The following is a 57,012-nucleotide window of genomic DNA, read 5'->3' as shown; positions in this document are numbered from 1 at the left end:
GGCAGATGCCGAACTGCACGTTGGAGCCGCCGGTCTCCACGCCGATCTCGCGCAGCACCGCCAGCGAGGCGTTGCGCAGGATCTGGTATTCCTTGTCGGTCAGGGTCTGCGCCGGGGCGACGGTGATGGAGTCGCCGGTGTGCACGCCCATCGGGTCGAAGTTCTCGATGGAGCAGACGATGATGCAGTTGTCCTTCTTGTCGCGGACCACCTCCATCTCGTATTCCTTCCAGCCGATCAGCGACTCGTCGATCAAGAGTTCGCTGGTTGGCGACAGGTCCAGGCCGCGGGCGCAGATTTCTTCGAATTCTTCACGGTTGTAGGCGATGCCGCCGCCGGTGCCGCCCATGGTGAAGGACGGCCGGATGATGCAGGGGAAGCCGACCTTGTCGAGCACGCCGTAGGCTTCGTCCATGTTGTGCGCGATACCGGAAACCGGGCAGGCCAGGCCGATGTTCTTCATCGCCTTGTCGAAGCGCGAGCGATCCTCGGCCTTGTCGATGGTGTCGGCATTGGCGCCGATCATCTCGACGCCGAACTTCTCCAGCACGCCGTGCTTTTCCAGGTCCAGCGCGCAGTTCAGCGCGGTCTGGCCGCCCATGGTCGGCAGCAGCGCGTCGGGGCGCTCCTTCTCGATGATCTTGGCCACCGTGGCCCACTTGATCGGCTCGATGTAGGTGGCGTCGGCCATGGCCGGGTCGGTCATGATGGTGGCCGGGTTGGAGTTCACCAGGATGACGCGGAAGCCTTCTTCCTTCAGCGCCTTGCACGCCTGCGCGCCGGAATAGTCGAACTCGCAGGCTTGGCCGATGACGATGGGGCCGGCACCGAGGATCAGGATGCTCTTTATGTCTGTACGCTTGGGCATGGGACTCTCGTTGCAATAATCAGGACAGGGTTGCGGTGGCCAGCTTCACACCAAAGCCGACGAACAGGGCACCGACGCCCGAAGTGGCGCCGGCAGCCAACCGTTGCCGCCGACGGAACCAGGCCGCCAGCCGCACACCGGTGAAAATCAGGAAACTCAGATAAAGGGCGCTGACCAGCTCCAGGACCACCCCCAACACCAGGAACGACACCCCCGGATAGGCATAGCCGGGATCGACGAACTGGATGAAGAAGGAAATGAAGAACAGGATCGCCTTCGGGTTCGACAGGCTGAGCAACAGCGCCTTGCGAAACGGCTGGTGGACGTCCACCCGCTCGGTTTGCGCCGCCGTCGCCTCGGGATGGCGCAATCGATGCCAGGCGCCCCACAGCATGCCGACGCCGAGATAGAACAGGTAGGCCGCGCCGAGGTATTTGAGGCCGATGAACAGCATCGGCTCGGCCTTCAGCAGCGACGCCACACCGAGCGCCGACAGCAGCATCAGCACGGCATCCCCGAGAAACACGCCACAGGCGGCACGGTAACCGGTCGCCACGCCACGCTGGGCCGAGGTCGCCAGGACGAACAGCGAGTTCGGGCCGGGCAACAGGACCACGAAGACCACGCCTAGTACGTAGGCCCAGAAATCGGTTATCCCCAGGGTCGGCATGGCTCCTCTCCTCAGCGCCGCTCGGCCATCGCCGCGATGAAGCGATCGAACAGCGGCGCCACGTCGTGCGGTCCCGGGCTGGCTTCCGGGTGGCCCTGGAAGCTGAAGGCGACCTTGTCGGTACGCTCGATGCCCTGCAGGGTACCGTCGAACAGCGACTTGTGGGTGGCGCGCAGGTTGGCCGGCAGGCTCGCCTCGTCCACGGCGAAACCGTGGTTCTGGCTGGTGATCATCACAACGCCCGTCTTGAGGTCTTGAACCGGATGGTTCGCCCCGTGGTGGCCGTTGGGCATCTTCACCGTCGTGGCGCCGGAGGCCAGTGCCAGCAACTGATGGCCGAGGCAGATACCGAATACCGGAATCTCGGTTTCCAGCACGTCCTGGATCGCCTTGATCGCGTAGTCGCACGGCTCGGGGTCGCCGGGGCCGTTGGCCAGAAACACGCCGTCCGGGTTCAGCGCCAGCGCTTCGCTGGCGGGCGTCTGGGCCGGCAGCACGGTCACGCGGCAGCCACGCGCGACCAGCATGCGCAGGATGTTGTACTTCACACCATAGTCAAAAGCGACGACGTGGTACGGCAGCTCGCTGGCAGGGATCTCGGCATGGCCGTCGTCCTTCAGACACCAGACGCTGGAGCGCCATTCGTAGCGCTCCTTGACGCTGACTTCCTTGGCCAGATCCATGCCCTTGAGGCCCGCAAAGCTGCGCGCCAGCGCCAGCGCCTTTTCTTCGGTAGCGTCCTTCCCAGCCAGGATGCAGCCGTTCTGCGCGCCCTTCTCACGCAGGATGCGCGTCAGACGGCGGGTATCGATACCCGCAATGGCGACAGTACCGTTAGCCTTCAGATAATCGGGCAGCGATTGCTTGTTGCGCCAGTTGCTGGCCAGTAGCGGCAGGTCGCGGATGACCAGACCGGCGGCCCAGACCTTCCAGGACTCGGCGTCTTCCGGCGTCGTGCCGGTGTTGCCGACATGCGGATAGGTCAGTGTTACGATCTGCTTGGCGTAGGAGGGATCGGTAAGGATTTCCTGATAGCCGGTCATGGCGGTGTTGAACACCACCTCGCCGATGGTCTGGCCATCGGCGCCGATGGATTCGCCGCGAAAGATGCTGCCATCGGCAAGGGCCAGGATGGCTGGCGTAAGGGCTGGCTTAGTCAAGAGACCTCCCGTAGATCAAGGCTGGAGCAGACGCAGATTGTAAAAAAGCGGGATGACGTGTGAAGGTCATCCCGCTTTTTTGTTTGATTCATTTCTGCGCAACTTTTAGTGGACACACTAAAGCGAGCAGCTTACAGAAAATCCCATTTCCGGTCCAGCCAAAATGGGCTGCAGACGCACCAGGAGCGGGCACGCCGGCGCCCGCCGTCACGAAACTCACTTCAAGCCCAGCACATCCTGCATGTCGTACAGGCCGGCTGGCTGCTGCTCCAGCCAGAGCGCCGCGCGCACCGCGCCCTTGGCGAAGGTCATGCGACTGGAGGCCTTGTGGGTGATTTCCACCCGCTCGCCCTCGGCGGCGAAGAGCACCGTGTGATCGCCGACCACGTCCCCGGCGCGCACGGTGGCGAAGCCGATGGTTTCGCGCTGGCGCGCGCCGGTCTGCCCTTCGCGGCCGTAGACGGCGACCTTCTGCAGGTCACGCCCCAGCGCATCGGCCACCACTTCCCCCATGCGCAGGGCGGTACCGGACGGCGCGTCCACCTTGTGCCGGTGATGCGCCTCGATGATCTCGATGTCGACCTCGTCGCCGAGCACCCGCGCGGCGGTGTCCAGCAGCTTGAGACAAAGGTTGACCCCGACGCTGAAATTGGCGGCGAAGACGATCGGGATATCCTTGGCGGCGGCCGCCAGGCGCTCCTTCTCTTCCGCGGAAAAACCGGTGGTGCCGATCACCATGGCCTTGCCGGCACGGCGACAGACGTCGAGGTTCTTCAAGGTCACCGACGGGTGGGTGAAGTCGATCAGCACGTCGAACTCGTCCACCGCCCGGGCCAGATCGCCACTGAGCGATACCCCCAGGCGGCCGATGGCCGCCAACTCACCGGCATCGGCGCCCACCAGGGTGCTGTCCGGACGATCGATGGCCGCGGTCAGGCCGGCGGCGCCGCCGGTCTGCTGCACCGCCTCGATCAAGGTCTTGCCCATGCGCCCGGCGGCGCCCATCACTGCAATACGTCGCATAAAAGTCAGCTCCAAGCTGCAAGCCTCAAGCTGCAAGCCAAGCGCAACACCCTCGTGCGGCTTGAAGCCTGCGGCTTGAAGCTTCTTTCAAACATCGCCGAAAAAGCGCTTCACACCCTCGAACCAGCCACTGGCCCTGGGCGAATGGGAGGTGTCGCCCTGCAGCGTGCCACGGAACTCGTCGAGCAGGTCGCGCTGGCGCTTGCTCAGGTTGACCGGCGTTTCCACCACGACCCGGCACATCAGATCGCCCGCCGCCCCGCCACGCACGGGCGCAACGCCCTTGCCACGCAGACGGAACTGCTTGCCGGTCTGGGTGCCTTCCGGGATCTTCAGCTTGACCCGGCCGTCCAGCGTCGGCACCTCCAACTCGCCGCCCAGCGCCGCATCGGCGAAGCTGATCGGCACCTCGCAGTACAGGTGCTTGCCGTCACGCTGGAAGATCGCGTGCTCGCGGACATTGACCACTACATACAGGTCGCCAGCCGGACCACCCTGGGTGCCCGCCTCGCCTTCACCGGACAGACGGATGCGATCGCCGGTATCCACGCCCGGCGGCACCTTGACCGACAGCGTCTTCTGCTCCTCCACGCGCCCCTGGCCATGGCAGCTGCCGCAGGGATCGGAGATCATCTTGCCGCTGCCATGGCAACGCGGGCAGGTCTGTTGTACCGAGAAGAAACCCTGCTGCATGCGCACCTGGCCGATGCCACCACAGGTGGTGCAGGTCACCGGACTGGTGCCCTTCTTGGCGCCGGAGCCATCGCAGGTCTTGCATTCGACCAGGGTCGGCACGCGGATGGTGACCGTGGTGCCGCGCACCGCTTCTTCGAGGTCCAGCTCCAGGGTATAGCGCAGGTCGCTGCCGCGCTGGGCGCCGCCACGCGCACCGCCGCGGCCGCCATTGAAGAAGTCGCTGAAGACGTCGCCGAAGATGTCGGAGAAGTTGGCACTGCCATAACCGGCACCCGCCGCACCCGCGCCCATCTGCGGATCGACACCGGCATGCCCGTATTGATCGTAGGCGGCCCGCTTGTTCGGATCGGACAGCACTTCGTAGGCCTCGTTGGCCTCCTTGAACGCGTCCTCAGCCGCCTTGTCGCCCGGATTGCGGTCCGGATGATGCTTCATTGCGAGACGGCGGTAGGCCTTTTTCAGCTCCGCTTCGCTGGCGCCGCGCTCGACGCCCAGCACCTCGTAAAAATCACGTTTGGCCATAACTGTCCTGAACCCTCAAATTCGTGCCCTCCAGACACGCCGACGCGGGAGCAAGCCCCCGCGCAGCGGTCATGCCCGCCCGAACGAAGCCGGGACGGGCTGGAGCGGAAGCAAGCCGGGGCTTACTTGTTGTCCTTGACCTCTTCGAACTCGGCATCGACCACGTCGTCGCCAGCCTGGGCCTTGTCGTCCGCCGGCTGGCCTTCGCCCGCCTGCGCCTGTTCGGCATACATCTTCTGAGCCAGCGGCGTGGACGCCTGGGAGACCGCCGCGATCTTGGCCTCGATCTCGGCCTTGTCGTCGCCCTTGATCGCCACTTCCAGCTCGCCGATCGCCTTCTCGATCGCGGCCTTGTCGTCCTCGCTGGCCTTGTCGCCGGCCTCGGTCAACATCTTGCGGGTCGCATGGACCAGTTGGTCGCCCTGGTTGCGGGCCGTCACCAGCTCCTCGAACTTGCGGTCTTCCTCGGCGTTGGCCTCGGCGTCACGCACCATCTGCTCGATCTCTTCCTCGGACAGACCGGAGTTGGCCTTGATCACGATGGACTGCTGCTTGCCGGTGGCCTTGTCCTTGGCGGACACGTGCAGGATACCGTTGGCGTCGATGTCGAAGGTGACCTCGATCTGCGGCATGCCGCGCGGCGCCGGCGGAATCTCGGCCAGGTCGAAGCGGCCCAGCGACTTGTTCTGCGCCGCCTGCTTGCGCTCGCCCTGCAGCACGTGAATGGTCACCGCGCTCTGGTTGTCGTCGGCGGTGGAGAACACCTGCGACTTCTTGGTCGGGATGGTGGTGTTCTTCTCGATCAGCGGGGTCATCACGCCACCCAGGGTCTCGATGCCCAGGGTCAGCGGGGAGACGTCCAGCAGCAGCACGTCCTTGACGTCGCCGGCCAGCACGGCGCCCTGGATGGCGGCCCCCATGGCCACGGCCTCGTCCGGGTTGACGTCCTTGCGCGCTTCCTTGCCGAAGAACTCGGCGACCTTCTGCTGCACCAGCGGCATGCGGGTCTGGCCGCCAACCAGGATCACGTCGTCGATCTTCGAGGCATCGACACCGGCATCCTTCAGGGCGATACGGCACGGCTCGATGGTGCGCTCGACCAGGTCCTCGACCAGCGATTCCAGCTTGGCGCGGGAGATCTTCACGTTCAGGTGCTTCGGACCCGACGCGTCGGCGGTGATGTACGGCAGGTTGACGTCGGTCTGCTGGCTGGAGGACAGCTCGATCTTGGCCTTCTCGGCCGCTTCCTTCAGGCGCTGCATGGCCAGCGGGTCGCCCTTGAGGTTCATGCCGCTTTCTTTCTTGAATTCGTCGACGAGGTAGTCGATCAGGCGGATGTCGAAGTCCTCGCCACCGAGGAAGGTGTCGCCGTTGGTGGCCAGCACCTCGAACTGGTGCTCGCCGTCGACTTCGGCGATCTCGATCACCGATACGTCGAAGGTACCGCCACCCAGGTCATAGACGATCACGGTGTGGTCGCCCTTGGCCTTGTCCATGCCATAGGCCAGCGCCGCGGCGGTCGGCTCATTGATGATCCGCTTGACGTCGAGACCGGCGATGCGGCCGGCGTCCTTGGTGGCCTGGCGCTGGCTGTCGTTGAAGTAGGCCGGGACGGTGATCACCGCTTCGCTGACCGGCTCGCCCAGGTAGTCCTCGGCGGTCTTCTTCATCTTCTTGAGGATCTCGGCGGAGATCTGCGGCGGCGCCATCTTCTGGCCGCTCACTTCGACCCAGGCGTCGCCGTTATCGGCCTTGACGATCTTGTACGGGACCATCTGGATGTCCTTCTGGACCACGTCTTCCTCGAAGCGACGGCCGATCAGGCGCTTGACCGCATACAGGGTGTTGTGCGGATTGGTGACTGCCTGACGCTTGGCGGACTGGCCGACCAGGGTTTCGCCGTCGTTGGTGTAGGCGATGATGGACGGGGTGGTACGGCCGCCTTCGGCGTTCTCGATGACCTTGACGTTGCCATTTTCCATGATGGAGACGCAGGAGTTGGTGGTCCCCAGGTCGATACCGATGATCTTGCCCATTTAAATCTCTCCAAAATTTCGATTGATCCGCGCCTGTTTTACCGGCTGCGGGTAACACAAAAACGCTTGGCTACCAGATGGGGGTCGGCCGCCGGAATTCAAGCCTTCTCGTCGATCGAAGGCGGCGCTTCCGCCGGCGCCTTGCTGACCACGACCATGGCCGGGCGCAGCAGGCGCCCGTTGAGCAGATAGCCCTTCTGGAACACCTTGAGCACACTGCCCGGCTCGGCATGGGTACTTTCTTCCATGGCCATGGCCTGGTGATGCTCAGGGTTGAACGGCTCGCCATGGGGATCCAGCTGTTCCAGCTGGTGACGCGCCAGGGTATCGAGCAGCAGCTTGAGGGTCAGTTCGACGCCCTCGCGCATCGGCTTGACCGCCTCGTCGTCCGGGCTCGACAGTTCGAGACCGCGCTCCAGGCTGTCGGCCACCGCCAGCAGGTCGCCGGCGAACTTTTCCAGCGCGAACTTGTGCGCCTTCTCCACGTCCTGCTCGGCACGACGGCGGATGTTCTGCAACTCCGCCGCCACCCGCAAGGACTGATCCTGCGCAGCAGCCAACTGCTCTTCCAGCGACTGCACGCGAGCCGCCAGATCCTCGGCTACGTCCGCCTCTACGTTCTCGGGCGTTTCCGGGGTCTGGTTATCCAGGTTCTGCTCGTCGGCCATGCGCTCCTCCTCTTCATACGTTCAGCGGGCGGCGAACCCGCGCTTGTGCGGCTATATGGGGGCGCGCAATCGTGGTTCAAGGGGGGAGCAGCTGCAAGCTGCAAGCTGCAAGCTGCAAGCTGCAAGCTGCAAGCTGCAAGCCAGCGTAGGGTGGATGTCGCTTTTTACATCCACCGTGGCTCCGCTCGTCGGGTCGATGAAGCGTGCCCCGAACTACGAGCTGGAAGCTGGAAGCTGGAAGCTGGAAGCCAGCGTGCGGACCGACACCAAAGTTTCGTCAAGCGCTTTCCGCTTTCTTCTTCCAGCTTCAGGCTTCCAGCTTCAGGCTGCTTTTCTCGCTTTTACTTGAGGCTTGTAGCGGCCCGAAAAACTACTGTATAAATAGCCAGCCACGCACCCTGGGAGCCTCGCCATGCTGGTTCATCTGTCGGTTCACAACTACGCCATCGTCGAACACCTGGATCTCGAGCTCAAACGCGGCATGAGCGTCATCAGCGGCGAGACCGGCGCGGGCAAGTCAATCATGCTCGACGCCCTCGGTCTGGCCCTGGGCGATCGCGCCGACAGCAGCGTGGTGCGCATCGGCGCGGACAAGGCCGACATCCTCGCCAGCTTCGACCTGGACGACATTCCCGATGCGCGCGCCTGGCTCACCGAGCGCGACCTGGACAACGACGGCCCCTGCATTCTGCGCCGGGTGATCACCGCCGAAGGCCGCTCGCGCGGCTACATCAACGGCACGCCCTGCCCACAGGGCGATCTCAAGGCGCTGGGCGAACTGCTGATCGACATTCACAGCCAGCACGAGCATCAGTCCCTGCTCAAGGCCGACACCCACCGGCGCCTGCTCGACGAATACAGCGGCAGCCAGGAGCTGGCCCGCCAGGTGCAGCTGGCCGCGCAACGCTGGCGCCAGACCCGCCAGACCCTGGAGCGCCTGAGCAACAGCAGCGATGAACAGCGCGCACGTCACCAACTGCTCAGCTATCAGCTGGAGGAACTGGAAAACCTGGCGCTCGGCGAGCACGAACTGGAGCAACTGGAACACGAACACAAGAACCTGGCCAGCGCCGAACAGCTGCTCGGCGCCTGCCGCCAGGTCATGGACATGTGCAGCGAGAGCGATGCCGGCAACGTGCTGTCCGCACTGACCGGCAGCCTGCAACGCCTGAACGCCTTCCAGAACCAGCCCGGCGCGCTGGCCGAGGCGGTCAATCTGCTGGCCAGCGCCCAGATCCAGGTCGAAGAGGCCATGGGCGAACTGAACCGCTTCGTCGATCACTTCGATGCCGACCCGCAGCGCCAGCAAACGCTGGAAGATCGGCTGGACACCATTTACACCCTGGCACGCAAGCATCGCGTGCAACCGACCGAACTGCCGGCACTGCATCAGCAACTGCTCGACGAACTGGAGAACCTCAACGCCGACGACGAGGCCGTCGAGCGCCTCGGCGAAGAGCTGGCCGCCTATGCGCGCCACTACGAGGAGAAGGCCGGTGAACTGAGTCGCATCCGCCAGGCTGCGGCCGACCAGTTGGCCGCAGCCGTGGAAGTCGAGATCCAGCGCCTGGGCATGCCGGGCGGCAGATTCAGCGTGCAGCTCAAGCCCGCCGCCGAGGGCGAGTACCAGCCCTTTGGCCTGGAACAGGTGGAGTTCCTGGTCAGCGCCAACCCCGGGCAACCGCTACGCCCGCTGGCCAAGGTCGCGTCCGGCGGCGAACTGTCGCGCATCAGCCTGGCGATCCAGGTGATCACCGCGCAGACCTCCCGCGTGCCGACGCTGGTATTCGACGAAGTGGACGTCGGTATCGGCGGCCCCACCGCAGAGATCGTCGGCCAGTTGCTGCGCCGGCTCGGCGAACGCGGCCAGGTACTGACCGTCACCCACCTGCCGCAGGTCGCCGCCCAGGGCCATCACCACCTCTTCGTGCACAAGGCCCGCGGCAGCGACGAAACCCGCACCGCGGTCGCCGAACTGGATCACGGCGGCCGCGTCGAGGAAATCGCCCGCATGCTCGGCGGCGTCGACCTGACCGAACAGTCGCTGGCGCATGCCCGGCAGATGGTCGGCTCGGCACAGGCCTGACCAGCCGACATAAAAAAGGCGACCGTGGGGTTAATGCTGATCAGGTAATGCGCTCCATCCCCTACGTGTTATGGCAGAGGACGCTTTTTGCAGGAGCCCGCTTGCGGACGATCGACGCGCAGGTTGGGTTGAAGAACGAAGCGATGAAGCCCCACACGTTCGTGCCGCCCCCAGTTGGGCTTCGCTGCGCTCAGCACCAACCTACCCATGCGCGCCCGATCGCCCAAGCAGCGCAAACACCCCCAACAAGCCCGTGCACACGTATCGGGGGGGGGGGACAGCCTTTTCTTTTATGCCGCCGGATCAGCCCTTCTTGCGCACGTAGAGCACCAGATTGTGATCCACCAGCTCATAGCCATGCCGCTTGACGATCTCTTTCTGCAGCTTTTCGATTTCGGAATCGAAGAACTCGATGACGTCACCGGTATCGACGCAGACCATATGATCGTGGTGGCCGCTGTCGGCCAGTTCGAATACCGCATGCCCGCCGTCGAAGTTGTGCCGAACTACCAGGCCGGCCGCCTCGAACTGCGTCAGCACACGATAGACCGTAGCCAGCCCGACATCTTCGCCCGCCTCCATCAACGCCTTGTAGACATCTTCGGCACTCATGTGACGACGGTCGGTCGTGTCCAGCATCTGCAGGATCTTGACCCGCGGCAGGGTTACTTTCAGACCAGCTTTACGTAGCTCGTTATTTTCAACCATGGTTGGCTTTCTCGCTGCTGCTGTTTCGCAGCCTCCTTCAATACGGGTATGATCCGGGTTCTTTGCCCAGCCAAGATAGTGGAAGTCACCCACCGATGCAAAACACCAAGCTCATGCTGGCCAGCCTCACATTCGTGGGCCTGTTCGCACTCGCCGGTTGTTCATTTCCCGGGGTTTACAAGGTCGACATTCAACAGGGCAATGTCGTCACGCAGGACATGATAGACCAGTTGCGCCCTGGAATGACCCATCAGCAGGTGCGGTTTATCATGGGCAACCCGCTGATTACCGATACCTTCCACGCCAACCGCTGGGATTACCTGTACAGCATTCAGCCCGGCGGCAGCCAGCGCCAGCAGGAGCGCGTGAGCCTGGTCTTCAACGAGGCCGACCAGCTCGTCGGCCTGGCCGGTGATTTCATGCCCGGCGTCAGCCGCGACGAGCAAATCCTTGGTCGCCAGCAACCGGGCGCGGTCACCGCCCCGAGCGCAGCACCGCAGGAGCGCCCCGCCCCGGGCTCGCTGGAGGAACAGATCCAGCGCGAAGTCGACGAGGTCGAAGCCGTCCCGGTGCCGATCCCCGAGCCGCTGGAGACCGAATGAGAAAACGCCCGGCTAGTCCGGGCGTTTTGCCAACAGCTTACGCCTCAGGAGTCTTCCGCCTTGTTCTTGACCGCACGCGCAGCCCGCTGCTTGCGCACCTCCTTCGGATCGGCGATCAGCGGGCGGTAGATCTCCACGCGCTCGCCCTCCGCCAGGACGCGCTCGTCCGGCTTGGGCACCGCCTTGCCGAAGATGCCCAGCGGCGCGCTGGCCAGCTCCAGGCCGGGGAAATGCGCATCCATTCCCGAGCGCAACGCCGCCTCGCGCACGGTCGTGCCCGCGGGCACGGTCAAGCGCAGCAGCTTCTGCCTGTCAGCCAGGGCATAGACGACTTCGACGGCAATCGGTTGCTTATCCATAGAGTTGTTTCGCCCGTTCGCAGAACGCATCCACCAGGGTATTGGCAGCCTGGTTGAACAACGGCCCGAGCGTGGCCTTGACCAGCGGCCCGGCGTAATCGAAAGTCAGGTCGAGGCTGATCTTGCAGGCCTTCTCGCCCAGTGCCCTGAATTCCCAGATGCCGTGAAGATGACTGAACGGCCCTTCCTCGAGCGTCATCTCGATCCGCTTGCCCCCCTGCAGGGCATTGCGCGTCATGAAGCGCTGACTCAACCCCGCCTTGGCCACCGTCATGCTGGCATGCATCTCGGTGTCGCTGCTGGACAGCACCTCGGTCGCCGAACACCAGGGCAGGAACTGTGGATAACTGGCTACGTCGTTGACCATGTCGAACAGTGCCTGCGCCGGATATGGCAGCAGCGCCGAGCGTTGAATGTGCGTCGTCATGCAGACCTTCTACTTCTTCGTCATTTCGTTGGGCGCCATCCTGAACGACCCCGGCGCAGCCGGCACCGCCGGCCACACCCATCCGGGCACCGACAGACGCCGGTTCGGCGCAAAGGCCGGCATATTGTCCGGGATATGTGCCGCCCCCTCAAGTTTCTGCCATCCCTCCTGCGCAGGCTGTCGCCAGCCGCAGCGGGACTCCCTATAATGCGCCCCCTATGGCCAAACAGAAGAAACAGTCCCCCGGGACCATCGCGCTGAACAAGAAAGCGCTACACGATTACTTCATCGAGCAGAAGTTCGAGGCTGGCCTCGTCCTGGCTGGCTGGGAAGTGAAAAGCCTGCGCGCCGGAAAGGCGCAACTGGTGGACAGCTACGTGCTACTCAAGGATGGCGAAGCCTGGCTGATGGGCTGCCACATCACCCCGCTGACTACCGCCAGCACCCATGTCATCGCCGACCCGACGCGCACTCGCAAGCTGCTGCTGAACAAGCGCGAGCTGGGCAAGCTGTTCGGTGCCGTGCAGCAGAAGGGCTACGCCTGCGTCGCGCTGTCGCTGTACTGGAAGAAGCACATGGTCAAGTGCGAGATCGCCCTGGGCAAGGGCAAGAAGGAGTTCGACAAGCGCCACACCGAGAAGGAGCGCGATTCGGCCCGCGAGATCCAGCGCGCCATGCGCAGCAAGGGCAAGGACGACTGAGGCGAGGCGGCTTCAAGCGATAGCCTGCCCTTTCAGCCAGGAACCTCCTATCCCCCCTTCGCCTTGTCGCCGTGCCTGCGCTGCGCGCGCGCCAGGCGTCGGGCTTCCTGCTGCCCCTCGGCCAGCACTTCCTGCACGTAATTGATGTGCCGATGGATCACGTCGCGGGCCTCGGCCGCGCGGCGCGCCATGATCGTCTCGTAAAGCTCCCGGTGCTGGCTCATGAGCATGTCGCGGGTTTCGTCGCGCAAGGCGTACATCCCGCCGATATTGGTCACCACGTTGCGCTTGAGCAGGTCGAACAGACCGCGGATGGTGTGCAGCAATACGGCATTGTGGCTGGCTTCGGCGATGGCCAGGTGGAACTGCGCATCGGCTGCGCCCTCCTCTGCGCGGGTGACCTTGCCCTCGCGGGCATAGCAGTCCTGTAGCACTTCGAAGGCTTCGGTCAGGCGCTGACGATCCACCTCGGTGGCGCGCAACGCCGCGTAATAGGCGCAGCTGCCTTCCAGGGTATGACGGAACTCGAGCAGGTCGCGCTGGGCATCGCTGTTGTTCTCCAAGAGGTGCAGCAGCGGATCGCTGAAGGTCGAACCCAGCGACTCGGCGACGAAGGTGCCGCCACCATGCCGGCTGATCAGCAGCCCCTTGGCCGCCAGCTTCTGGATCGCTTCGCGCAGCGATGGGCGCGATACGCCGAACTGCTCGGCCAGCACGCGCTCGGCCGGCAGGCGCTCGCCCGCCTTGAGCGTACCTTCGAGAATCATCGTTTCCAGTTGCGCGACAATGCCGTCGGCCAGCCGCCGCTGGCGCACCATTCCCACTTCCATTTCCGCCTCGATTGGTTTGACCACTACATAAAAACCTCAGACTAGCGAGAGCCCCGGTGCCCCGCAAGGCACACCTTTGCGACCAAAGTCTATGGAAGTCGCATTGACGTATTGACAAGCGAACTCTTACGCTGGCCTCTCTCTACCGCAAATTGGTATTACCAATTTACAAGATGAGCATCCAACAAGAAGAGGATCATCCATGCCGTTTCTGTTCAGCTGTCATCCCACGGGCCTGCCGGGTCATTACCAGTGCAACGTGACGGCGGAGGTCTGACATGTCCAGTGGAATGCTCGCCCTGTTCGCCTTCTCCCCGATTCTGCTCGCCGCCGTCCTGCTGATCGGCCTGCGCTGGCCCGCCAGCCGCGCCATGCCGCTGGTGTACCTGGTCACCGGCGCCATCGCGCTGTTCGTCTGGGACATGAGCTTCAACCGGATCATCGCCTCGACCCTGCAGGGCCTGGTCATCACCCTCGGTCTGCTGTGGATCATCTTCGGCGCGATCCTGCTGCTCAATACCCTTAAACATTCCGGCGGCATCACTGCGATCCGCGCCGGCTTCACCACCATCAGCGTCGACCGCCGTATCCAGGCGATCATCATCGGCTGGCTGTTCGGCTGCTTCATCGAAGGCGCGTCCGGCTTCGGCACGCCGGCGGCCATCGCCGCCCCGCTGCTGGTCGCGGTCGGCTTCCCGGCCATGGCCGCGGTGCTGGTGGGCATGCTCGTACAAAGCACCCCGGTGTCCTTCGGCGCGGTCGGCACCCCCATCGTGGTCGGCATCAACAGCGGCCTCGACACGGCCACCCTCGGCGCCCAGCTGGCGGCACAGGGTTCGAGCTGGGACATCTTTCTGCAGCAGATCACCAGCAGCGTGGCCATCACCCACGCCATCGTCGGCACCGTGATGCCACTGGTCATGGCGATGATGCTGACCCGTTTCTTCGGCAAGGAAAAAAGCTGGAAAGCCGGCCTGGAAGTGCTGCCGTTCGCGATCTTCGCCGGCCTGGCCTTCACCCTGCCCTACGTCGCCACCGGCGTGTTCCTCGGCCCCGAGTTCCCGTCGCTGCTGGGCGGCCTGATCGGCCTGGCCATCGTCACCACCGCGGCCCGCTTCAACTTCCTGGTGCCGAAGACACCCTGGGACTTCGCTGACAGCAAGGACTGGCCGAGCGACTGGATGGGCAGCATCGAGATGAAGCTGGACGAGATGACCGCCCGCCCGATGAGCGCGCTGCGCGCCTGGCTGCCCTACGTGCTGGTCGGTCTGCTGCTGGTCATCAGCCGCGTCTTCCCGCAGGTCGGCGCGGCACTGAAGTCGGTGACCATCGCCTTCGCCAATATTCTCGGCGAGGCCGGCATCAACGCCAGCATCGAACCACTCTACCTGCCGGGCGGCATCCTCGTTGCCGTGGTCCTGATCACCTTCGTTCTCCACGGCATGCGCGCAGCCGAACTGAAGGCGGCGGTGAAGGAGTCCAGCAGCGTGCTGCTGAGCGCCGGCTTCGTCCTGCTGTTCACCGTGCCGATGGTACGCATCCTGATCAACTCCGGTATCAACGCCGGCGACCTGCCGAGCATGCCGATCGCCATGGCCCGCTACGTGGCCGATAGCGTTGGCGGCATCTACCCGCTGCTGGCGCCAACCGTCGGCGCGCTGGGCGCATTCCTTGCCGGCTCGAATACCGTCAGCAACATGATGTTCAGCCAGTTCCAGTATGGCGTGGCACACAACCTCGGCATCTCCGGCGCGATGATCGTCGCCACCCAGGCCGTTGGCGCCGCCGCCGGCAACATGGTCGCGATCCACAACGTGGTTGCCGCCTCGGCCACGGTCGGCCTGCTCGGCCGCGAAGGCCAGACGCTGCGCAAGACCGTATGGCCTACGCTGTACTATGTGCTGTTCACTGGGGCGATCGGCCTGATCGCGATCTACCTGTTGGGCGTGACCGATCCGCTGGTCGGTGTCTGATCACCCCATGACACGCTCGCCCCGGCCAAGCCGGGGCGAAGCCGTTTCAACTGTGACCCGTCGCCCGCGCCATTGCCGCGCGAGGCGTATAACCGGGACCACCCGGAGCCTGAGCCGATGAGCGAACTTTTCTACGACGCCGCGCCGAACGCCACCCGCGTTGCGCCCCCCCTGCCACAGCCACGCCAGTACCCGGCCAAACCGAGCCAGGTCTACCTGTTCGGCACCTGCGTGGTGGACCTGTTCTACCCCGAGGCGGGGCTCGACGCCATCCGCCTGCTGGAACGCGAGGGGCTGCGGGTGCATTTCCCCCAGGGCCAGACCTGCTGCGGCCAGCCGGCCTACACCACCGGCTACACCGACGAGGCACGCCGGGTCGCGCGGGCGCAGCTGGCATTGTTCGCCAATGACTGGCCGGTGGTGGTGCCCTCGGGCTCCTGCGCCGGCATGCTGCGCCACCATTATCTGGAGCTGTTCAAGGACGAGCCGGAAACCCTGCGCAAGGCCGAGGCACTGGCCGCGCGCACCTTCGAACTGGCTGAGTTCCTGCTCAACGTCTGCAAGGTCGAATACCAGGACGCGGGATCGCCAACCAGGGTCGCCCTGCATACCTCCTGCTCGGCCCGTCGCGAGATGAACACCCACCTGCACGGCCGCGCCCTGCTCGCCCAACTGGGCCAGGTCGAGCGCGTCGAGCATGACCACGAGAGCGAGTGCTGCGGCTTCGGCGGTACCTTCTCGGTGCGCATGCCCGACATCTCCGGTGCCATGGTGGCGGACAAGACCCGCGCGCTGAAGGAATCCGGCGCGCACCAAGTGGTCAGCGCCGATTGCGGCTGCTTGATGAACATCAACGGCGCGCTGGAAAAACAGCGCGAAGCCCTGCGCGGCCAGCACCTGGCCTCCTTCCTCTGGCAGCGCACCGGAGGTGCCCGATGAACGCCGAACAGCGCATCCCGGCCGTCGAGCTGGATTTCAAGGGCCGTGCCCACAACGCCCTGGGTGACGATCAGTTGCGGCGCAATTTCCGCACCGCCATGGACTCGCTGATGACCAAGCGCGCCACCGCTTTCAGCGATGCCGACGAACGCGAGCGCCTGCGCGAGATGGGCAACCATATCCGCGCCCGCGCGCTGTCCAGGTTGCCCGAACTGCTCGAGCGGCTGGAAGCCAACCTGACCCGCAACGGGGTGCAGGTGCACTGGGCCGAAACCATCGAGGAGGCCAACGGGATCGTCCTCGAGATCGCCCGCGCCCACGAGGCGCGCCAGGTGATCAAGGGCAAATCGATGGTCAGCGAAGAGATGGAAATGAACCATTTCCTCGAAGGCCACGGCATCGAGAGCCTGGAGTCGGACATGGGCGAGTACATCGTCCAGCTCGACCACGAGAAACCATCGCACATCATCATGCCGGCGATCCACAAGAACGCCGGCCAGGTCGCCTCGCTGTTCCACGACAAGCTCGGCGTGGAGTACACCAAGGACGTCGACCAGCTCATCCAGATCGGCCGCCGCACGCTGCGGCAGAAGTTCTTCGAGGCCGACATCGGCGTCTCCGGCGTCAACTTCGCGGTGGCCGAGACCGGCACCCTGCTACTCGTCGAGAACGAGGGCAACGGCCGCATGTCGACCACGGTGCCGCCGGTGCACATCGCCGTCACCGGCATCGAGAAGGTGGTAGAGAACCTGCGTGACGTGGTGCCGCTGCTCTCGCTGCTGACCCGCTCGGCGCTGGGCCAGCCGATCACCACCTACGTCAATATGATCTCCAGCCCGCGCAAGGCGCACGAGCTGGACGGCCCGCAGGAAGTGCACCTGATCCTGCTGGACAACGGCCGCAGCCAGGCCTTCGCCGACAGCGAGCTGCGCCAGACGCTCAACTGCATCCGCTGCGGCGCCTGCATGAACCACTGCCCGGTCTACACCCGCGTCGGCGGCCACACCTACGGTGAGGTCTATCCCGGCCCGATCGGCAAGATCATCACCCCGCACATGGTCGGCCTGGACAAGGTCCCGGACCATCCCAGCGCCTCCTCGCTGTGCGGCGCCTGCGGCGAAGTCTGCCCGGTGAAGATCCCGATTCCGTCCATCCTGCGTCGCCTGCGCGAGGAGAACGTCAAGGCGCCGGACGACCCGCACAAGGTCATGCGCGGCCAGGGCAGCAAGTATTCGCAGAAGGAACGGATGATCTGGGCCGGCTGGCGCCTGCTCAATACCAGCCCCACGCTGTACCGCCTGTTCGGCTTCTTCGCCACCCGCCTGCGCGCCCTGACGCCGTCGAACGTCGGCCCCTGGACGCAGAACCACAGCGCACCGAAACCTGCCGCCCGCTCGCTGCACGAGCTGGCCCGTGAGCACCTGGAGGGCAAGCGATGAGCGCCAAGGCCAATATCCTCGCCAAGCTGAAGAAGAGCCTGGAAGGCACCACGCCGGTCGCGGATGACTACGACGAGTCGCTGGTGACCCAGCCGTGGAGCTATCCACCGGAGCAGCGCATCGCCCGCCTGCGCCAGCTGATGGAAGCGGTGCATACCGAGATCCACCTGACCACGGACGCCGCCTGGCCGGGGCTGCTGGAACAGCTGCTGCACGACCGCCAGCTGCCCAGTCTGCTGATCGCCCCGACCACGCCATACGGCCGGCGCTTTGCCGAGCATTGCGCCGGCCGTGAAGGCCTGCCGACGCTCAAGGCCTACGACCGTCCCGTCGAGGAGTGGAAGGCCGAGCTGTTCGACGACACCCCGGCGAGCCTCACCGGCACCCTCGGCGCCATCGCCTCCACCGGCAGCCTGATCATGTGGCCGACCCGCGAGGAGCCGCGCCTGATGAGCCTGGTGCCGCCGGTGCATTTCGCCCTCCTCAAGGCCAGCGAGATCCACGACAACTTCTACGAGATCCAGCAGAAGTTCCAGTGGGCCGCCGGCATGCCGACCAACGCGCTGCTGGTTTCCGGCCCGTCGAAGACCGCCGACATCGAGCAGGTGCTGGCCTACGGTGCCCACGGGCCTAAGGATCTGATCGTGCTGATCCTGGAGGATGCATGAACGCCGCCGCACGGATCGAACGCGCACCGCTGCCGGCGGGCTTCCTCGCGGCGATCGAACGGCTGATCCCGGCCGAGCGCCGCTTCGACGATCCGCTCTCGACCCTGGCCTTCGGCACCGATGCGAGCTTCTACCGGCTGATTCCCAAGCTGGTGGTGCGCGTCGAATCCGAGGCCGAAGTCGTCCGCCTGCTGCAATTGGCACATGCCGAACGTGTGTCGGTGACCTTCCGCGCCGCCGGCACCAGCCTGTCCGGACAAGCCATCAGCGACTCGGTGCTGATCGTGCTCGGCGACAACTGGAACGGTCGCGAGATTCGCAACGGCGGCGAGCAGATCCGCCTGCAACCGGGTGTGATCGGCGCCAACGCCAACGCAGTCCTCGCGCCCTTCCAGCGCAAGATCGGCCCTGATCCGGCCTCGATCAACGCCGCCAAGATCGGCGGCATCGTCGCCAACAATTCCAGCGGCATGTGCTGCGGCACGGCGCAGAACACCTACAAGACCCTCGCCGGACTACGTGTCGTATTGGCCGACGGCACCGTGGTCGACAGCGAGGATGCCGCCAGCGTCGCCGCGTTCCGCCAGAGCCACGCCACGCTGCTCGAACAGTTGGCCGAACTGGGCCGGGAAACCCGCGCCAACACCGAACTGGCGACGAAGATCCGCCACAAGTACCGGCTGAAGAACACCACCGGCTTCTCGCTCAACGCGCTGGTCGACTACGACGAGCCGCTGGACATCCTCAACCACCTGATGGTCGGTTCCGAAGGCACGCTGGGCTTCATCAGCGCGGTGACCTACGACACCGTGCCGGACCATCCGCACAAGGCCAGCGCGCTGGTCGTCTTCCCCGACGTGGAAACCTGCTGCCTGGCCGTACCGGTGCTCAAGCAGCAACCGGTGTCGGCGGTGGAGCTGCTCGACCGCCGCAGCCTGCGCTCGGTCGAGCACAAGGCCGGCATGCCCGAGTGGGTCAAAGAGCTGTCGCCAACCGCCTGCGCACTGCTGATCGAATCCCGCGCGGCCAGCCAGTCGCTGCTGCACGAGCAGATCAACCTGATCATGACCTCCATCGCGCACTTCCCGGTGGAGAAGCAGGTCGACTTCAGCGAAGACCCGGTGGTCTACAACCAACTGTGGAAGATCCGCAAGGACACCTTCCCGGCGGTCGGTGCCGTGCGCCAGACCGGCACCACGGTGATCATCGAGGACGTGACCTTCCCGGTCGAGCGCCTGGCCGAGGGCGTCAACCGCCTGATCGAGCTGCTCGACAAGCACAATTACGACGAGGCGATCCTCTTCGGCCACGCGCTGGAGGGCAACCTGCACTTCGTCTTCACCCAGGGCTTCGACGACCCGGCGCAGGTCGCCCGCTACGAAGCCTTCATGGGCGAAGTGGCGCAGCTGGTGGCCGTCGAATTCGGCGGTGCGCTCAAGGCCGAGCACGGCACCGGGCGCAACATGGCGCCCTTCGTCGAGCTGGAATGGGGCAGCGAAGCCTACCAGCTGATGTGGAAGATCAAGCGCCTGCTCGACCCCAGCGGCATCCTCAACCCGGACGTGGTGCTCTCCGAAGACCCGGACATCCACCTGAAGAACCTCAAGCCGATGCCGGCCGCCGACGAAATCGTCGACAAGTGCATCGAGTGCGGCTTCTGCGAGCCGGTCTGCCCCTCCAACGGCCTGACCCTGACGCCGCGCCAGCGCATCGTCATCTGGCGCGACATCCAGGCACGCAAGCGCGCCGGCATCGATACCCGCGAAATCGAACGGCTCTACCACTACCACGGCCTCGACACCTGCGCGGCCACCGGCCTCTGCGCCCAGCGCTGCCCGGTGGGCATCAATACCGGCGATCTGGTGCGCAAGCTGCGTGGGCGCGAAGCCAACAACAAAGGCACCGCCAACTGGCTGGCCGAGCACTTCGGCACCGCGGTGCAGGGCACTCGCTTCATGCTTCACATGGCCAACGGCGCGCACCTGATCCTGGGCACCCAGCGCCTCGCCAAGGCATCCGCGGCCGTGACGAATGCCAGCAAGGGCCGTGTGCCGCAATGGACGCCGGCCATGCCGCAACCCTTGCAACGCCTGCACCTGCCCAAGCCGCCAGCGCAGGACGAGCGTCCGCGCGTGGTCTATCTGGCCGCCTGCGTCTCGCGCGCCATGGGCCCGGCGGCCCGCGACCAGGAACAGGAGCCGCTGCTCGACAAGACCCGCGGGCTGCTGGAAAAAGCCGGCTACCAAGTGATCTTCCCCGACGGACTGAACGACCTCTGCTGCGGCCAGCCATTCGCCTCCAAGGGTTATGCCGAGCAGGCCGAACGCAAGCGCCAGGAAACCCTCGATGCGCTGCTCAAGGCCAGCCGCGGCGGGCTCGACCCGATCTACTGCGACACCAGCCCCTGCACCCTGCGCCTGGTGCAGGATCTGGCCGACGAGCGCCTGCAGGTCTACGACCCGGTGCGCTTCATTCGCACCCATCTGCTCGACAAGCTGGAATTCCTGCCGCAGGACGCCCCGATCGCCGTGCATGTCACCTGCAGCACCCAGCATCTGGGCGAGGCGCAGGCGCTGATCGACATCGCCCGCCGCTGCACGAAGGAAGTGGTGATCCCCGAAGGCATCCACTGCTGCGGCTTCGCTGGCGACAAGGGCTTCACCACGCCCGAACTCAACGGCCATGCGCTGCGCAGCCTGAAGGACGCGGTGCAAGTCTGCGACGAAGGCATCTCCACCAGCCGCACCTGCGAGATCGGCCTGTCGCGCCATGGCGGAATCGACTATCACGGGCTGGTCTATCTGGTCGATCGGGTGACCCGCAGCAAAGCCAGCGCAACGCTCTAACCCGCCACATACGGCCCCGACAGCGGTGTCGGGGCCGCCCCGTTCATGTCGTTTCGATGAACGCTCAAGCGCAATCGCAGTCCGAATTTTAGAGCCCGTGACGGGTTCACTTCGACTCGGTGCCGCCGCTTCAGCTGTCCGCCAGGCAGGCCCGGGAAGTCCACAAGACTGGAGGACCCACCATGAAAATTCACGCACTGCTCGCATCCGCGGTACTACTCGTCAGCCCCGCCGTCTTTGCGCAACAGGACCTGTGCCAAACCAATCTGCAGGAAATCGACGACAACATGGCCACCACCACGGCGACCCTCGGCGAGCCGGCCAAGAGCCAAGTCGAGGAATACGTCCAGCAGGCCCGACAGGCACAGCAGGCCGGCGATACCGAGGCTTGCATCGCCCATTCCACCAAGGCCCTGCAGGAACTCAAGGGCCCTGGTAGCACCGGCAGCGGCGGCAGCAGCGGCTCCGGCTCCGGCGCAGGCAACTGAGCCATCGCGGCAGGATCGTTCGCGCGATCCTGCCGCTGCCAGCTGTACATTTTGCAACCAGCATGGCTAAAAACTGATCGACACGGATTGCAGATAGCCGTACACTCGCGCCCAGCACCACAAGCGACACCAGGGGCCGATTAGGATTCGACGCCGGTAACGAAACTTGAGGGGCATGCCGAGTTGGTAACAGAACTCGTAAATAAACTGTTGCAAACCTATAGTTGCCAACGACGACAACTACGAAGGGTACGCGCTAGCCGCCTAACCTTCATCTGGTCGCTTCGGCGCCAGCGGTCACTAGGGGATGCCTGTAAACCCGAAATGACCGTCAGATAGAACAGGATCGCCGCCAAGTTCGCTGTAGACGTAACGGCTAAATCTCATACAGCTCGCTCCAAGCACCCTGCCAATCGGGCGGCGCGGAGTTAACTCAATAGATCTGGCTAAGCATGTAGAACCGATAGCGGAGAGCTGGCGGACGGGGGTTCAAATCCCCCCGGCTCCACCAAATTAGCTTTATAAATCAGGCACTTAGCGAATAGCTACAGTGCCTTTTTTGTGTCTTTTGGGGCTGTTTTGGCTGGGTAATGCCAGCTTTATGACAGCGTCCCTACCCGCGAAGCCCATCCGCGGCTGTCGTCTTTACCTCACATCCGGCAAAACGTTTTCCGACGCTTTTCCGGTTTGAAATCGCGCCACAGTGGTCAGTCAGGGGTATTAAATCTGTGTCGACTTACACACAGAGCCCCACATATGCCGACACACGCCCCCAAAAAATACCTGATCAGCCACACCTCTCTGCAGCGCTGCTTTGACAAGAGCCGCTCCGGCCTCGAAAAGCTGCGCGAAGCCGATCCCAGCTTCCCTCGTCCCATCAAATTTGGGTCGAGCAAACAGGCTGGCGTTTACTTCGTCGTCGCGGAGGTGGAGGCCTGGTTAGAGAGAAAGATCAGCGAGCGTGATGGAGCCCCTCTGGATCTCGCTGAGCGAGAACACCAATGAGCACGCACGAGCAGATACCGTCGTTCTTGGCAGAGATGCCCGAGCGGGCACTTGCCTCATACCTGAACCCAGGCATCATGCCAAAACCACTCCCGAGTGGGATGGCCAGGGTCATGCCCTGGCGTGACGAACTACTGCCTACTGCTCTTCAGGAATACGTGCGGGATATCGCTGAGCGCACCCAGTGCCCGCCTGATTTTGTTGGAGTCGCGCTTGTAGTGGCTGTCAGCACCGTAGTCGGGCGCAAATTCACCATCCACCCGAAACAGCACGACGACTGGATGGTCGTTCCCAACCAGTGGGGAGTCATCATCGGGCGGCCGTCTGCGATGAAAACGCCAGCACTCAAACAGGCAATGCTCCCACTACGAAACTTAGAGTCCAGAGAGCGAGAACGCTATGGCCAGGCTCAAGCCGAGCACAAGGCCGGCAGCGAGCTGCTCGACATGAAGCGCAACGCAGCCAGGGCCAAAGCCAAAAAACTTCTCGATGGTGGTGACGAGGACGCTGCTTTGGCGGAACTGAACAGACTTTCCAGCGACATGCAGGCTCCAGTCCTGCGACGGTATATCGTCAACGACTCAACCGTCGAAAAACTCGGCGAGTTGCTCAACGAGAATCCAAACGGCCTAGTGCTTGAGCGTGACGAGCTGGGGGGCTGGCTGGCAACGATGCAGAGCGAAGACGGCTCAGTTGCGAGAGCCTTCTATCTGGAGTGTTTCGATGGCAACGGCTCATTCACCTATGACCGTATCGGCCGAGGAACCATTTTCATCGAGTCATGTTGTTTGTCATTAATCGGCGGTATTCAACCCTCACGAATCGCATCTCTTGTAAACGCCGCCGTCAGCGGCGAACTGGATGACGGCCTGACTCAGCGCCTGCAACTGGCCGTATATCCCGACGATGTGCGTGAATGGCGTCTGGTCGACCGCTGGCCGAATACAGTCGCCGCTGAGCGCGTGGAAAAGCTTATGGACCACCTCGACCGGCAGCCCTCCGAGCCTCGTATTGCACTCAGGTTCAGCCCAAAAGCACAGGAAAAATTTAACGTCTGGTATACCGATCACATGCAACAAAGCCGGAGCGAACATCTTCACCCGGCATTGCAATCCCATTATCTGAAAATGCCAAAAACCATTGCGGGCTTGGCCCTGCTATTTGAGCTGATTGAAGGTGGGCGCGAAGCTGTGGGCCCAGAGTCCACTGACCGCGCCATTGACTGGGCGAACTACCTGATGAGCCATGCCCAGCGGCTGTATGGCGCGGCAATCAACGCGCCACTACTGGGGGCACGGTTGCTCCTGGAGCGTCAGCAGAAATTACCCGAGCCGTTTACCGCACGAGAGGTGCGCCAGAAGGACTGGACGGGATTGGGCTCGCAGGACGCTGTGAATAATGCGCTCGCAATTCTGGTTGAACACGACTTCATCGTTGGCTACGAGGTTGCCGGTGAGAAAGGTGGCCGCCCATCGACACGCTATGTCTGGCGAAAAACGTAGCCTCGACCCAGCTGTTTACTCAAAAGGCCGGCAGGGCTACCTACAAAACCTACGAAATCTAGTTCTGTAGGTTTTGTAGGTAGCCCTACCCCTGGCTGGGATACAAAACTGCTGGCCCAACAGCGATATCCGACCTCATGCCTACTGTGCTGAACGAGCACGCGTCTATGCACCTGGGGCGACATATATTAGTGAACGCCAGACAGTTACATCGGTACCATGGCTTTCTGGTTGCGTAGTCGGTTGCGCACGTCCTGTTTTTTCGATCAGCCCTTCCCTGTGAGCCCGACGCATCACCCCACCGAGGGCGCGCGCTTCACTTGGCTTCTGAAGTCCAGTTGCCCATATGTCGTCAGGCGTGAATTCTGATTGTCTCTCAGCAACCTGACGCACTGCGGCGTATGCCAATTCGGCCCAATCGTTATCTGCCATGTGGCCCCCTAAAATACCTTTCCAGAGATAATGTTCGCGGTTCGTTCGTCAAGTAGTCGGCATTAGAAAGGTTTCGCAGCATGCCTTCCCTGGAAATCACTCCAGCCCAACAACGCTCTGCTTAAACGGAGCACTGAGCTGGTCCAGTGAACTGAAAACTGATTTGATCCTATCCAGTTGCCCCTCGCGCCTTGCTCGTGTTCCTTAAGGAGCTAGTAGCTGGTTCAAGCTAGACAGAGGACTGACTCCGTCACGGAGCATGAAAATTTTATCGGGCTCACTCATAAACCAGGCAAACGAGCCCCAGGCCAAACCTGTGACGGTCTTCTTGAAGCCTGCCGACTCCCGATCCGCATACGCAGTGACAAAAGCGACTTGCGAGCGCTTGAAGCCGCCTTTGTCCGTCAGGTCGAACAGGGCATCCTGGCGGCGCGCGGTGATTGCCCCATCGGTGGCCACCACCTCGATAAAGACGATCAGGGGATTGCTCGGTCCGAGATCCACCAGGATCAGATCGGGTAGGTTCTTCTGCGCCTCGATGTCGAGTCCAATGGTGGAAGCCATGCGCAGGTCCTGCATGGCGACCTTGTTACTCGACTCACTGAGCCAAAGCACAGCAGGTTTCTCCAGGAACTGCTTGGCGAAGACCTCAACGACTGCCCGAGAAATCAGCGAGCTAGGGCCATGGGAGAGCGTGCGCGTTTCACCGTTGGGGAAGCGGACAAGCACGCCTTCCTGGTCGGCAGCACCCATACGCATCAGCGAAATCCGCGCAAGCGCGCCTTTGTTCAAGTGTTCATCTTGCCACTTGAGAATAGCTCCCTCTAACTCTTCGCCCTGGAGCGCAGGGTCGAACAAGGCAGCCAAATCAGTCTTGAGTGCGTATCGCGGCTTACCGGACGTAGTGGGCACGTCCTTGTCTTCCATGACGGCACCAACTGCTACAAGACCTTCGCGGAGGGTCTCGTCGCGGATAGGTTCGCGGGTGTTGTCGGCGTACCAGCGCTTGCCGGGAACCTCGTACGATTTCTTGCGCAAGTTAGACCTGTAGCTGAGGCGCTCCTCGTCGCTGTCATTCGCCGCCTGTACGTCGGTCATGCGATAGACATGCACCGGCCCCAGCCGAACGCTGGAGTGCTCGATAGCCCCGATATACAGCATGGCAAATACAGTGCTCGCTGCTAGTTCGCGAGTGCAGTAGATCCGATTCGGAGTTCCTTCCGGGAAGATCAGCGGGAGCCTTTCAGCGACCAGTTCCCTTGGTACGTACGGTGGCAGCACTACATATCCCCTTCAAACAATCGACTGCATGCAGCCTCAATGGATTCGCGATCGGCACCGGCATCGACTAGCCAGGTCAGCTCCACGAGGTCCTGGGGTCCTGGCAGCGGCAGCGACTCCAGCTCGTAGGCAGAGACCGCAACAGAGCCACTTACGCAGCGAAACGCGCGGTCTGCGGCCGCGCTGTTGATAAATGCACCCAGCACCTCGGCGCTAACTTGGGGCGCTTCGGTGGTCGGCCGAATCATGTTGATGTGGTTCTCGATGACGACGCCGCCATGCTTCTCTAGGAACTCAGCGGGTAACGCTGCGGCAATCAGGCGGCGACTCTGTTCCTTGGCAGTCGTGCGTTGCAGCAGAACGCAGGGCTTAGTAGTCACCAGCCAGTTGTCCCCGGCTTTCAGCTCGAAGTAGGGTGCGTGGTTCTTCTTGTCTGCACGGAACACGAAACGGCCATCGGCAGTGATTGCCTCGGCCCAGATCAGCGGCAGGCGTTTGCCGCTTGGGCGGTGCGCGAGCTGGTTCTTGAAACGGTTCCACACCAGCGGTCCGGTGCTCACACCATAGCCCCAGTCGGCCAGACGATGGGGCATGTGTGTCAGGCGCTCGACCAAGGCGCTTTGCTCGGTCGTACGGGGCAAGAGCCAGGGTAGGGATGGATCAGCAGGGAGGGCGATCTCGCCCGTCTGCTGAACCTCCAGCCCGTCCCTAGAAGGGGCAACCTCGGCAACGACGACCGGGGCGCTATCCCCGCCGCGACGATAGGTCGCCAGGGCCGTTTCCTGCAGAACGTCATCAAAGACGCCCTTACGGGCGGTGACGAAATCGATGGTCAGTGGCGGCGCTGAGCGCCCCAGCAAAGCCCGTAGATTCTTGAAGTAGACGCCGGCCAGGAATGAGGTCGGGGTGACGTAGGCAATCACGCCGCCCAACTTGGCGTGGCGCAGTGCCAGATCGGTGAACAGCCCATACAGGTTGGCATGGCCATACAGCGAGCGCTTGTAGCGTTCGCGGGTCTCGGCATCGAGCTTAGCCCGGCCATATGGAGGATTGCCAATCACCAGGTCGAAACGGTCTTTCGGCGGGCTGCGGCGCAGCGAGTCGCAAACCGTAACCATGACGGGTAGCTTGCGCCCAGCCAGCCGGCTAATCGGCAGTACCACGGCATCCAGGGTGACCTGGCTGAGCCAGGCCCCGAAGGGATCAATCTCGTAGCCGCGCAAGCGGTTGCCGATGCTCTGCATCAGCAGCTTCGGGCTGCAATCCTTCTGCTCGTCCATGATCCGCTGGGCGATGGGTGCCAGGAAGGCCCCGCCGCCGCAGGCTGGATCAAGCACGCGGCACTTCGCCCAGTCAACATTGGCGGCCGTTACTTGGTCGATCAGACGGGCGGTCAAGACAGGCGGCGTGTAGAAAATGCCGTACTCCCCGCGATGTTCGGCTGGGAGCATACCGGTATAGGTAAGGCCGATCTGATAGGCGGCGGTCTCGGCATCGAATTTCGCGGCAGTGCGACCGATGGTTTCCGCGAGAGCGGCGGCGGCCTCTGTCAGCGGCTCGGTAGGGAACGGCTGGAGTGGTGAGCGTAGTTCCTGGGGAACGATGTCGACGCTGGTCAGGCCACGCCACCAAGCCTCGATCAGGCGAACGCCGAACGCACGCGCCAGGGCCAGCTGGTGATCCGCTGGAAAAGTGGTAGCCAGGGCGCGGGCCATGACTCTGGCGGAGGCCAGTACCTGGCTCGGGGATTCCGCAGCCGTTTGGCCTGCCTGCCGTGCCTGTTTTGCCTGTGCCGTGTGAGTCATATTTCCCCCTTTTTTCGCGGGCCGAGATTCTACAGGATTCGGCATCCCGCCGACCGCTTTTGCGCAATATTGCGTGATAAAGTGATACTCAACAATCGCAGGAGCGCCAGTTATGCAACCGAATTACCCTCAGTTCGAGCCAGGTCAGATGGTACGCAGCGTTTTCGGCGAGCGTTTGGTAGTCACGTCCCAACTGGGCTGCCAAGTCTTTGTTGAGGGTAAAACCGACTGGTATCACCCAACAAAGCTGATCCCATACAGCACAAAGCCGTCTACTGAAGGACAGGCCAAGGCATAACCCGTGCCCCCGCTCTCACTATCAGCGAGATCCACTTGAAAACACTGTTCAAATATACAGCACAAGTGAGATTGCGCCATTTCTTTCTGGGCCTCATAGCGGGTCGCCGAACACTTGAGCGTGTCGCCAGCAACGACACGTCTACTGCAACGTTTTCTTGAAATCGGGTTTTAGCGACCTATGCAGTGATTGTCCGGCAGGTAATGGATCAGCCGGCTTTACGATTTGAGTAGCGAAACTCACGCGGCCCCCTCGTCATCTGTTGTGCATTCATTGCACGCGCTCTTTCGCTCAACCCGTAGCGTCGTCATTTGCCGATCATCTATTGTCACGGCGTACACCTGACAAATGCCCACTGACGCTCAGTCGTCATCTGCCGTCGATCTGCCGTCGCCAGCACGACTCATGGGATAGTCCAGCGCAACACCTAGCAACCATTGGGGCTGCTGCGACGACACCTCTTCACGACACCCCTTATCTCGACGACAACACCCCTTAACCTGTACAAGACGCCCCGAATAACCTGAAACCCAACAACCATGCGGTTTGCAGCTGCAACACCTCTTCACGACACCTCTTACCTGGGCAACAACACCCCTTTACGACACCCCTTAACCAGTACGAGACGCTCTGAATAACCTGAGACCCAGTAATCGTGCGGGTTACAGCGGCAACACCCCTTCACGACACCCTTTCGGCAAAAATCGGCAGATTCCCTCTATGTGAGGTGAACTGTCAGACTCCCATAAGCAAGAGAGGTGGTGTGAGCATGTTTTGAACACGTGTCGCGCAGCGAATATAAGCGGTGCGCCGGTTGCTCTGGAATTTAATCAGCCAAGTGCCGGCTGAATGGGATCTCAGGAGGAAGAAATCCTTGGGATTGGCACAGCAGGTGAGAAGCTGAATGCAGCGCAAATCATCAGCCCAGAAGGTGCAAGACATGGACTCGATTGAACTACTCGTTTACGCGGTCATTGGCGTGGTCGGCACATTGGGAGTGGTGGCGGTGATTGGCTACAAGGTCGCAGATCATCTCGACAAGAAAAATCACACCGAGTGATTTTGCAACACACCGGCAGACCCGCATGACGGTCGCTTGGGATTCGCCAGGGCTTGGGTAGGGTTCTGGCATGTGCCAAGTACAGCAGGTTCACGTCATGAGCAAAGTTGAATGCCAGTGCTGCAAGAAGATGATGGTTCCGAAGGTGATCACCAGCGCGCCGTTCTACATCAGCGGAATCCCAGTAGGCGGCCGTGATCCCGAGTCGTCCGTATGTCCCTTCTGCCTGTCGCCGAACTGGATGCTCACCGAGCGTCAGGCCCTGGCTGCCAGCAAGGCCAATGCCGAGTTCTACGGCATCATGGTTCTCGTCCTGGTGAACATTGTTGCATTCGTCCGCTTCGGGGAACTGGCGGGCGGTATAGCCCTTGCGGTGTCAGTCACAGCCGTTGTCATGCGCGCCAGGATGATACGAGCGCTGCGCTGTCGCCTGGGCCGTAAGACGGACTAGTCTATTCCAGGCGAGCGGAATGCTACCCAGGCTGCGGATGCGGCCTGCTATCTGGGTAAAATTCATGCGAATCTCACTGCTGCTCGAACACCACGTCAAGTCGCGTCGTCACTCGGTAATTTGATTGCGGATTTTAAGCACTGTGGTGGTACTGCACCCTGCATGGCGAGCGGTCGCCCGAATCCCCAGGCCAGCGCCGAGCAGCTCACCAACGCGCTGATGCAGCCCCTTGTCAGCAGGCCGACCTTTGTAAGCGCCGGAAGCCTTTGCCCTCTGGATACCCTGCGCCTGGCGCTCCCGACGCTGCTCGTAGTCCTTGCGCGCAATAGCCGCCATCATCTCGATCATCATGCCGTTGATAGCTGCCAGCATTCGGTCAGTGAACTCATCACCTACCATTTCTCTCATGCCTTGGTGGCTGGTCGGCAAATCCAGGGCGACGATGCGCAGTCCCTTGGAGTCAATCGCAGCCTTAAGCGCCTGCCAATCAGCCACCGGCAGCCGTGAGAGCCGGTCAATACTCTCAAGCAGTAACACGTCACCTCTATGGGCATCACCTAGCAGCCTCAACAGCTCCGGCCGGTCGGCCCTGGCCCCGCTGGCGTTCTCGATATACTGCGCGGCAATGGCCTTGCCATGGTCAGCAGCGAAGAGCTGAAGAGCGTTACGGGCACGACTGGCGTCTTGCTCCGCAGTGGATGCACGAAGGTAGGCGCGAACGAACATGGAAATTCCTTTGATGTATCAGATTGGGTGTTTTTCTTCTGGCGTATCACTTAGACCGTTACTTATAAAATCAAATACCAGGAAAAGCATTGCTCCTGAACGTATCAGCTCAGGCATACCCAAAAGGATCGCCGCAGATTTGCGAAAACCCACGGCGATACAGCCCAGCAGAATTATTTCCCTACGAAGTAGAACGCTCTGCCCTGATTGAAGATTGCCGCAGGGATCGAGTTTTTCCTCAGCCGCTGGCCAGGGTGGTAGATGTAGATCCACTCAGGCAGATGTTGCGATGCAAGCAGCATGACTTCCGACGTTGTCATGTCGTTCTTGTAGGCATCTAGCATGAACTGGTTGTGCCGGATAAAGATCGGCCCGTAGCTAACCGGCGACTGCAAAAAACTTGGTGATACAGCGGCCGCATCGCCGAACGGGATCGGGCGCTCCGCATAAATATCTGCTGGAGACGCATAAGCGCGCGAATGGCCATCAGGGTATCGACCTGTCTGCATGCCCAACTTTGACAGCGCACCTGAAAAGCTCTTTCTGCGAGCCTCCTCAACCTTCTGTAGGGCCAGAGCAGATGCCTCTTCTGGGGAACTGACCTGATCGTAAGGCACCCACGCAACAATCTGAGTTGCGCGCGCCGGATCGCTTGATCCGCCCAATAGCATTAGACCCAAGCCAATTCCCGCTGCTGCGCCACCACTCAGCCCTGTAGGTGGCGACGCGAAGCTAACCGCACTTAATCCAGCATCCCCGAGTACTGTTCCAGAGCCGCCGGCTCGGCTCACCCCATCAACTGCCCCTACCAGCTCGATTGGAACGTCACGCTGCCCGGAAATCCCCATGGCGGTCAGAACATGCATAGCATCCGACCATTTTTCCCTCGGTACATCCTTCGGCTCAGGAAGCTGCACAGTCCTAGCACCCTGGGTGCCAGAGCACCCAACCAGAAGAGCTACTGTCGCGGCCAGCACGCCCATTCGGATCGTTGTTGATTTGTTACCCATGGCGTCACTCCCTGTTTTGATTGCCACAGCTTACGAAGGCTTCCAGGAAACCCAATGGCATAAACCTATGAGCTCCGCAGGCTTGGGATTTCCAGACCTTGGCATAGCGTGTCATGCAACCTCATGCATGCGGAGCATCACCATGGAATTTCGCCACTTAGGCAATGGACAGACTTTCCCTCCAGTAGCACCGAACGGCCGGATTTACGCCGTACCTGTGACACAGGAAAACCAAGTAGAAATTTTCTGTCTGACAGCTGCAGGCATTGTTGGAAGCGGCGTTACGGCGAACTGGGCTGAGATCTCGGGCTTCTATTACGACGACGAGTCCTGGGAAATCATCCTGCGGAATTACATCGGGAGGGGAATGCGTTTCCGTCGGGGTGTGCCCTGCGGAATCGTCGAAGACGGTTGCGAAACCCTCAAAACAAATATCCAAGGGTTCGCAATTCCAGTTTGCGTAATGAACCGCATTGCATACGAGCAGAAAAGGCTGCAGCAGACCTGAGGGTTTTACAGGACAACCTGCAACCTGACTCACGTCACGTCACTCCGCGCAGGCTCACCCACTTTCCCTGGCTGGGAAATCCTGATTTCAAATTCCGTCGCTTTTGTTGCCTGAAAGCGAAACACACGCCGGGCAGCCGCCCGTAGCCTATCCGGGTAGCTCAAAGGAACTCGGAAAATGAACCAATACAAGGTTAACCGCTGCGTTTACATGCACGAAGTCAACGACAAGTCGGAAGACAACGCTTTTCCAGCAAGCCGGAGTCAACTAACAGATACGTCATCCTGCGCGCAGTCGCAAACCCTGACGAGTCAGGACTAACGACATATGCGCTACGTGACCGTCAGGAAATTCGCCAGCGAGTCTGGCTACTCCGAAGACGCTATCCGCTCGAAGCTTCGCGACGGGATTTGGCGACTCGGAGAAATATGGATCAAGGCCCCAGATGGCCGGGTTTTAATTGATGTGGAAGGATATGAGACATGGGTAGAGATGGGCGGGGAGTTCGGGCGGTCTCGGACTCGAGTATCGAAATCACGTTCATGTACCGCGGGGTTAGGTGCCGGGAGCGCTTCTCGCTCAAGCCTACCACCACAAATTTAAAGCTCGCAGAGCGGTACAAGAATGTTATTGAGCACGACATTGCTACAGGCGTCTTTGATTACTTAGCTACTTTCCCGAACTCCCCGCGTGCGGCGCGGTTCGCTCCAGAGGTCTGCCGGGAAAACGTGATGGGTTTCCTCACTCGCTGGCTGACCGGAAAGAAGAAGCACGTTTCCAGCAGCACCTACGATGGTTATCGGAAGATTGTCGAACTGCGTCTGGTGCCAGCACTAGGTACCGTTCTAGTGGTCGACCTGAAGCGCAAGATCGTGCGCGACTGGTTAGACACCCTTGACGTAAGCAACAAGACGCTCAGCAATATCCAAAGTTGCCTGCGATCTGCGCTCAATGATGCCGCCGAGGAAGAGCTGATTGAGCTGAACCCGCTCGCGGGCTGGACTTACTCCCGCAGAGCGGCACCATCAAAAGAGGATGACGTCGACCCCTTCAGTCCGGAAGAGCAACAGGCCGTGCTGGGTGCGCTCTCCGGCCAGGCACGAAACATGATGCAGTTCGCGCTATGGACGGGCCTTCGCACAAGTGAACTGGTGGCGTTGGACTGGGGCGATATCGACTGGCTGCGTGAGGAGGTGATGGTGAGCAGAGCCATGACTCAAGCAGGCAAAGGGAAGGCTGAAACCACTAAGACTGCCGCCGGACGCCGAAGCGTAAAACTCCTAAAACCGGCGTTGGAGGCATTGACGGCGCAAAAGGCACACACATTCTTGGCGGACGCCGAGGTTTTCCAAAATCCGCGCACTCTTGACCGCTGGGCCGGTGACGGGCCGATCCGAAAAACCATGTGGGTGCCGGCGATGAAGAAGGCAGGTGTTCGGTATCGGCGGCCATACCAAACGCGGCATACCTATGCCTCCATGATGCTTTCAGCCGGCGAGCATCCAATGTGGGTGGCCAAGCAGATGGGCCACACCGATTGGACCATGATCGCAAGGGTATACGGCAGGTGGATGCCACATGCCAATGCAAGCGCAGGCGAGAAGGCCGAAGAAGTATTTTTCAAACCGGAAAACCTTAAAAAGCCAACAATTTCAGACTGATAGCGCGTGGCTGGAATTAAAGTTTTGACTGCGTCCGGCACCTCACCCAAAATGCCTCCATCCAGCACATTGCCACTATATTCGGACGCGCTTCATGTCACCGACAAATGGATTTGATTTTCTAGAGCCTCTACCTACCAGTTGCCCCCCTGAAAAAGTGGTCACTCCAACTGAGCCAGTACTTTGGAGGCTTCTGAGAGCGAGTGCGCACACCGCGGAGGATTTTGACTCTCAACGCAAACGACTATCTAGCCATAAGTATCCGGACGAATGCTTAGCGCGCTCAGTTTCTTTGATGACATCGTTGGCCGCATGCAGGGCGGCAGTTAAAAGTCCTCGGATGGCGAAAATGAAGTTCACTCACGCCGTTGAGGTTCCTTGCGATCCAGGACTTGGTGTATGGCATAAAGACCAACCTACTCATGTGAACTGGTGGCCCTATCTTACTGTAAGCCCGACGGGTGTCGCCGGTAGAGTGGAAGACCTAAATGGCTAATCTGATAATAGAAAAAATCTTGCTTAGCTATGAGGTACCACTTATAGCATTAGCAAAGAAAAAAAACGGTGACCGCTATTTAGGCGTAAATTATGACGACGGCGAAAAAGCATTTAAGTTCTATTTCTCCAAAATAAAAATCGAACACTTGAAGTCTTTGTACGCTGAAAAAATCGATGTACATTATGCCGTAACCAAACTACATACCGGCAAATACGAACTAGGTGAGGTTTGGGGCACTGTTGGCGAAGAATTCAAAACTAAAGGCTCTGCCGAACTGCCTGCAGACGTGCTTCCAGAACCAGGCATGTTTATACCTGGCCACGCTCCTGAAAGCCTAAACAGCGACTTCAAAGTCGTTGATATAGATGGGCAGTGGGAGATAAGTGATTTAAAAACATTCTCTGACTCAGTTCAAGACTGCTATTCCTTTGGCTTTGCATTGTTAGGTGCTGCTGGTAAAGCCACCACAAAAAAAATAACGTCTCTATTCCACAAACATCCGTGGCGAGGTGGATTCAGCTCAGTTAATTTCTTCAGAGAGTTGTATCACAACATCCCAAATGAGGATCGCGCAGGAATTAGACAAATCGCCTACGCCTCACCAGGCGAGATTAAGTTCTATATGAATGGCGATGTCGCTGACTCCATTAGGGAGTTAGTAAACTTGATAAATGAAGAAAACAGTCCATCTCTTGAAGCCTATAAAACAACTCATCGTCACCTGCAGGACATGGGGTGGCTAGGCAAATCAGCATCCGATGTAAATCTGTCTGCTCAAGAGGTGGAAGATTTAAATGCAATTCTGGAGGCTAGCTGTGAAGCTATCGGCATTGGGGACAGCACAGAGCACATCCTAGAATTGGCCGGTGGTGATCCTCTGTCGGGAATAAAGATGGTGCTGGCTTATCATCGGCGGCTTCAAGCTCTCGCGGATTATGTAGCTACCGGAAAAGCTCAGGACATTTTCCACGACGCATAGAATGACAGCAGAATGGCAGCTATTGCGCCGCAGGCCCCGGAATATAGCTATATGACGGGGGTTCAAATCCCCCCGGCCCCACCAATTAGAAGCACTTAAACCCCTGATTTCCTAGAGAATTTCAGGGGTTTTTGCTTTCTGGAGTAGCGCGTGTCGAAGAAGTGTCGAAGACTCACGCCTGCTGAGCGGCAGCTTCGATCTCGGCGAAGTTGCTGATCTTCACCGAACCATCTGGAAACCGGGCGACGACCTCGAGCTGCCCGCCCATTGCTTCGATGTGGCTACGCAGCGTGGAGATATACATGTCGGTGCGCTTTTCCATTTTCGCGATCGACGGCTGCTGTACGTGCAATAGCTCGGCCAGCATCTTCTGCGACAAGCCACGCGCCTGACGCAGCTCGTTCAGCGGCATTTCAGCAAGCAGCTCCTGGGCCTTGGCTTCCACGCGAGCCTGAGCCTCTGGCGACATCTTTGCGCGCAAGTCTGCGAATTTCTTGGCCATCTCAGTCCTCCTTCTCAAGCTGTTCCAGGTGCTCGTCATGGAGACGATCTGCCAACGGAACGTTGATTTCGTACCAGCGGTTGTCGCCCGTCTTGTCTCCGCCAATCAGCAGGTTCGCCGAGCGCCTGGGATCAAATGCGTACAGTATCCGTATCGGGCGCCCGCTGTGCTGGGTTCTCAGCTCTCGCATATGCCCATGACGTGAGCCATTGATAGCGCTGCTATGCGGGAATCCAAGCGAGGCCCACGCTCTTCCAGCAAACGCACGGAGACCGCGATGGACTCCTGCTCCTCAGCCGTGAGCGATTCCCACCAGCCACCAAACTCTTCGGTGTACTCAACGTCCCAAGTCATGCGGAATATAGCTCTCACGGAATATCCCATCAATGGAATGATGACGCTCTAGGAAAAAGCCGGCCCTAACCGTACCGCATCCTGGAGGTGATCTGGCGCCAGATGCGCATACCGCATCGTCATGGCCAAGCTCGAATGGCCCAGGATCTTCTGTAGCGTGAGGATGTTGCCGCCGTTCTGGATGAAGTGACTGGCGAAGGTATGCCGCAGCGCATGAGCGGCCTGCCGAAACGAGCTGGAAGAGGCATAGGTATCCTCCATGAACTGAAAATAAGTGATCTTTCCATCATGGACCTTGGCGAGAATGGGAAACGGTGATGTGAACACTTGGCCAACCGTTACGGACCGGTAGGTGAACTTACCAAAAAATCGCGACATTCTCTCCGGAAGCGATTTTATCAGTGACAGTGAAGTCTTCGATTTTCCAATAGTTCGCGACCCGCAGAAATGTTTAGCTGTAGGCCTCCGGGCCTTTGTATGTGCCGGTCCAAGGTAGGATTTTCTTGAGTTTCGGGTTTTCGAAGTTGAGCGAAACGTAGGTTGCGTCTGGAGTGACCAGTCTCTCAGCGGCGGCTTCAACTTTATCGGGCGCAGTATTGGACAAGAAGTCCATGGCCACCGAGAGTGAGGCAGCAGACTGCGTTTCGCTATTCGACTGTGCGACCACAGGGGTGATAGTTGTAATGGACGCGACGAGCGCAATTGCTGCAACGAGCGACTTGCTTTGAGCAATCGTGACCATGAGCGTTCTCCATTTAGAGAACCCTAGCCCAGGAGAATCGTTATCCTCGAATTCAGCAGGGGAGAAATGCCTCGCCAATTTATTTAGCCCAGCCTGATGGTCGCCCATCAGCGGAGCCACGTTGTCTTTATCCAAACGCCCTTGTATTCAAAAGCCATGGTCCTTCTCCGCTCTCTTTGGAGTTCGTTTTTCCGAACAGAAGTTTCGGGCGACCAAGTTACATAATTAACGATCGAGAAAGCCGGACTTCCAGACTCATGCTTCTCGCGGGGTCAGAACATGGTGGCACGCCAAACTCGCCAACATGAAATCACAATATGGCAGTGTGGCCGAGCGTGGCACAGCCCCAAACAGGGGAGCTTGTACCAACACTAAAATGGGGGAGATCCAGTTACTGCGAAAGCTCGACGAGCCCTCGTTCGGTGCCCAGTATCACGGCGCGCTCCCGACTATTGAATCCGAGCTTGTCCATGATCTTTCTCAGATGCCCTTTGACTGCCTCTTCACCTATTGCCCGGGCAACAGCCATCTCCTTGCGGACAACCCATTGGCGACATGTTGCAGCTCCTGAACTTTTCTGTTGGAGAAACCGTCCTGATCGATGTGAACCGAAAATTCCGACGCGATCTCCGGGGGAAGTGGAATTGACCGGCCGCCAGCACGCGTATGGTTTCAATGAGTTCATGGCGCAGTGTGCTTTTCGAAAGATAGCCGCGCGCGCCTTGATTGCTTGCAACGCTATGACATCGCCTCGGTAAGCCATAAGTACTGCGACGCGCAGCTGTGGAAACTCCGCCATGATAGAGCTGATTGCAGCGATGCCGTTGAACTCCGGCATCTGTACGTCCATGAGGGTGACATGGGGTTGCGTCGCCCGGTATAGCCGAATTGCCTCCAGGCCATTGGAAGCTTCGCCGACCACGCTGATGTCCTCAAGCCTCCCACGACAGCTGTAATACCCTCGGGTATCAGCGGGTGGTCTGCCCTGACGGAGGCTCGTCCTCAGTACATACCACCATCCCGATTGATGCGCGCCAGCTGACCGCCGATCGGGCGTGCTGACGGACGTTGCGATCACGCCCCAGGGCAAATAGACTAACCTTGTTAGCTAACCGGAGCACGGCCATGAAGGTAGAGAGCAGCCCCGATACCAGCCCTAAAACAGTGAATGTTCACGATGCGAAAACCCACCTGTCGAAGCTTGTCCTTGAGGCCAGCCAGGGCCATCCGTTCATCATCGCGAAAGCCGGCAAGCCGATGGTAAAGGTCGTCGCGATTGATCACGAGCCGAAGCCTCGATTAGGTATGCTAAAGGGCTCGTTTGTCGTTCCGGATGATATCGATACGCCCTTCCAAAGTGATATTGAGGCCATGTTCGGGTCATGAAGCTGCTGCTCGATACTCACATACTGCTTTGGGCCTGCGCAGCCCCTTCTTCACTGCCGTCCGCAGCAGCCGCGCTGATTGAAGATCGCAACTACGAACTTTTTTTCAGCGCGGCTAGCATCTGGGAAGTCGGAATCAAGAATGCCATGGGCAAGGCCAATTTCGAGTTCGATCCCGCGGTCCTCAGGAGAGCCTTGCTGGACGCCGACTATCACGAGCTTGCAATGACCGGCACTCACGGGATCGCCGCGGCTGCTCTCCCGCCAGTCCACAATGACCCGTTTGATCGGATGCTCATCGGCCAAGCCAGTGTGGAGGGATTTATCCTCGTCACGAGCAACCTGGCCATCGCGAAGTACCCAGGCCCTATCAAGCACGTGCAATAAGAGATTTTCGGGGCTTCTTGTTTAGCGGTATCGAAAACTTACGCCTGCTGAGCGGCAGCTTCGACCTCGGCAAAGTTGCTGATCTTCACCGAACCATCCGGAAAGCAGGCAATGGCCTCGAGCTGCCCACCCATCGCTTCGATGTGGCTACGCAGCGTGGAGATATACATCTCGGTGCGCTTTTCCATTTTCGCGATCGGCGGTTGCTGCATGTGCAACAGCTCGGCCAGTACCTTCTGCGACAAGCCACGCGCCTGACGCAGCTCGTTCAGCGGCATTTCAGCAAGCAGCTCCTGGGCCTTGACCTCCACGCGCGCCTGAGCCTCCGGCGCCATCTTTGCGCGCAAGTCTGCGAACTTTGGCCATCGACCAGCCCTCATGAAGCTGTTCCAAGTGTTCGTCGTAGAAACGACCCGCCAACGGAACATTGACTTCGTACCAACGGTTGTCGCCCGTCTTGTCACCACCGATCAACAGGATCGCCGAGCCTGGGATCGAATGCGTACAGTGTCCGTATCGGGCGCCCGTTGTGCTGGGTTCTCAGCTCACGCATATGTCCATGGCGCGATCCGTTGATCTTGCCCACTCTTCGTCCCGCTGATGTGATGATGCCGTTTCGGATGGACCCGGCTCAGCTTCTCGGCCTCGGACCACCTCGCTCCGGTCGCCGACAAATCATCGCGACAAGCTCAACGTGTGGGTTATCGCAGCCACTACGAATCGAAACCAGCAGCTCGGCGAGCTGCTGGTTCGTCAGCCACGAAAGCTCCAGCGCCAACGGCATACCGTGTCCGCCCGCTGCGCTTGCGTTTATCAGCACGCGCTTCATCGAGACGAACTTCATCGCGCTTACTGCGGGGGGCTCCGCCTGATTGGAGAAATAATCTCTACATATAGGCGATCTATAGCGCATTTATCACCCTCAGGATCTCTCCTATTCTTCTCTTGCCGCTCGGCGCTTATACGGCTGAGCCCGGAATAACCGTGCGGTTAGACCTAATGATGAATTCGCGCCCACCTGAAAAGAGGATTCCCCCATGCCTGTCGTACGAGTTAGCTGGTTCGAAGGGAAAGACCACGCTGCGAAGGAGGCTGTCGCTGCCGAGATCACCCAAAGCATCGTGAAAAACACCGGTACCGATGCCAACTATATCTACGTCATTTTTGAAGACGTGGCGCCATCGGACTGGGCCGGCGCAGGCAAATTGTTTGGCGGCGATCCTGAGAAGAGCTAAGGTCCTTCGGCGTTAAGAGCCAATGGCTGCAAGGGGACCTTACTCCTTCTTTGTAGCCCAGGCTTCGGTCCGTTCAACCGGGCAGCCTGACTCCCAGTCAACGCTTTCGAACTGCTCGACCAGAAAATTGATGAATGCCCTCACCTTGGATGGCAGATGTTTGCGGGTCGGATACACAGCGTATATGCCCAGCTCTATCGAACGATAAGTCGGCAGCAGCTCCACCAGCTCGCCACGACGAAGATCCTCACTCACCATGAAGCTCGGCTGCAGCAAAATGCCGCCAGCCTTCAACGCAATGGCTCGGCAGGTATCACCATTGTTGCAACGGATGATTGAGCGCGTGTCAACCTTATGCTCACCATCGGGCCCGGTAAAGCGCCATTCGTTACCGCTCGAAAAGTTGCTATAGGCAATCACGCGGTGATCAATCAGGTCTTCTGGTTTTTTGAGCGGAGGATGGTTTGTCAGATAGTCCGGTGCCGCACACAGACGCATCCGCGTGCTCGCGAAACGCCGTCCCACGAGTGACGAACTCTCGATTCGCGCAATCCGTACCGCGACGTCAAACCCCTCTTCCACCAGGTCGACCTGACGATCGTTGAGACTGATGTCCAGTTCGAGCTTGGGATGCTGATTCAGAAAAGCCGTCCAGAGCGGTCCCAAATGCAACACACCAAAACTCACCGGCGCATTCACTCTCAAGACACCAGCAGGCTCATGGGAGCCCGACGAAACCGCGTTTTCCGCTTCCCCCATCAACGCCAACACTTCCCGCGCTTGTTGGTAGAAAACCCGCCCCTCTTCAGTAAGCGATAAGCGTCGTGTCGTGCGTTGCAACAAGCGCACGCCCAGACGTTCCTCCAGCGCGTTAACGTGTCTCGAAACGGCGGCTTTGGACATTTCCAATGCTTCAACGGCGCCGACGAAGCTGCCCTTGTCGACCACCGCGCAAAAGACTTGCATCTCCAGTGCCCGATCCATTATTGCCTCACTTTACGGAATTATAAGTCACATTAGAGCAGCTTTATCTCGAATATCGAATCTTTAAACTGAGCCTATCAAAACGCACACCAGGAGATACCGCATGAACATTACCCTTATCGGTACCGGCAACATGGGCTCGGCTTTTGCTCAACAGTTGTCCCAGGCAGGCCATCAGGTTCGCCTCACCGGCCGTGATCTGGACAAGACACGTGCCGTCGCAGCACAGCATGAAAACGTCGAAGCGTTCGCCGCCGACCAAGCCCTTGGTCAGAACGAAGTAGTGATCGTCGCTACCGCTTACCAAGACGCCGTAGCCGCACTGAGTAGCCTGGGCAGGCTGGACGGCAGAGTGGTGATCGATATCACCAACCCGCTGACCGCCGACTACATGGGCCTAACCATCGGCCACAGCACCAGTGCCGCCGAGGAAATTGCCAAGGCGCTGCCCGGCGTAGAACTGGTTAAAGGTTTCAACACCCTGTTCGCTCAGGTATTGGCCTCCGGCCCCAACTTTGCCAACGGCCAGCAGGGCAGTGTATTCCTGGCAAGCGACAGCGCGAGGGCTAAGCAAACCGCTGCCGCCCTGGCAGAAAGCCTGGGGTGGCGGACCGTGGATGCCGGCGGCCTGGTCAACGCGCGTTATCTCGAGGCGCTGGCCGGGCTGAACATCTACCTCGGCTACGGCGCAGGACTCGGCACACAAGTCGCACCGGCCTGGCTCAGCCGTTAACCCTCTCAAACCAACCTGGCGCCGCTGTGAATTGCTGCGGCGCCAGATAGACATCCCTCACACATTGGAAAACAAATGACCACTCCTGACCGCACCCAATCCTACGCTCCCCTCGTTCTGCGCTTGATCCTTGGCGTCATGTTTCTCGCCCATGGCCTGACCAAACTGCTGGTATTCACCCCAGCGGGCACTGCAGGCTTCTTCGAGTCCGTTGGGTTTCCTGGCTTTCTGGCCTATCCCGTCATTGCCTTCGAAGTCGTCGGCGGCCTGTTTCTGATTCTCGGCGTGTTTGCCCGCTGGGTAGCCACAATCGCCACCGTACAATTGCTGGCCGCGGCAAGCGTGCATTTCGGCAATGGCTGGAGCTTCACCAACGCCAACGGCGGCTGGGAATACCCGGTGTTTCTGGCCTTCACCGCGCTGGCCTTGGCGCTGCTGGATGACGGCGCGTTTGCGTTGAAGCGCTCGGTCCGTAACTGAGCGTTCAGAAGACCTAAGCGTCCCCGCCTTCGCCCATATCTCGCCCCAAGCTGGCAGGGCAAATGCAGAGAGCTTTGTTAGTTTCAGTGTCAATCGCCAGCCTGGGCAAGTAGGTAGCCATGTCCACCATCAGCCAACTGGTTATCGGAGCTACAACGCTCGGTCAGGACCGTCAGGACGAACCGCCCAAGCGACGTGCCCGGCAGGTCCTGTTGGCAAGGTGGCGGCAGGCGCAGGTCTAAGACGAAGCGTTCCCCAAGCCGATGCAAACGGGTCGGGAATCCGTGTTACAGCGACCGCCATGGAAGAAGTACCAACCGGTCGAACACATCGTTGACGCTGTGTATCGCGCCATTGGCATCTTGTCAAAGATCCCGAGCGGGCGGCTTGGTATACGAAGCATCGGAGCCTGCTCCGTCTGTGTGGCGGCTTCGGGCGAGTTGAGGCCGGCCATCTACGCTTAGGCGGCCATGACGGGGCCGCAACTCGGGTCGACACCACATAGCATAGGCGTTGCTCTCCTTAATGAGAGCTAGAGCCGACGTACTGTGTTGCCCGCGGAGTCAAGGGTACGGCGGACGCCGATGGTTGTGGCACATCGGTCGCAGAGTCGACGTGTGCTGGAGGTGGAAGGCAAATCGGTCAGGGCAGGCACGGGCTGCTGTTTGACGGTGTTGCTGGCAGCCGCCGGTGCCAACACGATCTCAGCCAACAGGTGTGATTGGATGTTCTCCATTCCGACAGATCTCCTGCGCCATAGGCAACAAGTCCCTATGGCGGGTGGGGTTGGCAATGTCAGAAGCGATAGACGTAGCCGAGCGCGAAAGAAGTCTGGTTGGCCTTGTCCACCAGCGAGCTGTCCTTGACGGTGCTGCCGAAGCGCGTGGCGCCGGCATCGAGGAACACCCTGTGGTGGCGCGTCGGCGTGTAGTCCATGCGCAGGCCGAACTGCATGTTCGTGGTGGCCTTGCCCTCATAGAAGGCGCGATCGGCCCGGGCTTCCGACTGCCTCACGCCGTAGTAGTAGTCGACGTACTTGCCGTCGACCCATTCCGCGGCGAGGCGCGGTGTGAAGCCGAACTTGCCCGCTGCAAAGCGCCGATCGATCAGTAGCTTGGCGCGCGCTCCCTTGCTGTTGCCCATGGCGTCGGCTAGCACTTCACCAGAGACATTCGCGAAATCCGCCTTCCAGATGACTGCACCGCCGGCCCAGATGCTGGCCTCGCGCTCATCCATACCGACCAGGACCGGGGAGTCCTCCGCTTCATAGCCATCGCCTGCCCAGCGGGCACGTAGACGGAACGAGAGGGATTCGGTCGAGTATAGCTTGACGTCGAAGGTCGGGATGGAGGCGCTAACCCATTTGTTCTCGTATGAAACGACCGGCAGGGGCTTCACTTCGCGATCGAAGTCGCGGTAGGGCTTGTCGATGACCGCGGCACCGATGCCCAGCGACCAGTGGCCGCTATTGTCATTGTCCTGTGCGAATGCCGAGGGGATCCACGCAGCGGAAAACGCTACGGCGGCGATGAGACCCAGGTTGTTCGCAGCGAGCGAGGCGCGGGAGAGTTTGCGTTGATACATGGGGTGCCCTTCCTGTAAGGCTTCGGGGAGGAAAATCGTTGTCCTTTGCAGCCAAGCTGCGGGTACCGGACGGCTGGAGCCTTGTCGCACCTCAGGGCGCTTGGGCAGCCGGCGCAATGCACCGCCGTTCGACGCCGAGCCGTGGCGCAGGGGAGGCCCGGCTTGCGGCCAGGAGCACCGGCGTGCCCACGCCAGGCGGAAACGTATGCCCATAGCGATACCGCGACGCGTGGATGACCAATTCCTTGCGGTATAAACGCGGTGCGGCCTGCGATTGCCTGCGCGGAATGCGCTGCATGCAGAACAGTTGGGGGCGTATGCCCGGACATGGTGTGCTAGGGAGCATGAAGCTTTCCGATCTCGTGGCACGTCGACACGACGCACCGGTGAGGCGGGATACTGCCCAAGCGGATTTAGCCCTTTTTTAGCGCTTTTAGGATTTCGTTAAGAAACCGGCTGCGAAGCAAAAAAGATGTGAGAGGCACCTGCATGCCAAGTACCGGACACCATGCATGGCAGCGAGTCGGTGAAGATGGTTGGCTTCAAGGTCGGAGCCGGACCGGATCAGTCCGCGCGTGGCGAAGCAGCCATGCCAGGGAACACGACGCGCACCATGAGCCCACGGCCCTCAAGGCCAGTATCGGTCTGGATGGTGGCGTTGTGCGATTTGGCAATTCCGGCGACCAGTGACAGGCCGATACCACTGCCACGCACAGGGGTGCCCGCGGCGCGGTGGAAGCGCTCGAAAATGGCCTCGCACTCCGCGGCCGGAACACCCCGGCCGTCGTCGGCGACTTCCAGATAGACCGTGGGCGCTGCCCCGGTCGGCGCAGGGGGTTCATAGCCGCAGCGCACGAGCACATTGCCGCCTTCGGCGGTGTAACGCATGGCGTTGTGCAGCAAATTGCGCAGCAGAATGCCGATCTCATCGACATCACCCGGAATCGTGCAGGCGTGCACATCCAGGAAGAGCGAGCGCTGATTCTGACTGGCGTAAACCTCGAATTCTTGGGCGACGTGCTGCACGAGCGTGCTCAGGTCGGCCTGTGCGTGCTTGGGAATCTTGGCGCCGGCATTGATACGCGCCAGATCGAGCAATTGCTCGGACAGCCGGGTGCTGCGCCTGGCCACCACCAGCAGTTTCCTGAGGGCGGCATCCTTGTCCTGAGGATCGGTCGCGCGCAGGGCGATCTCGGCCTGCGCCTGCAAGGCCGACAGCGGCGTGCGCAGCTCATGGGCCGCATCGCCGATGAAGCGGCGCTCGCCTTCGATGGCTTCGTCGAGTTGCCTGAGCACATGGTTGAAAGAGTCGACCAGTGGATGCAGTTCCCAAGGCAAACCGTCCAGGGGCAAGGGCGTGAAATCTAAGCTGCGGCGATGGCGCATGGCCGCCCCGAGCGCGCGTACGGGCTTGAGGGTGCTTTGGCTCACGGCCCACATGACGAAGCCCCCAATCACCAGCAGCACGGTTGCCAGGATCAACGCATGTGCCGCCTCGTGACGCATGTCCGCGTCCACGACGCTTTGCAGGTTGCCCACCTGGACGGTTACCCGTCCGCTACTGTCCGAGGCGGAGTAGACGCGCCACTGGCTCCCTTCGACGAGGGTCGAGGCAGCGCCATCGGCAAAACCGGGTTGAAGCGGGGATTCGGGTGCTCCAGGGGTACTCGCGATCAGTCTGTTGCGATCGACCCATATCTGAAAGGCCAACGGCTCGTATCCGGCATCAGGAAACTCGCGCAGTTTCAGCCCCGGTCCGGCGCGTCCTTCGAAGCGGCTATCGGCAGGGATGGTGACAAGCAGTTGGGTGGCAACCCCCGCGAGCTTCTCGTCCCAGGTGCTGGTGCGGTTGAGCGAGAGCTGTGTGAGAACGGTAGCGAGCACGACAGTCCAGCACAGCGCGATCACCCCGACGATCACCAGGACCAACTGCGCGTTGAAGGATCGTGACTTCATGCGCTCGGCTGTCCGACGACATAACCGAGTCCGTGAACGGTCCGGATCAGATCGTCGCCCAGCTTGCGGCGCAGCTGATGAATGAAGACGGCGATGGTGTTGCTCTCCACGTTGCTGGCCATGCCGTACACGATGTCGTGCAAGTGGTCGCGCGTCACGACATGGCCGGGACGCTCCACCAGCCCAAGCAGCGTGCGGTACTCGTGGGCACTGAGGACGACCTCGACCCCAGCCTTCGTGACGACGCGTCGGCTGCGGTCGATCCGCACATCCCCGTGGATGTACACCGGAATGACATGCCCCTGGCTGCGTCGGATGACGGAGCGCACGCGCGCCCAGAGTTCGTCGAACTGGAACGGTTTGACCAAGTAGTCGTCGGCGCCCGCATCAAGGCCTGCGATCCGTTCGCTCAGTTGACCGCGTGCGGTCAGGATCAGAACGGGCGTGGCGTCGTAGCGGGCACGCATCGAGCGCAGAACCCCCAGGCCGGAATCCCCAGGAAGCCCGATATCAAGCAGGACTGCCGCATAGGTGTGATCCACAAGAGCACTGCGGGCGGAATTCGCATCGCCGACGTGATCGATGTGCCATCCGCTCTGGCGTGCTCCGTCGCAAATGGTCTCGCCCAGCATCTGGTCGTCTTCTACAAGGAGAAGGTTCATGTCACATCTATCCATACCTGAACATCGGGTTTTCAAGGAATCATGAAGCAAGCGCTTTAGTTTCTTTTTAAGACGCCGACTCGGCGGTTCTTTCTCGCGAGTGCTCGTACCGGCGACCTTAGGAGGCGACGGGCCGGCGCAGACCCGTGTTTCTCAGCCCACGAGCCGCCCAGACCAGCGAGGAATCCTGCTGCATGGCGTGTGATCCCACGGTCTCGGGGATCCCGGTGCATCTTCACATCTTCAGGTTACGCAAGCGCTATCAGGAAACCGGCCTTGAGGAGCTGAATGATTGCCGATGATCGCCAGAAAGCCGTCTCCTACAACATAACGCCCGGTGAGTTAACAAGCTAACCAGACAGCGCACTAGCCAATATCTGCCAAAAAAGAACCGGCCGTCCTGATTTTCAGGAGGGCCGGAACAACACAACGCGCCCGATACTTCAGCACGCACGCTCAAAAAAGTTAGCGTTCAACACAGTGGCAATATGGTGCTCAATCAATCTGGGCTCGGTTTAATTAAACACCATCCCACCATCAATGATTACAGCCTGCCCAGTCATATAGTCCGAATCCGGCCCGCAAAGGAACGACACACAGGCAGCGACATCCTCCGGCTGAGACAGGCGCTTCAGGGTGATGTGTTGGGCGAACTGTTCCATGCCCCACTCGAAGCTCTGGTTGGCGTTGTCTGCCACGTCCTGGGCGACCTTGCGCATCATCGGTGTATTCACGATACCGGGGCAGTACGCGTTCACCGTTATACCCAGGTGCGCCAGCTCTCGAGCTGCCGTTTGGGTGATGCCGCGCACCGCGAATTTGGTGCCGCCATAGACCGCCAGGTCCGGATTGCCGACATGCCCTGCCTGCGATGAAGCACTGATGATTTTCCCACCGTGCCCCAGTGTTTTGAACGCTTTTACAGCGGCCTGGATGCCCCACAGGACCCCGCCTACGTTAATGTCGAAGGTTTTCCGGTAGATGTCCGGGGTGATGGTTTCGATCGGGGCAATCGGCGCGATACCTGCGTTGTTGATGACCACGTGCAGATCGCCCAGCCCATCGACCGCTTGCTGGACGGCTTTGAATACATCATCGCGATCGGCGACATCCACCTTGATCGCCAGGGCAGTTCCGCCGTTCGATTTGATTCTCTCGGCAACCTGGCTGGCCGTTTCAATATTCATATCGGCGCATGCCACCGCAAAACCATCGGTTGCCAATCGCAATGCAATGGCCTCACCAATGCCTTGGCCGGCGCCAGTAACAAATGCAACGTTTCCTTGGGACTTGGTCATTTCCGGTTTCCTTCTAGATTGTTATGGGAAATCAAACAGCGGCTACAGCTGCGCACGGGATCTCGCGAGATTAGAAGTTTGCCTGTAGCTTCACGCCAGCGACGAGTGCGTTATCGACTTCATAAACACCGCCCGGGTGGCGGACGTATTGCAGGTTCGGGCGCACGGTCAGCCAGTCGGTGACATGCACCCCGTAGTTGAGTTCGATGTTGTATTCGCTGTGCTGCACGGGAACGTACAGCGGGTTGTCATAGTCGGTGATGGCGCTGGCAGCATTGATCTGGCGCTGACGCTTGGTGACGTCGTCGTTGACATGGATGCGAGCGACCCCCAGTCCGATATCGTCCTTGGGGCGAGCATCGAACGGACCGTTGTAGACCAGCCCTAAGTTCTGAAAACTCTCGATGCTGCTGGTTTCCCGGTCATGGAAGGTGAAGCTGGCGAAAACGCTCAAGCCACGGGACGCATCGCCGTTTCGCGACGTCAGCTGCTGTCGGCCCATGACCCACCAACCACTTTTGCTGCTACGGCTTTTCGCGGTCATACCGGTCACTCCCTGCGGGCGGCCGTCCACGTCCTCATACACGTCGTTGGCACTGGCGCTGCTGTGGTAATAGCCCAGCCGGTACTCGCCGGGAAGCGCATGGGCGCCCACCGTCGGCTTCCAGATCACCTCTACCGGGACCAACGCGCCCTGGGTGCCGCTGCCACTGAGCTTGAAGCCATTACCGGTTTCCAGGTTCGAGGGGTTCTGCTCGAACACCCCGATCTGCACCGCCCAGTGTTCATCCAGGTTGTACTTGGCACGCAGCGCCCACTGGCTGACGGGACCGCTGTACCAGACATCCCCCGCTACGTTGCCGATGGGGGCAGCACAGAACGCCAGGCTCTGGAAGTCGCAAGGGAAGCTGTTGAAGTCCTCGTTGACGCCCATGCGCCCAATCTTGAGACCCAGCGCCTCATCGAAAAACCGTTGCCGATACCACATTTGGGTCAGGCGCCAGGTTTGCCCGCGCCCCCATACCTCCTGCACGGAGCTGAGCTGCCCGGTACGTGGATCGCCGATGCGTTCGTTGGACAGGTTGTTGCCGCTACGCTCGGTGACCAGCAACTGGAACTCGGCGGCGTTCCAGCCGAACAGCTTCTGCAGGTCCAGATTGGCGCCCAAGGCCCATTGGGAGGTGTATCGGGCGGTGCGGTCATCGTTATAACCACCCCTGAGATTGGCAGCACCCTCACCGACGTAGCCGATGGTGAAGTTCACACCTTTTTCGAGCAGTTCAGTGCGAGTGCCGCCCCAGTCCCCCAAGCCCCATCGGGACGACTCGCCGGCAGCAGAAGCGGGAAAGGCGATGCAGGCAAAAAGGCTTAGCCCTATGGGCAGGCGCCAGAGGTTGTTCATGTCGATTGGTCCTTGTTGTTATGGTCACGACACAGCGTTATCCAGCCCGCAGGGCAGCGCCGTTGCGGGCCGGGAAGCAGTAGCGATCAATACCGGTCGAGCGTGGCCCGACCTCGATGCCCAGCCAAGCCCGCTAGACTCCAGCCAGGCACAGGTATTTGATTTCGAGGTAGTCCTCGATCCCGTACTTGGAACCCTCGCGCCCAACGCCGGACGCCTTGATGCCGCCAAAGGGCGCCGCCTCGGAGCTGATGATTCCGGTATTCACGCCGACGATGCCGTACTCCAACGCCTCGCCGACGCGGAAAACGCGCCCCAGATCGCTCGCATAGAAGTAGGCGGCCAGCCCGAACTCGGTATCGTTGGCCTTGCGGATGACTTCGGCGTCATCGAAGAAGCGGAACACCGGGGCCAGGGGACCGAAGGTTTCCTCTTTCGATACGCGAGCGTTATCCGGCACGTCGACCAGGATCGTCGGCTGGAAAAAGTTGCCTCCTAGATGATTCGCAGCACCGCCCGCCAGCACCTTGGCCCCCTTCTCGATGGCGTCCTCGATATGCTCGCGAACCTTGGCAACCGCCTTCTCATCGATCAGCGGGCCAATGGTGGTGCCCTCGGTCATGCCATCTCCGAGTCTTAAACTGCCCACTGCTGCGGCCAGCTTGTCGACGAACGCGTCGTAGACCTTGTCGTGAACGTACAGGCGATTCGCACATACGCAGGTCTGGCCGGCGTTGCGAAATTTAGAGGCAAGAGCACCCTCTACGGCGGCGTCCAGATCGGCATCCTCGAAGACGATGAACGGCGCATTGCCACCGAGCTCGAGGGATATTTTCTTGATGTCATGGGCGCACTTCTCCATGATCGTGCGGCCAATCTCGGTAGAGCCGGTGAAGGAGATCTTGCGGACCACCGGGTTGCTGCTCAGCTCTTCGGCAATCTCGGCGGCCGAGCCGGTCACTACCGACAGCACACCTTTCGGAATACCGGCTTGCTCGGCAAGCTCCACCAAGGCCAGCGCCGAAAAGGGCGTTTGCGAAGCCGGCTTGATTACCATGGTGCAACCCGCGGCCAACGCCGGGCCTGCCTTGCGGGTAATCATCGCGCTGGGGAAGTTCCACGGCGTAATAGCGGCGCACACACCCACGGGTTGCTTGAGTACCAACAAACGCTTGTCTGCCGAACCGGGGATCACATCGCCGTAGATGCGCTTGCCCTCCTCCGCATACCACTCGATATAGGAAGCCGCAAAGACGATTTCACCACGCGCTTCGGCAAGGGGCTTGCCCTGTTCGAGGGTCATGATGCGGGCCAGGTCATCCTGGTTTTCGATGATCAGCTCGTACCAGCGGCGTAATGCGATGGCCCGCTCTTTTGCCGAGAGGGCGCGCCAGGCAGGCAGGGCACGATCGGCGGCTTCAATGGCGCGACGGGTTTCCGCCCCGCCCATGCGCGGAACATGGCCAATGACTGCGCCGGTCGATGGGTTGACGACAGTGATGGTGGCGGCACTGTCGGCACCGATCCACTTGCCGTCGATATAGGCATGCTGACGAAACAGTTCGGTTTTTTTCAGGTTCACTGCATGTTCTCCGTCGGATATGCGGCGCCTCACGGGTGCCGTACGAACGCACTCGCCCTCGCGAGGCGGCAGCGAGTGCGCTTTCTTCGCGTTGATGTTCCGGTCAATGCTGTAATGCTGTTCACTTAGGCAAGCTCGCCCCGAGGTCGGGCCTCCCACAAAGCGACGTTGCCCACCGAGCCCCGTGGGAGGCGCGCCCTCGCGGCGAATTCAGGCTTGCAAGCCCCGCAAAAAGCCAAAGGGTTCCTGGGCTGCCCTCAGCAAAGTGAACAACATTACGGTCAATGCTGGGCTTTTTGGGCGTAGCTACCGGACGGGCTCAGGCTCGTGAACTTGAAGCCTCGATAGCCTTCGTTCTGGACTGACGCGAGAATGTCTCTAAACGGGCCCAAACCGCCCATGTAGAAGTAGACGGAGTTGGTCTTGCCAGGAATGTTGGCGCCGAAGATCCAGGAATCGGCCTTGGCGAACAGCGTCTGGTCGGCGATCTCACGGCAGGTCACGCCCCACTGGCGTTCGCTTTCGGCGTCGGGCTCCATGCAGGCCAGCTCCTTTGCTTCCATGAAACCGATCATGTCGGATACCCACTCCACCTCTGTTTCGATGGTGGGTGGCAGGTTGGTGAACGGACCGTTCGGGCCCAGAATCATGAACATGTTGGGGAAGTTGGCGGTGGCCACCGACAGGTAGCTGGACGGCCCTTCGCTCCAGTGATCCTTGATGCTGACGTCATTCCGGCCGCGGATATCGATGCGTTTGTAGTTGCCGTCCACTGCGTCGAAACCGGTGGCGAATATCAGTACATCCAGCGCGTGCTCCACGCCGTCGGCGGTACGAATGCCCGCTGCGGTGATTTCCTTGATCGGGTTGGCTTTGACGTCCACCAGGGAGACATTCGGACGGTTGAAGGTGGCGTAATAGCCACTGTCGCACAGCGGACGTTTCGCATAGAGGTCGCGCGGCATCAGCTTGCGCGCCGTTTCCGGATCCTTGACGATTTCAGCGATTTTCTCGCGTATGAAATCCTGGGCGGCCCGATTGGCTTGTTCGTCGGTGGCGATGTCGTTGAAGGTCTGGAACATGAAGCGGAATCCGCCGCCGCCGTCCCAGGCACGCTGGAAGATCTGTTTACGCTCTTCCGGCGACACGCTCATCGTGGGGATATCGCTTTCTTCGAAACCAAACGCCAGGCGAGACGAGCGGACCTGTTGCCAGATCGCATCGTAATTACGCTTGATGTCATCGACGTACTCGCGGCTCACCGGACCGTTGCCCACTGGGACGGTGTACTGCGCGGAGCGCTGGAACACGGTGAGATGGTCGACGGTTGGCGCAATGGCGGTAATCACCTGGCATCCGGTCGAGCCCGTGCCTATCACGCCGACGCGCTTGCCTTCCAGGACGGCATCGGCCGGCCAATTGGCGGTGTGGTACATCTTGCCCTTGAACTGCTCCATCCCCTTGATCTTCGGCACGTTGGTGGCCGACAGCAGGCCAAGCGCGGTGACCAGGTACTTGGCGCTGTACCGATGACCATCGTCGGTGGTGACGGACCAGCGGTTGGTTTGTTCATCGAACACGGCCGAGGTGATCGCCGTTTCCAGTTGGATATCCTTGCGCAGGTCGTGGCGATCAACCGCGTGGTTCAGGTAGGACAGGATCTGCGGCTGGTCGACGTAGCGCGTGGTGATGTCCCACTCCTGGCAAAGCTCGCGGTCCCACGAGAAGCAGTACACGAAGGTTTCGCTATCGGACAAGGCGCCCGGGTAACGATTCCAGAACCAGGTGCCGCCTATGCCGCCAGCCTTGTCGAAGGCCCGGACCGTCAGGCCCAGTTCGTCGCGCAGCTTCTTCAGCATGTAGATGCCGCCGAAACCGGCACCAATGATGATCGCGTCGAAATTGGTCACGCTGGTGCCAACGGAGCGTTTAGCCAGAACGGTAGTTGTCATTGTGTTCTCCTGAGTGATCGGTGCGCCTGAAATCCTTGCTACGCGGGCTCGCTAACGGAATATCCAGGCAAGCCGGTAGCGTCTCCCCGAACACTGGGCCGGGGACCTTTGGAACTCGATGGTTGAAGTGAGCGGATCAGTCCGACCCGCTCCGCTCGTACTTACAGCGAGAAGCCGCCATCTACCGCGATTGCCTGGCCTGTGACATGAGGTGCACAGGCGAGGTAAACGGCCAACTGGCCCATGTCCTCGACGGTTTGCGCTTCGCCTTGCGGCAACAGGGCCGCCTGATGCCGCTCCCAGGATTGCTCCTCGGTTTCACCCGGCTCAGCCCAACGGCTGGACAGCCCCTCGTCACCGCGCCACATGCCGGTACCCACGACACCGGGGCACAGCGCGTTGACCGTGATGCCTTCACGGGCGACTTCTTTGGCGAAAGCGTTGGAAAAACCGATGACCGCGAACTTGGATGCGCTGTAGTGCGACAGGTCCGGGAAGCCGACCTTGCCGGCGATCGAGGCCAGATTGATGATGCGACCGAACCTGTGCTCACGCATCAGCCGCAGCTCAGCCTGGCAACAGAGGAATACGCCGCGCGCATTGATGTTCATGATGCGGTCCCACTCGCTGACTGGCAGCTCGTCGACCTTACCCAAACTCACTACGCCCGCGTTGTTGACGGCGACATCCAGGCGGCCGTAGTGCTCGCGTACCTGCTCGACCATTGCCCCAACGCTGTCGGGTTGGCTTACGTCCACCTGCAAGGCAATGGCGCGGCGGCCCAGGGCACGGACCTTGGCGGCAGCTTCTTCAGCGATGCCGAGGTCATAGTCGGCGACTACCAGATCGGTGCCGGCTTTGGCCAGGCTTAAGGCGATACCTTGTCCGATACCGCGGCCAGCGCCAGTGACCAGGGCAACCTTGCCGACCAGGGAGAAATCGACAGCAATAGATTCGCTCATGAGATGCCTCTAATTATTGTTGTTGAATGCGACCGCTTGCGGCGGTTCGCTGAGACAGGCTGGAGCAAACCTGATGCCAATATCCGGAATACCGGCTGAAAGCACCGAACCAGAGCGGTTCATGGATACAAAGCAGTAGCGCTCCGGCGCAGCTGATCAAGACGTTATGTCTCCCTGTGAGCGAGACCCGGAGAGACGCGTGAGACGTTATGTCTCACACCGCACCCGCCAATCGATTCAGCTTGTGGACAGGGGGCAACATGCATTAAATGGCCGTACAAAAATTAGAATTGACCATGCGGAGGTACCATGTCCTCTGGTTACTCGAAGGCTCATGTGGAACACGTGAGCAGAGTGCTACGCACTGCCCAAAGCGCACCGACGCTTCCCGTTCCGAGCAGCATCCTCGACTCCTGGCGCCGTTCGGTGCAGCACCACCAACTCGACCCGGGCTCGCTGCAGGGCCCACGAGTCCTCGAAGCACATCAGCTCAAGGAACACCGCGAACGGATCGATGATTTCCTGCGCCTGGCAGGCGATGAGATTGGTCGTCTACACCATCGGGTGCGCGACGCCGATTATTGCGTGATGCTCACCGACACCTTGGGGTGTACCGTCGATTACTGCATCGATTCAACCATCCGCGGCGAGTATCGCCGTGCAGGCATCGATCTGGGCACGTGCTGGACGGAGAGAGAAGAAGGCACCACCGCCGTATGTGCCGTCCTGATCGATAAGCAGCCGATCACCGTGCACAAGCAGGATCACTTTCGCGCGGCGTTCATCGGCAACACCTGCTCTGCCGCCCCGGTCTTTTCCCCCTCCGGCGAGCTTTTCGCCGTCCTGGACGTATCCGCCATTCGTTCGCCGGACGACAGGCGCAGCCAGCATCTGATTCGTCAGATGGTCATCCAAAGCGCCGCCGAGATCGAAAACGCATACTTCATGTACAGCACCCAGGATCTGTGGGTCTTGCGCGCGCATCCGCTGCCCGGCTATGTCGATAGCCAACCGCAGCTACTGTTCGCATGGGATGGCGATGGGGTGATTCAGGCACTCAATCCCGCTGCGCGCCGGTTGATGTTGCAGCGCCACGGCCGGATCCCGGATACCTTCCAGGAAGCCTTCGCCTCGGCACGCCTTCCTGCTCACGGCGATGACAGTGTTCATTACCTCCCCGCGCTGGGTTTGCACGTACGCCTGAAAGCACCGCGGCGCACGGCCCGCGTAGCCATGGCCGACAAGGTGAACGAGGCGCTCGATCCTACCGTCGCCCGAGCCCTTGAACTGGCCGTGCGCGTCAAGGACCGCGGGCTGCCAGTGTTGATCCACGGCGAAACCGGAGCCGGCAAGGAGCATTTCGCCTTGCAACTGCATGCCGCCAGCAAACGCAAGGACAAGCCTTTCGTAGCCGTCAATTGCGCGGCGATACCGGAGACTTTGATCGAGAGCGAACTCTTCGGTTATGCCGCCGGTGCGTTCACCGGCGCGTCCAGCAAAGGCATGCGGGGTTTGTTGCAACAGGCCGATGGCGGCACGCTATTCCTTGATGAAATCGGCGACATGCCGCTGACGCTGCAGACCCGCCTGCTACGGGCCTTGAGCGAAGGTGAGGTGTCGCCGTTAGGTGCCGCCCGACGCCAGACCATCGACATTCAGGTCGTGTGCGCCAGCCACCGCGATCTCGCGATGCTGGTCGAGCAAGGTACCTTTCGCGAAGACCTGTACTTCCGCTTGAGCGGAGCGCGCTTCGACATTCCGCCACTGCGCGAGCGCACCGATAAACTGGCCTTGATCAATAAGCTCCTGGACGAAGAATGCACGCGGTCCGCAGAGCGCTTCGAGCTGAGTGAGGCGGCCTTGGAGATGCTGTTGAACTACAGCTGGCCGGGCAATATGCGTCAGCTGCATCACGCGCTGCGGTATGCCTGTGCGGTGTGCGCCAGCCAGGTTATCGGTGTCGAAGATTTGCCGGTGGCGCTCGCTATCAGCGCCCCGGTGAATGGGGAAGAAACGACATCGGGAAGCCCGGAGCGTCAGGCGCTGATCGACACGCTGGTACGCAATCGCTGGAAGCCGGTCCTTGCCGCCCAGGAGCTCGGGATTTCGCGTGCTACGTTGTACCGCCGCGTGAATCAGCACGGCATCAAGATGCCGGGCAAAGGTTCACACAACTAACCTTTTAATGCTGAATGCCACCCTCGCGTATATCCACGCGGGGCGGCTGCGTCCCTTAGATGACTTTTTCCAGCTCCGGCACGATCTCGAACAGATCGCCCACCAGGCCGTAGTCGGCCACCTGGAAGATCGGCGCTTCCTCGTCCTTGTTGATCGCGACGATCACCTTGGAGTCCTTCATGCCGGCCAGGTGCTGGATGGCACCGGAGATACCGACCGCGATGTACAGCTGCGGCGCGACGATCTTGCCGGTCTGGCCGACCTGCATGTCGTTCGGCACGAAACCGGCATCGACCGCGGCACGCGAGGCGCCGACTGCCGCGCCGAGCTTGTCGGCCAGCGAGTACAGGTGCTTGAAGTTCTCGCCGTTCTGCATGCCGCGACCACCGGAAACGACGATCTTGGCAGCGGTCAGTTCGGGACGGTCGGACTTGGCCAGCTCTTCGCCGACGAAGGCGGACTTGCCGGCGTCACCAGTGCCGGCGATCTGCTCGACCACAGCCGAACCACCGGTGGCATTCACGGCATCGAAGCCGGTGGCACGCACGGTGATGACCTTGATCGCGGCGCTGGACTGCACGGTCGCGATGGCGTTACCCGCGTAGATCGGGCGCTTGAAGGTGTCCGGGCTTTCCACCGAAATGATTTCGGAAATCTGGTCGACGTCCAGCTGGGCGGCGACGCGCGGCAGGAAGTTCTTGCCGTTGGTGGTGGCAGCCGCCAGCACGTGGCTGTAATTGGATGCCAGGCCGGCGATCAGCGGCGCGACGTTTTCCGGCAGTTGGTTGGCGTAGGCGGCATCGTCGGCGACCAGCACCTTGGCCACGCCTTCGATCTGCGCGGCCGCCTCGCCGATGGCGCCGCAGCCGCTACCGGCCACCAGCACGTGGATGTCTCCGCCGATCTTGGCAGCGGCAGCGACGGTGTTCAGAGTAGCGGCCGCGAGGACGGCATTGTTGTGTTCAGCGATAACCAGGATAGCCATTTAGATTACCTTCGCCTCGTTCTTCAATTTCTCGACCAGTTCAGCCACGGACTTGACCTTGATGCCGGCGCTGCGGCCGGCCGGCGCTTCGACTTTCAGGGTCTTCACGGTGGAAGTGGTGGTGACGCCCAGCGCATCGGGGGTCAGCACTTCCAGCGGCTTCTTCTTGGCCTTCATGATGTTCGGCAGCGAGGCGTAGCGCGGCTCGTTCAGGCGCAGGTCGGTGGTGACGATCGCCGGCAGGTTCAGCGCAACGGTCTGCAGGCCGCCGTCGATTTCGCGAGTGACGTTGACCTTGTCGCCCGCCACTTCCACCTTCGAGGCGAAGGTGCCCTGGGCGTAACCGGTCAGTGCGCCGAGCATCTGCCCGGTCTGGTTGTTGTCGCTGTCGATCGCCTGCTTGCCGAGGATGACCAGTTGCGGCTGCTCCTTGTCGACCACCGCCTTGAGCAACTTGGCCACGGCCAGGGAATTCAGTTCCTCGCTGGACTCGACCAGCACGGCGCGGTCGGCGCCCAGTGCCAGCGCGGTGCGCAGTTGCTCCTGGGCAGCGGTCGGACCGATGGAGACGACAACGATTTCGCTCGCCACGCCCTTCTCTTTCAGGCGCACGGCTTCTTCCACGGCGATTTCGCAGAAGGGGTTCATCGACATCTTGACGTTGGCGAGATCGACGCCGGACTCGTCCGCCTTGACGCGAACCTTGACGTTGTAGTCGACCAC

52 protein-coding genes, 1 other RNA gene and 3 pseudogenes (1 of these 56 only partly in view) are annotated in these 57,012 nt (G+C 60.8%); 23 read left to right on the top strand and 33 right to left on the bottom strand.

The window, feature by feature from the left end; genetic code table 11:
- The 7 genes from carB to grpE form a co-directional block, all read right to left on the bottom strand.
- A protein-coding gene (gene carB, locus IN820_RS02740) for a carbamoyl-phosphate synthase large subunit (protein WP_193679510.1) crosses the window boundary here: on the bottom strand, positions 1–868 show its beginning. It extends 2,354 nt beyond the left edge of the window; 868 of the gene's 3,222 nt are visible here — the first part of the coding sequence; it begins with the start codon at positions 866–868; its stop codon lies beyond the left edge, outside the window.
- Positions 869–887: 19 nt separating this feature from the next.
- Positions 888–1,538 carry a leucine efflux protein LeuE gene (gene leuE, locus IN820_RS02735; RefSeq protein ID WP_193679509.1) on the bottom strand — a complete coding sequence of 217 codons (651 nt, stop codon included), beginning with the start codon at positions 1,536–1,538 and terminating at the stop codon, positions 888–890.
- A gap of 11 nt (positions 1,539–1,549) precedes the next feature.
- Positions 1,550–2,698 (bottom strand): glutamine-hydrolyzing carbamoyl-phosphate synthase small subunit, encoded by a 1,149-nt coding sequence (gene carA / locus IN820_RS02730; RefSeq protein WP_193679508.1) that lies wholly within the window; start codon positions 2,696–2,698, stop codon positions 1,550–1,552.
- A gap of 216 nt (positions 2,699–2,914) precedes the next feature.
- Positions 2,915–3,721, bottom strand: a complete 807-nt coding sequence (dapB, locus tag IN820_RS02725) for a 4-hydroxy-tetrahydrodipicolinate reductase (RefSeq protein WP_193679507.1) — start codon at positions 3,719–3,721, stop codon at positions 2,915–2,917.
- Positions 3,722–3,808: 87 nt separating this feature from the next.
- Entirely contained in the window at positions 3,809–4,939 is a 1,131-nt protein-coding gene (gene dnaJ, locus IN820_RS02720; RefSeq protein WP_193679506.1) for a molecular chaperone DnaJ, read from the bottom strand.
- Between the two features lie 122 nt (positions 4,940–5,061).
- The gene (gene dnaK / locus IN820_RS02715) at positions 5,062–6,975 is read right to left on the bottom strand and encodes a molecular chaperone DnaK (protein WP_193679505.1); all 1,914 of its coding nucleotides are present in this window, start codon (positions 6,973–6,975) and stop codon (positions 5,062–5,064) included.
- A 98-nt stretch (positions 6,976–7,073) separates the two neighbouring features.
- Positions 7,074–7,643 (bottom strand): nucleotide exchange factor GrpE, encoded by a 570-nt coding sequence (gene grpE / locus IN820_RS02710; protein ID WP_193679504.1) that lies wholly within the window; start codon positions 7,641–7,643, stop codon positions 7,074–7,076.
- Positions 7,644–8,055: 412 nt separating this feature from the next.
- Between grpE and recN the strand changes: the two genes are divergently transcribed.
- Positions 8,056–9,729: a DNA repair protein RecN gene (recN, locus tag IN820_RS02705; protein WP_193679503.1), complete on the top strand. Its 1,674-nt coding sequence runs from the start codon at positions 8,056–8,058 to the stop codon at positions 9,727–9,729.
- Between the two features lie 303 nt (positions 9,730–10,032).
- On the opposite strand, the gene fur is transcribed toward recN, so the two are convergent.
- Positions 10,033–10,437: a ferric iron uptake transcriptional regulator gene (gene fur, locus IN820_RS02700; protein ID WP_193679552.1), complete on the bottom strand. Its 405-nt coding sequence runs from the start codon at positions 10,435–10,437 to the stop codon at positions 10,033–10,035.
- A gap of 95 nt (positions 10,438–10,532) precedes the next feature.
- Here fur and IN820_RS02695 point away from each other — a divergent pair, with 95 nt between their 5' ends.
- Positions 10,533–11,039: an outer membrane protein assembly factor BamE gene (locus IN820_RS02695; protein ID WP_193679502.1), complete on the top strand. Its 507-nt coding sequence runs from the start codon at positions 10,533–10,535 to the stop codon at positions 11,037–11,039.
- 44 nt (positions 11,040–11,083) lie between these two features.
- Here the strand turns inward: IN820_RS02695 and IN820_RS02690 are convergent, their stop codons facing one another.
- Together IN820_RS02690 and IN820_RS02685 are read right to left on the bottom strand one after the other, a co-directional pair.
- Positions 11,084–11,398, bottom strand: a complete 315-nt coding sequence (locus IN820_RS02690) for an RnfH family protein (RefSeq protein ID WP_193679501.1) — start codon at positions 11,396–11,398, stop codon at positions 11,084–11,086.
- On the bottom strand, positions 11,391–11,825 hold the full coding sequence (locus tag IN820_RS02685) for a type II toxin-antitoxin system RatA family toxin (protein ID WP_193679500.1): 435 nt from the start codon (positions 11,823–11,825) through the stop codon (positions 11,391–11,393). The genes IN820_RS02690 and IN820_RS02685 overlap by 8 nt, the downstream gene beginning before the upstream one ends.
- 218 nt (positions 11,826–12,043) lie before the next feature.
- Here IN820_RS02685 and smpB point away from each other — a divergent pair, with 218 nt between their 5' ends.
- A complete protein-coding gene (gene smpB, locus IN820_RS02680; RefSeq protein ID WP_193679499.1) occupies positions 12,044–12,526 on the top strand; it encodes an SsrA-binding protein SmpB in 483 nt (160 codons plus the stop codon).
- 47 nt (positions 12,527–12,573) lie between these two features.
- Here smpB and IN820_RS02675 read toward each other — a convergent pair whose 3' ends face one another.
- Entirely contained in the window at positions 12,574–13,356 is a 783-nt protein-coding gene (locus IN820_RS02675) for a GntR family transcriptional regulator (RefSeq protein WP_193679498.1), read from the bottom strand.
- A gap of 278 nt (positions 13,357–13,634) precedes the next feature.
- Here IN820_RS02675 and IN820_RS02670 point away from each other — a divergent pair, with 278 nt between their 5' ends.
- From IN820_RS02670 to IN820_RS02630, 9 genes are all read left to right on the top strand, one after another.
- Positions 13,635–15,329: an L-lactate permease gene (locus tag IN820_RS02670; RefSeq protein WP_193679497.1), complete on the top strand. Its 1,695-nt coding sequence runs from the start codon at positions 13,635–13,637 to the stop codon at positions 15,327–15,329.
- 117 nt (positions 15,330–15,446) lie between these two features.
- Positions 15,447–16,268 carry a (Fe-S)-binding protein gene (locus tag IN820_RS02665; protein WP_193679496.1) on the top strand — a complete coding sequence of 274 codons (822 nt, stop codon included), beginning with the start codon at positions 15,447–15,449 and terminating at the stop codon, positions 16,266–16,268.
- Positions 16,265–17,707 (top strand): LutB/LldF family L-lactate oxidation iron-sulfur protein, encoded by a 1,443-nt coding sequence (locus IN820_RS02660; RefSeq protein WP_193679495.1) that lies wholly within the window; start codon positions 16,265–16,267, stop codon positions 17,705–17,707. The genes IN820_RS02665 and IN820_RS02660 overlap by 4 nt, the downstream gene beginning before the upstream one ends.
- Positions 17,704–18,375, top strand: coding sequence for a LutC/YkgG family protein (locus IN820_RS02655; RefSeq protein WP_193679494.1), 672 nt, complete (start codon positions 17,704–17,706; stop codon positions 18,373–18,375). The genes IN820_RS02660 and IN820_RS02655 overlap by 4 nt, the downstream gene beginning before the upstream one ends.
- A complete protein-coding gene (locus IN820_RS02650; protein WP_193679493.1) occupies positions 18,372–21,221 on the top strand; it encodes an FAD-binding and (Fe-S)-binding domain-containing protein in 2,850 nt (949 codons plus the stop codon). Before IN820_RS02655 ends, IN820_RS02650 begins: the two co-directional genes overlap by 4 nt.
- A gap of 182 nt (positions 21,222–21,403) precedes the next feature.
- Complete coding sequence (locus IN820_RS02645; RefSeq protein ID WP_193679492.1) at positions 21,404–21,709, top strand: hypothetical protein; 306 nt, start codon at positions 21,404–21,406, stop codon at positions 21,707–21,709.
- A 132-nt stretch (positions 21,710–21,841) separates the two neighbouring features.
- Positions 21,842–22,220: a transfer-messenger RNA gene (ssrA, locus tag IN820_RS02640) on the top strand.
- A gap of 245 nt (positions 22,221–22,465) precedes the next feature.
- Positions 22,466–22,714: a helix-turn-helix transcriptional regulator gene (locus IN820_RS02635; protein ID WP_193679491.1), complete on the top strand. Its 249-nt coding sequence runs from the start codon at positions 22,466–22,468 to the stop codon at positions 22,712–22,714.
- Positions 22,711–24,216 (top strand): YfjI family protein, encoded by a 1,506-nt coding sequence (locus IN820_RS02630; RefSeq protein WP_193679490.1) that lies wholly within the window; start codon positions 22,711–22,713, stop codon positions 24,214–24,216. The genes IN820_RS02635 and IN820_RS02630 overlap by 4 nt, the downstream gene beginning before the upstream one ends.
- Positions 24,217–24,852: 636 nt before the next feature.
- Here IN820_RS02630 and IN820_RS02625 read toward each other — a convergent pair.
- Together IN820_RS02625 and IN820_RS02620 are read right to left on the bottom strand one after the other, a co-directional pair.
- On the bottom strand, positions 24,853–25,929 hold the full coding sequence (locus tag IN820_RS02625) for a BsuBI/PstI family type II restriction endonuclease (protein ID WP_193679489.1): 1,077 nt from the start codon (positions 25,927–25,929) through the stop codon (positions 24,853–24,855).
- Positions 25,929–27,734, bottom strand: coding sequence for an HsdM family class I SAM-dependent methyltransferase (locus IN820_RS02620; RefSeq protein WP_193679488.1), 1,806 nt, complete (start codon positions 27,732–27,734; stop codon positions 25,929–25,931). Before IN820_RS02620 ends, IN820_RS02625 begins: the two co-directional genes overlap by 1 nt.
- Positions 27,735–28,936: 1,202 nt before the next feature.
- Between IN820_RS02620 and IN820_RS02615 the strand changes: the two genes are divergently transcribed.
- Together IN820_RS02615 and IN820_RS02610 are read left to right on the top strand one after the other, a co-directional pair.
- Complete coding sequence (locus tag IN820_RS02615; RefSeq protein WP_193679554.1) at positions 28,937–29,092, top strand: hypothetical protein; 156 nt, start codon at positions 28,937–28,939, stop codon at positions 29,090–29,092.
- Between the two features lie 97 nt (positions 29,093–29,189).
- Positions 29,190–29,543 carry a hypothetical protein gene (locus tag IN820_RS02610; RefSeq protein WP_193679487.1) on the top strand — a complete coding sequence of 118 codons (354 nt, stop codon included), beginning with the start codon at positions 29,190–29,192 and terminating at the stop codon, positions 29,541–29,543.
- Between the two features lie 108 nt (positions 29,544–29,651).
- On the opposite strand, the gene IN820_RS02605 is transcribed toward IN820_RS02610, so the two are convergent.
- Positions 29,652–30,269, bottom strand: a complete 618-nt coding sequence (locus IN820_RS02605) for a recombinase family protein (protein ID WP_193679486.1) — start codon at positions 30,267–30,269, stop codon at positions 29,652–29,654.
- A gap of 173 nt (positions 30,270–30,442) precedes the next feature.
- Complete coding sequence (locus IN820_RS02600; RefSeq protein WP_193679485.1) at positions 30,443–31,279, bottom strand: hypothetical protein; 837 nt, start codon at positions 31,277–31,279, stop codon at positions 30,443–30,445.
- Between the two features lie 142 nt (positions 31,280–31,421).
- Between IN820_RS02600 and IN820_RS02595 the strand changes: the two genes are divergently transcribed.
- The 3 genes from IN820_RS02595 to IN820_RS02585 all read left to right on the top strand — a co-directional run bounded on the left by IN820_RS02595 (position 31,422) and on the right by IN820_RS02585 (position 34,926).
- Positions 31,422–31,787: a hypothetical protein gene (locus IN820_RS02595; RefSeq protein ID WP_193679484.1), complete on the top strand. Its 366-nt coding sequence runs from the start codon at positions 31,422–31,424 to the stop codon at positions 31,785–31,787.
- A 482-nt stretch (positions 31,788–32,269) separates the two neighbouring features.
- Positions 32,270–33,448, top strand: a complete 1,179-nt coding sequence (locus IN820_RS02590; RefSeq protein ID WP_193679483.1) for an Arm DNA-binding domain-containing protein — start codon at positions 32,270–32,272, stop codon at positions 33,446–33,448.
- A gap of 488 nt (positions 33,449–33,936) precedes the next feature.
- Entirely contained in the window at positions 33,937–34,926 is a 990-nt protein-coding gene (locus IN820_RS02585) for a hypothetical protein (RefSeq protein WP_193679482.1), read from the top strand.
- Between the two features lie 172 nt (positions 34,927–35,098).
- On the opposite strand, the gene IN820_RS02580 is transcribed toward IN820_RS02585, so the two are convergent.
- The 5 genes and pseudogenes from IN820_RS02580 to IN820_RS02560 all read right to left on the bottom strand — a co-directional run bounded on the left by IN820_RS02580 (position 35,099) and on the right by IN820_RS02560 (position 37,446).
- Positions 35,099–35,428, bottom strand: coding sequence for an XRE family transcriptional regulator (locus IN820_RS02580; RefSeq protein WP_193679481.1), 330 nt, complete (start codon positions 35,426–35,428; stop codon positions 35,099–35,101).
- Between the two features lies 1 nt (position 35,429).
- Positions 35,430–35,782 (bottom strand): annotated as a pseudogene (locus IN820_RS02575) (type II toxin-antitoxin system RelE/ParE family toxin).
- Positions 35,783–35,830: 48 nt separating this feature from the next.
- Positions 35,831–36,007: pseudogene (locus IN820_RS02570) on the bottom strand (tyrosine-type recombinase/integrase); the annotation flags it as partial.
- A 226-nt stretch (positions 36,008–36,233) separates the two neighbouring features.
- Positions 36,234–36,524: a hypothetical protein gene (locus tag IN820_RS22400; protein ID WP_207793476.1), complete on the bottom strand. Its 291-nt coding sequence runs from the start codon at positions 36,522–36,524 to the stop codon at positions 36,234–36,236.
- 391 nt (positions 36,525–36,915) lie between these two features.
- Positions 36,916–37,446 carry a response regulator transcription factor gene (locus tag IN820_RS02560; protein WP_328822065.1) on the bottom strand — a complete coding sequence of 177 codons (531 nt, stop codon included), beginning with the start codon at positions 37,444–37,446 and terminating at the stop codon, positions 36,916–36,918.
- 203 nt (positions 37,447–37,649) lie between these two features.
- On the opposite strand from IN820_RS02560, the gene IN820_RS02555 reads away from it, so the two are divergent.
- Both IN820_RS02555 and IN820_RS02550 read left to right on the top strand, forming a co-directional pair.
- Complete coding sequence (locus IN820_RS02555; protein WP_193679480.1) at positions 37,650–37,910, top strand: type II toxin-antitoxin system Phd/YefM family antitoxin; 261 nt, start codon at positions 37,650–37,652, stop codon at positions 37,908–37,910.
- Positions 37,907–38,296, top strand: a complete 390-nt coding sequence (locus tag IN820_RS02550; RefSeq protein ID WP_193679479.1) for a type II toxin-antitoxin system VapC family toxin — start codon at positions 37,907–37,909, stop codon at positions 38,294–38,296. The genes IN820_RS02555 and IN820_RS02550 overlap by 4 nt, the downstream gene beginning before the upstream one ends.
- A gap of 38 nt (positions 38,297–38,334) precedes the next feature.
- Here IN820_RS02550 and IN820_RS02545 read toward each other — a convergent pair whose 3' ends face one another.
- Entirely contained in the window at positions 38,335–38,676 is a 342-nt protein-coding gene (locus IN820_RS02545; protein ID WP_207793478.1) for an XRE family transcriptional regulator, read from the bottom strand.
- Positions 38,576–38,873: pseudogene (locus IN820_RS22475) on the bottom strand (type II toxin-antitoxin system RelE/ParE family toxin); the annotation flags it as partial. The gene IN820_RS02545 and the pseudogene IN820_RS22475, both read right to left, overlap by 101 nt.
- A gap of 460 nt (positions 38,874–39,333) precedes the next feature.
- On the opposite strand from IN820_RS22475, the gene IN820_RS02540 reads away from it, so the two are divergent.
- Entirely contained in the window at positions 39,334–39,531 is a 198-nt protein-coding gene (locus tag IN820_RS02540; RefSeq protein WP_193679478.1) for a tautomerase family protein, read from the top strand.
- Between the two features lie 39 nt (positions 39,532–39,570).
- Here IN820_RS02540 and IN820_RS02535 read toward each other — a convergent pair whose 3' ends face one another.
- A complete protein-coding gene (locus IN820_RS02535) occupies positions 39,571–40,515 on the bottom strand; it encodes a LysR family transcriptional regulator (protein WP_193679477.1) in 945 nt (314 codons plus the stop codon).
- Between the two features lie 103 nt (positions 40,516–40,618).
- Between IN820_RS02535 and IN820_RS02530 the strand changes: the two genes are divergently transcribed.
- Positions 40,619–41,248, top strand: coding sequence for an NADPH-dependent F420 reductase (locus IN820_RS02530; RefSeq protein WP_193679476.1), 630 nt, complete (start codon positions 40,619–40,621; stop codon positions 41,246–41,248).
- Between the two features lie 75 nt (positions 41,249–41,323).
- The gene (locus IN820_RS02525; RefSeq protein ID WP_193679475.1) at positions 41,324–41,728 is read left to right on the top strand and encodes a DoxX family protein; all 405 of its coding nucleotides are present in this window, start codon (positions 41,324–41,326) and stop codon (positions 41,726–41,728) included.
- 795 nt (positions 41,729–42,523) lie between these two features.
- On the opposite strand, the gene IN820_RS02520 is transcribed toward IN820_RS02525, so the two are convergent.
- The 8 genes from IN820_RS02520 to IN820_RS02485 all read right to left on the bottom strand — a co-directional run bounded on the left by IN820_RS02520 (position 42,524) and on the right by IN820_RS02485 (position 53,126).
- On the bottom strand, positions 42,524–43,312 hold the full coding sequence (locus IN820_RS02520) for a MipA/OmpV family protein (RefSeq protein WP_193679474.1): 789 nt from the start codon (positions 43,310–43,312) through the stop codon (positions 42,524–42,526).
- Between the two features lie 564 nt (positions 43,313–43,876).
- Positions 43,877–45,268, bottom strand: a complete 1,392-nt coding sequence (locus tag IN820_RS02515; protein WP_193679473.1) for a sensor histidine kinase — start codon at positions 45,266–45,268, stop codon at positions 43,877–43,879.
- Positions 45,265–45,930: a response regulator transcription factor gene (locus tag IN820_RS02510; protein WP_193679472.1), complete on the bottom strand. Its 666-nt coding sequence runs from the start codon at positions 45,928–45,930 to the stop codon at positions 45,265–45,267. The genes IN820_RS02515 and IN820_RS02510 overlap by 4 nt, the downstream gene beginning before the upstream one ends.
- Positions 45,931–46,445: 515 nt before the next feature.
- A complete protein-coding gene (locus IN820_RS02505) occupies positions 46,446–47,228 on the bottom strand; it encodes a (S)-acetoin forming diacetyl reductase (RefSeq protein ID WP_193679471.1) in 783 nt (260 codons plus the stop codon).
- A 70-nt stretch (positions 47,229–47,298) separates the two neighbouring features.
- Positions 47,299–48,630 carry a carbohydrate porin gene (locus tag IN820_RS02500; protein WP_193679470.1) on the bottom strand — a complete coding sequence of 444 codons (1,332 nt, stop codon included), beginning with the start codon at positions 48,628–48,630 and terminating at the stop codon, positions 47,299–47,301.
- Positions 48,631–48,763: 133 nt separating this feature from the next.
- A complete protein-coding gene (gabD, locus tag IN820_RS02495; protein WP_193679469.1) occupies positions 48,764–50,212 on the bottom strand; it encodes an NADP-dependent succinate-semialdehyde dehydrogenase in 1,449 nt (482 codons plus the stop codon).
- Positions 50,213–50,493: 281 nt separating this feature from the next.
- The gene (locus tag IN820_RS02490; RefSeq protein WP_193679468.1) at positions 50,494–52,164 is read right to left on the bottom strand and encodes a flavin-containing monooxygenase; all 1,671 of its coding nucleotides are present in this window, start codon (positions 52,162–52,164) and stop codon (positions 50,494–50,496) included.
- A 161-nt stretch (positions 52,165–52,325) separates the two neighbouring features.
- Positions 52,326–53,126, bottom strand: a complete 801-nt coding sequence (locus tag IN820_RS02485) for an SDR family NAD(P)-dependent oxidoreductase (protein ID WP_193679467.1) — start codon at positions 53,124–53,126, stop codon at positions 52,326–52,328.
- Positions 53,127–53,435: 309 nt separating this feature from the next.
- Between IN820_RS02485 and IN820_RS02480 the strand changes: the two genes are divergently transcribed.
- The gene (locus IN820_RS02480) at positions 53,436–55,304 is read left to right on the top strand and encodes a sigma-54-dependent Fis family transcriptional regulator (RefSeq protein WP_193679466.1); all 1,869 of its coding nucleotides are present in this window, start codon (positions 53,436–53,438) and stop codon (positions 55,302–55,304) included.
- A 55-nt stretch (positions 55,305–55,359) separates the two neighbouring features.
- Here the strand turns inward: IN820_RS02480 and IN820_RS02475 are convergent, their stop codons facing one another.
- Together IN820_RS02475 and IN820_RS02470 are read right to left on the bottom strand one after the other, a co-directional pair.
- Positions 55,360–56,289, bottom strand: a complete 930-nt coding sequence (locus IN820_RS02475; protein WP_193679465.1) for an electron transfer flavoprotein subunit alpha/FixB family protein — start codon at positions 56,287–56,289, stop codon at positions 55,360–55,362.
- The coding region (locus IN820_RS02470) for an electron transfer flavoprotein subunit beta/FixA family protein (protein ID WP_193679464.1) at positions 56,290–57,012 on the bottom strand (723 nt) is incomplete at its 5' end.

Source organism: Pseudomonas lopnurensis, from assembly GCF_015070855.1.
Taxonomy (GTDB): Bacteria; Pseudomonadota; Gammaproteobacteria; order Pseudomonadales; family Pseudomonadaceae; genus Stutzerimonas; species Stutzerimonas lopnurensis.
Note: the sequence above shows the minus strand (reverse complement) of the source record. Positions and strands in the feature narration are given on the sequence as shown.

Bases quoted from the DNA above. Each gene is read 5' to 3' on its own strand.
- leuE (WP_193679509.1), bottom strand. From the start codon at position 1,538: ATGCCGACCCTGGGGATAACCGATTTCTGGGCCTACGTACTAGGCGTG.
- dapB (WP_193679507.1), bottom strand. From the start codon at position 3,721: ATGCGACGTATTGCAGTGATGGGCGCCGCCGGGCGCATGGGCAAGACC.
- dnaJ (WP_193679506.1), bottom strand. From the start codon at position 4,939: ATGGCCAAACGTGATTTTTACGAGGTGCTGGGCGTCGAGCGCGGCGCC.
- dnaK (WP_193679505.1), bottom strand. From the start codon at position 6,975: ATGGGCAAGATCATCGGTATCGACCTGGGGACCACCAACTCCTGCGTC.
- grpE (WP_193679504.1), bottom strand. From the start codon at position 7,643: ATGGCCGACGAGCAGAACCTGGATAACCAGACCCCGGAAACGCCCGAG.
- recN (WP_193679503.1), top strand. From the start codon at position 8,056: ATGCTGGTTCATCTGTCGGTTCACAACTACGCCATCGTCGAACACCTG.
- fur (WP_193679552.1), bottom strand. From the start codon at position 10,437: ATGGTTGAAAATAACGAGCTACGTAAAGCTGGTCTGAAAGTAACCCTG.
- IN820_RS02695 (WP_193679502.1), top strand. From the start codon at position 10,533: ATGCAAAACACCAAGCTCATGCTGGCCAGCCTCACATTCGTGGGCCTG.
- IN820_RS02690 (WP_193679501.1), bottom strand. From the start codon at position 11,398: ATGGATAAGCAACCGATTGCCGTCGAAGTCGTCTATGCCCTGGCTGAC.
- IN820_RS02685 (WP_193679500.1), bottom strand. From the start codon at position 11,825: ATGACGACGCACATTCAACGCTCGGCGCTGCTGCCATATCCGGCGCAG.
- smpB (WP_193679499.1), top strand. From the start codon at position 12,044: ATGGCCAAACAGAAGAAACAGTCCCCCGGGACCATCGCGCTGAACAAG.
- IN820_RS02675 (WP_193679498.1), bottom strand. From the start codon at position 13,356: ATGGAAGTGGGAATGGTGCGCCAGCGGCGGCTGGCCGACGGCATTGTC.
- IN820_RS02670 (WP_193679497.1), top strand. From the start codon at position 13,635: ATGTCCAGTGGAATGCTCGCCCTGTTCGCCTTCTCCCCGATTCTGCTC.
- IN820_RS02665 (WP_193679496.1), top strand. From the start codon at position 15,447: ATGAGCGAACTTTTCTACGACGCCGCGCCGAACGCCACCCGCGTTGCG.
- IN820_RS02660 (WP_193679495.1), top strand. From the start codon at position 16,265: ATGAACGCCGAACAGCGCATCCCGGCCGTCGAGCTGGATTTCAAGGGC.
- IN820_RS02655 (WP_193679494.1), top strand. From the start codon at position 17,704: ATGAGCGCCAAGGCCAATATCCTCGCCAAGCTGAAGAAGAGCCTGGAA.
- IN820_RS02650 (WP_193679493.1), top strand. From the start codon at position 18,372: ATGAACGCCGCCGCACGGATCGAACGCGCACCGCTGCCGGCGGGCTTC.
- IN820_RS02645 (WP_193679492.1), top strand. From the start codon at position 21,404: ATGAAAATTCACGCACTGCTCGCATCCGCGGTACTACTCGTCAGCCCC.
- IN820_RS02635 (WP_193679491.1), top strand. From the start codon at position 22,466: ATGCCGACACACGCCCCCAAAAAATACCTGATCAGCCACACCTCTCTG.
- IN820_RS02630 (WP_193679490.1), top strand. From the start codon at position 22,711: ATGAGCACGCACGAGCAGATACCGTCGTTCTTGGCAGAGATGCCCGAG.
- IN820_RS02620 (WP_193679488.1), bottom strand. From the start codon at position 27,734: ATGACTCACACGGCACAGGCAAAACAGGCACGGCAGGCAGGCCAAACG.
- IN820_RS02615 (WP_193679554.1), top strand. From the start codon at position 28,937: ATGCAGCGCAAATCATCAGCCCAGAAGGTGCAAGACATGGACTCGATT.
- IN820_RS02610 (WP_193679487.1), top strand. From the start codon at position 29,190: ATGAGCAAAGTTGAATGCCAGTGCTGCAAGAAGATGATGGTTCCGAAG.
- IN820_RS02605 (WP_193679486.1), bottom strand. From the start codon at position 30,269: ATGTTCGTTCGCGCCTACCTTCGTGCATCCACTGCGGAGCAAGACGCC.
- IN820_RS02600 (WP_193679485.1), bottom strand. From the start codon at position 31,279: ATGGGTAACAAATCAACAACGATCCGAATGGGCGTGCTGGCCGCGACA.
- IN820_RS02595 (WP_193679484.1), top strand. From the start codon at position 31,422: ATGGAATTTCGCCACTTAGGCAATGGACAGACTTTCCCTCCAGTAGCA.
- IN820_RS02590 (WP_193679483.1), top strand. From the start codon at position 32,270: ATGGGTAGAGATGGGCGGGGAGTTCGGGCGGTCTCGGACTCGAGTATC.
- IN820_RS02585 (WP_193679482.1), top strand. From the start codon at position 33,937: ATGGCTAATCTGATAATAGAAAAAATCTTGCTTAGCTATGAGGTACCA.
- IN820_RS02580 (WP_193679481.1), bottom strand. From the start codon at position 35,428: ATGGCCAAGAAATTCGCAGACTTGCGCGCAAAGATGTCGCCAGAGGCT.
- IN820_RS22400 (WP_207793476.1), bottom strand. From the start codon at position 36,524: ATGGTCACGATTGCTCAAAGCAAGTCGCTCGTTGCAGCAATTGCGCTC.
- IN820_RS02555 (WP_193679480.1), top strand. From the start codon at position 37,650: ATGAAGGTAGAGAGCAGCCCCGATACCAGCCCTAAAACAGTGAATGTT.
- IN820_RS02550 (WP_193679479.1), top strand. From the start codon at position 37,907: ATGAAGCTGCTGCTCGATACTCACATACTGCTTTGGGCCTGCGCAGCC.
- IN820_RS02545 (WP_207793478.1), bottom strand. From the start codon at position 38,676: ATGAGGGCTGGTCGATGGCCAAAGTTCGCAGACTTGCGCGCAAAGATG.
- IN820_RS02540 (WP_193679478.1), top strand. From the start codon at position 39,334: ATGCCTGTCGTACGAGTTAGCTGGTTCGAAGGGAAAGACCACGCTGCG.
- IN820_RS02535 (WP_193679477.1), bottom strand. From the start codon at position 40,515: ATGGATCGGGCACTGGAGATGCAAGTCTTTTGCGCGGTGGTCGACAAG.
- IN820_RS02530 (WP_193679476.1), top strand. From the start codon at position 40,619: ATGAACATTACCCTTATCGGTACCGGCAACATGGGCTCGGCTTTTGCT.
- IN820_RS02525 (WP_193679475.1), top strand. From the start codon at position 41,324: ATGACCACTCCTGACCGCACCCAATCCTACGCTCCCCTCGTTCTGCGC.
- IN820_RS02520 (WP_193679474.1), bottom strand. From the start codon at position 43,312: ATGTATCAACGCAAACTCTCCCGCGCCTCGCTCGCTGCGAACAACCTG.
- IN820_RS02515 (WP_193679473.1), bottom strand. From the start codon at position 45,268: ATGAAGTCACGATCCTTCAACGCGCAGTTGGTCCTGGTGATCGTCGGG.
- IN820_RS02510 (WP_193679472.1), bottom strand. From the start codon at position 45,930: ATGAACCTTCTCCTTGTAGAAGACGACCAGATGCTGGGCGAGACCATT.
- IN820_RS02505 (WP_193679471.1), bottom strand. From the start codon at position 47,228: ATGACCAAGTCCCAAGGAAACGTTGCATTTGTTACTGGCGCCGGCCAA.
- IN820_RS02500 (WP_193679470.1), bottom strand. From the start codon at position 48,630: ATGAACAACCTCTGGCGCCTGCCCATAGGGCTAAGCCTTTTTGCCTGC.
- IN820_RS02490 (WP_193679468.1), bottom strand. From the start codon at position 52,164: ATGACAACTACCGTTCTGGCTAAACGCTCCGTTGGCACCAGCGTGACC.
- IN820_RS02485 (WP_193679467.1), bottom strand. From the start codon at position 53,126: ATGAGCGAATCTATTGCTGTCGATTTCTCCCTGGTCGGCAAGGTTGCC.
- IN820_RS02480 (WP_193679466.1), top strand. From the start codon at position 53,436: ATGTCCTCTGGTTACTCGAAGGCTCATGTGGAACACGTGAGCAGAGTG.
- IN820_RS02475 (WP_193679465.1), bottom strand. From the start codon at position 56,289: ATGGCTATCCTGGTTATCGCTGAACACAACAATGCCGTCCTCGCGGCC.